Origin of the sequence: Streptomyces longispororuber (assembly GCF_014656095.1) — a bacterium.
Classification (GTDB): Bacteria; Actinomycetota; Actinomycetes; order Streptomycetales; family Streptomycetaceae; genus Streptomyces; species Streptomyces longispororuber.
Genome location: NZ_BNBT01000058.1, coordinates 1 through 46,291, shown reverse-complemented (window position 1 = coordinate 46,291; position 46,291 = coordinate 1). Strand labels below are relative to the sequence as shown.

Here is a 46,291-nt window from a genome sequence, read left to right as displayed (position 1 = left end):
GGGGCCGGGGAGCAGACGGCGCAGGCGCGCGCCGCGCGGGCGGCGGGCGTCGTGCGCCGCTTCCGCGCCACCGCGTCGCCCGCCGGCTTCGCCCTCGCCAAGCGCATGGCCGCGGTGCCGCTGAACCTGCCGGTCATGCGCCTGCTCCAGCAGGCGGCGGAGGGCACGCGGTTCTGGAACGTCGCCGAACTCGTCCTGCTCGGCCTGGTGCGCCGCAGCGACGACACGGGCGACGTCGAGGACCCGTACCGCGTGTCGTACGACTTCGCGGACGGGGTGCGCGAGGAGCTCCTGGCCCTCGGGCGGCGCGCCGACACGATCGCGGCGCTGCGCCAGGTGGAGCGCTTCCTGGGGCCGCGCCTGGAGGAGCTGTGGGAGGGCGGCGGCGCCCTGGTGGCGCCGGAGGGCGACCTCGCGGACCCGCCGATCACGGAGCGGACCCGCCCTTTCGTGACCCATCTGTACACCGCGCTGTGCGCGCTGTCAGGGCCCTACCTCGCCCGCGCCGACCACCTCGGGAGGCTGCTGCGCAGCCACGCGGCGGGCCCGCGCTCCCTGAACCAGGAGAGCACCCTTACATCTGGACATAAGCCGTCATTACAGTACTCAGAGGCTGATAGCGGGTCAAACTTGAGAAAGAGCCAACAAACTGCGATACCGTACCGGCCGCAAGCCCCGGCGGACACCCCACGCCGCGCGGGCTCCCCGCCGCCGCCCCCATCCCAGGCCGCGCCCCCCGCCGCACCGCCCCCCACCCCCGCCCCGCCCCCCGCATCCCCTCGCTCCCACCCTGGAGGCCCCGCCGTGTCTGCCGGTCTGCCGGTTGCCCCGGGCCCGCGCGGCCCGCACGACCCGCCCCGCATCTGGGGGAACGTACCGCAGCGGAACAGGAACTTCACCGGCCGCGAGACCCTGCTCGAACAGTTGCAGGACCGCCTCGGCACCGGTGTCACCGCGGTACTCCCCGAAGCGCTGCACGGCATGGGCGGTGTGGGCAAGTCACAGATCGCCGTCGAGTACGTGTACCGCCACAGCCGCGACTACCGGCTCGTCTGGTGGGTGGCCTCCGAACAGGAGAACCAGATCGTCCAGTCCCTCATCGAACTGGGCGAGCAGATGGGGCTCCAGGTCAGCTCCGAGATCTCCGCGGTCCCGGCCGTCCTGGACGCGCTGCGCAGGGGCGAGCCCTACAGCGATTGGCTGCTGGTGTTCGACAACGCGGAAGACCCCAAAGAAGTACGCAAGTACTTCCCCACCGACGGCCCCGGCCGCATCCTCGTGACCTCGCGCAACGTCCAGTGGTCCCACACCGCCAGCTCCCTCGAGGTCGACGTGTTCGCCCGCGAGGAGAGCGTCTCGCTGCTGCGCCGCCGCAGCCCCGACCTCGCCGACGACGCCGTCAACCACCTCGCCGCCTCCCTCGGCGACCTGCCGCTCGCCGTCGAGCAGGCCTCCGTCTGGCTCGCCGAGACGGGCATGCCCGTCCACCAGTACCTCGAACTCTTCGAGCGCAAGTGGGCCGAACTCCTGCGGTCCGACCCGCCGCCCGACTACGAGATGCCGGTGGCCGCCGCCTGGAACGTGTCCCTGGAACGCCTCCGCGAGGACCGCCCCGACGCCCTCCAACTCCTCCAGGTCTGCGCGTTCTTCGCCCCCGAGCCCATCTCCTGGGACCTCTTCTCCGCCGTCCGCGGCATCTCCGTGCCCCGCGAGCTGCAGGCCGCGCTCGACGACCCCGTCAAACTCGGCCGCGCCGTCCGCGAGATCGGCCGCTACGCGCTCGCCCGCATCGACCACCGGCAGTCCACCGTCCAGCTCCACCGCCTCGTCCAGCGCGTCCTCGTCGAGCAGATGAACCCCCAGGAGCGGGCCCAGATGCGGCACGCCGCCCACCAGCTCCTGTCCAACGCCGACCCCAGGAACCCCCAGCGCACCACCTTCTGGCCCCGCTACTCCTCCCTCCTGACCCATCTGCGCGCCTCCAACGCCGTCGAGTGCGAGGAGGGCTGGACCCGCCGCCTCGTCCTCAACGAGGTGTGGTTCCTGCGCGCCCGCGGCGACTACACCGCCGCCCTCAACCTCGGCGAACGCGCCGCCGCCATCTGGCGCGAACGCCTCGGTGAGGACCACGAGGAGGTCCTCGGCATCGACCAGCAGATCGCCGAGACCCTCCGCGAGCAGAACCTCGACCTCGACCGCGCCTTCCACCTCCAGGCCGAACTCGTCGAGCGCTACCGCAGGGTCCTCGGCGACACCCACGAGAACACCCTCCAGGCCCAGAGCTACCTGGCCGGCAACCACCGCAACCTCGGCAACTTCTACGAGGCCAAGGAGATCGACCAGCGGGTCTACGAGACCAGCCTCGCCCAGTTCGGCCCCGACGACCCGGCCACCCTGCTCACCGCCAACAACTACGCGGTCAGCCTGCGCCTGGCCGGCGACCCCGTCCGCGCCCGCGACCTCGACCACGACACCTGGCAGCGCCGCGTCGAGGTCCTCGGCGACGACCACCTCTACACCCTGGTCACGTACAGCGCCTACCTCCTGGACCTGCAGGAACTCGGCCGCTACGACGAATCCCTGGAGGGCTACGAGGAACTCGCCGCGAACCTGCGCGAACAGCTCGGCGGCGACCACTGGTTCACCGTCCAGGTCATCCGCAACCTGTGCGTCACCCGCCGCAAGAAGGGCGACCACGAAGGGGCGTACGAGATCTCCACGCCCTACATGTCCCTGGTCCGCCGACGCTTCGGCACCGGCACCCGGCAGTTCATGCAGATGGCCATCAGCCACGCCAACGACCTCCGTCAGGTCGGCAAGCTCCAGGAGTCACGGGCCCTCACCGAACAGGCCCTGGAGCAGCACCGCACCCTCTACGGCCGCGACCACCCGCACAGCCACGCCATCGCCATGAACCTCGCCGTCGCCCTGCGCCTGCTCGGCGAGAACGAAGCCGCCCTCGCCCTCGACCTGGAGATCTCCGAGGGCCTCACCCGCAGCCTCGGCGCCGAACACCCGCGCACCCTGCTCGCCCGCATGAACCTCGCCAGCGACCACTTCGCCCTCGGCCACCCCGACCGGGCGTACGAGATCGACGCGGCCGCCGCCGAGGACTCCGTACGGCTGCGCGAGAGCCACCCGGCGAACCTCGCCGTCCAGCTCAACCTCAGCCTCGACCTCAAGGCCCTGGGCCGCACGGAGGAGAGCAGGCGCCTGCAGGACGACGCCCTGGAGACCTACCGGTCCATCCTGGGCCCCTCCCACCCCGCCACCAGGGACGCCGAGAAGGGGCTCAGGGCGAACGCGGACATCGACCTGATCTCCCTCTGACCTCGTCCGGACCCATCTGGCCCGGCCTGATCCGGTCCGGTCTTCCTCCGGCACGGCGGCGACCCCGCCCGGCGGCCGTCACGGCGTCACGGTGCCACGCCGTCATGGCGTCACGGCGTCACGGTGCCACGCCGTCATGGCCGCGCGCCGTCACGGCCGCGCGCCGCGGCGAGCCACCCGGCCAGCTCCAGCGGGTCCGCGGGCCGGAGCCCCGCGGCCACGACCGCCCGGTGCACCGCGAACACGGTCTCCGGGCGGTCGAGCAGCAGCGCCGCCGCGGCCGAGCCCCGCCTCCGCACCAGCGCCGCACCGATCCACGCCTCGGCGTCGCCCGGATGGGCCGCCACGCGGACGCCGTACCAGCGCTCCGCCGCCTCCGCGTCCCCGGCCACCGCCGCGCACTTCGCCGCGGCCACCGCGTCCCCCTCCGCCTCGGCCCGCCGCAGCCGCCGCGTGATCGCGCCGGGCGCCGACAGCGACAGCCGGGCCAGCGTGCCGAACGCGGGCGAGCGGTGCGCCTCCTCGCTCGGCGCGAGCACCGGGGCGGGCAGCGGCGGCGCGGGCCTGCCCGCCGCCCAGTCCCCGGCCAGCCGCGCCACGAGCGCCTCCCCGACGGCCCGGTGCCGCCACCGCCACAGCGCCCGCCGCGCCGCGCAGTAGTGCGCCGCGAGCCGCGCCGGCTCCGCCGGCACCTCCTCCTTCCGCCACCGCTCCAGCGGGGCCGCGACCTCCTCCACGAACAGCCGCCCCGCCTCCGTCAGGTCACCACCCGCCACCAGCGCGGCCACCGCCTCCCCCACCTGCTCCCTGAAGACCGCGAACTCGAAGTCGGCGCGCCGCGCCCCCGCCCCCTCGGCGGCCTCCCGGTGCGCCCGCCAGAAGCGGGCCACCCCGGCGAAGGCGTACACACCGTGCAGCACCCCCCGCGCGGGACGCGGATCACCGCGCCACGGGGCGTAGTAGAGCCGCTCCGCCGCCCCTTCCGCCTCCGCCGCCCCTTCCGCGCCCGCCGCCTCTTCCGCGCCCGCCACGCCGTCCGCCTTGGCCGCGCCCGTCACACCCGCCCCGCCCGCCACACCCGCCGTCGGCTCTCGCACCAGCCGCACCAGGCTCATCAGCGCCGTCAGCTCCTGGTGCCGGGTCTCGTGCACCAGCACGGCCGCCGTCTGCGGCTCGTCGTACGGCAGTGACAGCGCGACCGCGCCGAACGCCTCCGGCGACGAGGCACTGGGTACGAGCCCACCCAGGGAGGAAGGGAACGCGCGGGGCACCAGCACGCGCACCAGCGCGGCCAGTGCCGCCGCGTCCGGCGGCGACTCCCGCGCGAGCAGCGCGCAGGCACCGCGCAGCCGCTCCCGCCACAGCCGCGTCCGCCGCTCCCCCAGCCGCAGGGGCGCACGCGGCCACACGTCGAAGTCCCGGTACGGGGTCACCGCGTCGAGGCGCAGCCCCTGGCCCGGGCCCCCGTCCCGCCGCCCCGCACCGCCCGGCGCGACCCCCGCGGAGCGCGCGCCCCCGTCAAGCTCCCGCAGGACGTCCTCCGGCCCGCACAGCTCGACCAGGGGCCGCCAGCCCGCCGCCGGTTCCGCCAGCGCCCCCGCCCCGGGCAGCCGCACCTCCGCGCACTCCCCGCGCACCACGGCGCCGCCCCCGGCCACGTGGAACTCCGCCTCGCTCCAGCGGCGCCGGGACACCGGCCCCGCCACCCCCGCCCCCGGCACCCAGACCAGGCCCCGGTACGCGGGCACCCGCAGCGAGACCCCGGTCCCCGTGCGCAGGGCCGCCGCCGCGGCCACGGCCCGGAACTGGCCGAGGTCCGCCCACAGGGGCGCCGCCGCGCCCCGGGCCGTCCCGGAGCCCCCGCCCACCCGCCGCAGCAGCCGCATGGCCCACGCCATCACCGACGGGTCGTCGAGGACCGCGCCCACGGCCTCGGCGTCCCGCTCCTCGGCGGCGGCGAGCCCCTCCCAGGCCGGCCGCGCCGACGGCCCGCCGCGCCGCCCCGGGCCCGGCAGGTCGCCGGCGCGGTCGCGCAGGGCCCGCAGCACCAGCAGCAGTTGGCTCCGCTGGCCCGCGCGCAGCAGCGCAAGATCGGCGGGGCCCGCCTCGCCCGCCGCGACGGCGCGCAGCGACGCGCCGGAGACCCGGTGCAGGTCGAGGCGGTGCCCGCCGGGCGCGGGAACGCCCCGCCCGCCCCCGGGGGACCGGCGGGAACTCTCCCGCCCCGGCGTCACCGCGAGCGCTGCCTCGTCCCGCGCAGCAGTCTCATCTCCTCGCTGTTGGTCAGATCAAGGGTGCCGAACGCCGCACTCGCCCGATGGCCGGCACAGCGCAGGGCCCGCCGCAGCAGTGGGTCGTCACTCGCGTGCAACTCCGCCAAGGAGATCCCGGAGAGATCGACTAAGTCGGAACAGAAGTCCTTTGCAGACTCCGCCATACCGTGGTTCCCCCTGACGTAACGGTTCCGCGACTCCGAATCCGCTTCCATGGTGGCCGCGTTGGCACGCCAGCGGAAGACTCGCGCTGGTCATCCCGTGTCCGAACCCCCTATGGCCGTCCGTCACCCGCGCGCGCCCGGGTCCCTCCCGGTCGCCGCCAGCAACCGCTCCAGGGCGGACGCGCCGTCCCGTACCGGAACCGGATCACCGAACATCCCCAGGGAGCGGGCGGTCGGCGCCATCTCGGCGACCGCGACGTGCAGGGCCTCCAGGACCCGCGGCCCGTCCGCGCCCGCCGCGCCGTCGCCCGGGCCGCTCCCCTGCTCGTACGCCGCACCGAACTCCTGCCCGGTCGCGCGTGCCAGGTCCCAGGCGTGCACGGTCAGGTCGAGCAGCGCCATCGCGCCGACGGTCGCCGCCGGCAGGTCCAGCGCGCCGGTCGTCCCCTCGTCCGCCCCCGGCGCCGACCAGGCGGCGACGAGCCCGTCTGCCTCCTCGGCGAACCGCTCGCGCCAGCCGTCCCCCCGGGCCACGTAGTCCGGCGTGGCCGAGAAGTCGGCACTCTCCTTCGCGGCCAGCGCCTGGAACTCCACCACCACGTGGAAGAGGTGGTTCACGAGGTCCTTGACGTCGTACTCCGCACACGGCGTCGGCGCGCCGAGCTGCTCGTCGCGGATGGCCCGCACCACCGGTACGGCCTGCGCGGCGGCGAAGGCGAGCAGGGCGCCCAACGGGACGCCGGTGGGGTCGACGGTGCCGCCCGCGGCGGCAGGGGTGCTCAGTTCACTGGTCTCACCGTTCATGCCGGGACCGTAAAGGCGGGGGGCCGGGCGGGGCTTGAAGAAACGCGACGCCCGCGCCGGACGGGGGCGGTCCTCCACACGTCCCGCCCGCGCATACGATCACGCCATGCCCGCCGCCCCAAGACCTCGCCGCGACACCCGGGGCATCGTCGACGCCGCCGGGCTGCTGCGGCACGTACGGTTCCGGCGCCACGTGCCCGCGCCGCCCCTGCGGCCCTACCTGGAGCACTACTGGCTCATCGACTGGGACCTGCCCGAGCCCTACGTGTCGCACGTCGTGCCGCACCCCTCCGTGAACCTCGTCTTCCAGCAGCCCCCGACCGGCGCGCCCTCCGGCGAGGTGGCGGGCGTCGGCCTGGGGCTGTTCCGCAAGAAGCTCGAAGGGCGCGGGCACGTCTGCGGCGCGCAGTTCCGGCCCGGCGGCTTCCGGCCGTTCGCCCCGGGGCACGCGGTCGCGGAGCTGACCGGCCGGCAGCTCCCCCTGGGCGACGTCTTCAGGGCCGTGCCCGCGACCGCGGCACAGGACGTGACCGGACCCGACGACGAGCACGCGCGCGTGGCCGCGCTCGACGCCTTCCTGCTGCGTCACGGGCCCGTGCCCGACCCGCAGGCCGACCTCGCCATGGCCCTGGTGGACCACGTCCGCGCGGACCGCTCCGTACGCCGGGTCGGCGCCCTCGCCCGGGCCGAGGGCGTCTCGGTGCGGGCGCTGCAACGGCTGTTCTCCGCGTACGTCGGGGTCGGGCCGAAGTGGGTCATCCTGCGGTACCGCATCCACGAGGCCCTGGAACGCGCGGAGACCGAGGCGGCGGTGGACTGGGCGGGGCTCGCGGCCGACCTCGGGTACGCCGACCAGGCCCACCTCGTACGGGACTTCACGGCCACGGTGGGAGTACCGCCGACGGCGTACGCGTCCCGGTGACAACGACCGGCGAACCCCCAGGTCAGGGCGGATTGTCAGACCCTGCCCCTACCGTGAGGACATGGAGCGGACACCGATGCGGACACCGATGACGACCGGGGCGGGGACCGTCCGGCTCGTCCCCTACGGCGAGGGCGACTTCGCGCAGCTCGTGCGGCACAACACGCCGGAGATGACCGAGCACCTGGGCGGCCCCGAGACCGACGAGCAACTGCGCGACCGGCACCGGCGGTACGTGGGCCTGGACGACCGCGGCCGGATGTACAAGATCCTGACGGCGGACACGGGCGAGGCGGCGGGCCTCGTCGGGTGCTGGGAGACCATCCACGGCGGCGAGACGATCTGGGAGGCGGGCTGGGGCGTCCTGCCCGGGTTCCAGGGCCGGGGCATCGCCGTCGCCGCGACCCGCCTGGTCGCCGAGGAGGCCCGCGCGAGCGGGCGCCACGGCTCGCTGCACGCCTTCCCGGCCGCGACGAACGCCGCGTCCAACGCCGTCTGCCGCAAGGCGGGCTTCACGCTGGTCGGGTCGGGCGACTTCGAGTACCCGAAGGGCCAGTGGCGGCGGTGCCACGACTGGGCGCTGGACCTGCGGGGCGAGGCGCCGTAGCCGCCGCCCGACCACGGCGTCCGCGAGCCCCGGAGGGGGACGTCGCCCATGCCACTCTGGTCGCATGCTGATCGCCCGCTCCGCCGCCCTGTTCGCCGTCGCCGCGCTGTTCGAGATCGGCGGCGCCTGGCTGGTCTGGCAGGGCGTGCGGGAGCACCGGGGCTGGGTGTGGATCGGCGCGGGCGTGCTGGCCCTCGGCGTCTACGGCTTCGTCGCGACGCTCCAGCCGGACGCCGACTTCGGGCGCATCCTGGCCGCGTACGGCGGGGTCTTCGTGGCCGGGTCGCTCGCGTGGGGCGCCGTCGCGGACGGCTACCGGCCCGACCGCTGGGACGTCGTCGGGGCCCTCGTCTGCCTCGCCGGCATGGCCGTGATCATGTACGCGCCGCGAGGCGACTGAGGCGCCGGGCCTATCCTGACGGGCGGAGCGAGAAGAACGCCCGTACGAGCCCCGCACCGAGGGAGCAGCGCCCATGCCGCACGCCGAGACCCCCCGCACCCACGGCATCGCCGTCGTCACCGGCGCCAGCGGCGGCATCGGCGCCGCCACGGCCCGCGGCCTGGCCGAGGCCGGGTACCGCGTCGTCCTGACCGCCCGCCGCAAGGACCGGATCGAGGCGCTGGCGGCGGAGCTGACGGAGGCGGGCCACAGCGCGACGGCGTACCCCCTCGACGTCACCGACCGCGCGGCCGTCGACACCTTCGCCTCGGCCTTCCGGACGATCGCCGTCCTGGTGAACAACGCGGGCGGCGCGCTCGGCGCCGACCCGGTCGCCACCGGCGACCCGGCGGACTGGCGGCAGATGTACGAGACCAACGTCATCGGCACGCTGAACGTGACGCAGGCCCTGCTGCCCGCCCTCACCGCGAGCGGCGACGGCACGGTGGTGGTGGTCTCCTCCACGGCGGGCCACGCCACGTACGAGGGCGGCGCGGGGTACGTGGCCGCCAAGCACGGCGCCCACGTCCTCGCCGAGACGCTCCGCCTGGAGATCGTCGGCACCCCCGTCCGCGTGATCGAGATCGCGCCCGGCATGGTGCGGACGGAGGGCTTCGCCCTGACCCGCTTCGGCGGCGACGCGGAGAAGGCCGCGAAGGTCTACGCGGGCGTGGCCGAGCCCCTGACCGCCGAGGACGTCGCGGACACCATCACCTGGGCGGTCACCCGCCCGCCGCACGTCAACGTCGACCTCCTGGTCGTCCGCCCCCGCGCCCAGGCCTCCAACACCAAGGTCCACCGGGAACAGCCGTGACCTACGCCGCCGACGACCCCGGCGCCCCCGGCGGCTCCCCCCACTCCCCCGACCCCCTGGCGCGGCTCACCCACGAACGCGAGTCCCGCCGCCTGGCCCAGGAGAAGAAGGACGAGCGCCTGGTCTGGTGGTACCTGGCCTACTTCCTCTTCGGCATCCACATCGTGGCCTTCGTCATGATCTACGCGATCTCCCACGCGAAGTAACCACCCGGGCCCGGATCACCACGCCCCACGCCCAGCCCCGTCGTGGGTTCACCCCTTGACGCAGACGACCTGCTTCAGCTTCGCGACCACCTCGACCAGGTCGGTCTGCTGGTCGATGACCTGCTCGATCGGCTTGTACGCGCCGGGGATCTCGTCCACGACGCCCGCGTCCTTACGGCACTCCACGCCCCGCGTCTGCTCCTCCAGGTCGCGCGTGGAGAAGCGCTTCTTCGCGGCGTTCCGGCTCATCCGGCGGCCCGCGCCGTGCGAGGCCGAGTTGAAGGATGCCTCGTTGCCGAGGCCCTTCACGATGTACGAGCCGGTGCCCATGGAGTCGGGGATGATGCCGTAGTCCCCCGAGCCCGCGCGGATCGCGCCCTTGCGGGTGACGAGCAGGTCCATGCCGTCGTACCGCTCCTCGGCCACGTAGTTGTGGTGGCAGGAGATCTCCTGCTCGAAGGTCGGCCGGGCCTTCTTGAACTCCTTGCGGACGACGTCCTTCAGCAGCGCCATCATGATCGCGCGGTTGTACTTCGCGTACTCCTGAGCCCAGAAGAGGTCGTTCCGGTAAGCCGCCATCTGCGGGGTGTCCGCGATGAACACCGCCAGGTCACGGTCCACGAGCCCCTGGTTGTGCGGCAGGTCGCGGGCCACGCCGATGTGGTGGTCGGCCAGTTCCTTGCCGATGTTCCGGGAGCCGGAGTGCAGCATCAACCAGACATAACCCTCCGAATCCAGACAAACCTCAGTGAAGTGGTTGCCCGACCCGAGGGTTCCCATCTGCTTGACGGCCCGCTCCTCGCGGAACCGCACCGCCTGGGCCACCCCCTCGAACCGTCCCCAGAAGTCCTCCCACCCCGCGGTGGCGAAGCCGTGGAAGCGGCCCGGGTCGACGGGGTCGGCGTGCATCCCCCGCCCCACCGGGATCGCCTGCTCGATCTTCGAGCGCAGCCGGGACAGGCCACCCGGCAGGTCGTTGGCGGTCAGGGACGTCTTCACCGCGGACATGCCGCAGCCGATGTCGACGCCCACCGCCGCCGGGCACACCGCGTCCTTCATGGCGATGACCGAGCCGACCGTCGCGCCCTTGCCGTAGTGGACGTCCGGCATGACGGCCAGGCCCTTGATCCACGGCAGCGTGGTCACGTTGCGCAACTGCTGCATCGCGGCGTCCTCGACCGACGCCGGGTCGGTCCACATCCGGATCGGCACCTGCGTGCCGGGCACCTCTACGTACGACATACCGTCCTCATTCCCCCGCAAGCAAGCAAAAGCACTGGAGCGCAAATACCGGAGCCAAGGTCGACGAATGGGAAAACGGACCGGCGTCCACGGCAGCGCGTGCGATACACATTGTGTCCACCGGTCGCCCGTCGGCGGCAACCCAATAACCAGGCCGGACGGGCCGCAGGACCGAGAGGAGCGTGCACGGTGCAGCGGAGGAAGGTCTACGCACCCGGTGCCGCCGTGCTCCTCGTGGCGCTGCTCGCCGGCTGCACCGGCGACTCGGGCTCCGACGACGGCGGTGACGGCAAGTCCGGCGACACGGCCGGCGCGACGGCGGCCGCGGAGCCCGGCAAGTACCGCACGCTGCCCGAGGCCTGCGGCACGGTCGACCGCTCGGCGCTCGACGCGATGCTGCCCGGCCTCACGGACGTCGAGGACCCCAGGCAGCGCGAGAAGGCCTACGAGGGCGCGGCCACGGTCACGTACGACACCGACCGGCGCGTGGGCTGCCGCTGGAAGGTGGGGTCCGCCGACGCCACGCACCACCTGCTGGTCGACTTCGAGCGCGTGGTGTCGTACGACGGGGCCGTGAGCGACGACGCCCGGGCGCAGGAGGTGTACCGGACGAAGCTCCGCGAGGCGGGCATTCCGGAGCCGCCGTCGGACGCGGAGTCGGAGCCGGAGGAGTCCGAGGGCTCCGAGGACTCCGAGAGCTCCGAGGGCTCCGCGAAGCCGGAGAAGTCCGGGAAGGGTGAGGGGGCCGAGGGCTCCAAGGGCTCCGAGCCGGGCCCCGGGAAGTCCTCCGGGACCGCCGCGAAGCCGCAGGGCGGCAAAACCGGCAAGAGCGGCAATAGCGGCAAGGCCGACAAGGCCGGGAAGGTGGAGGTGGCCGGGCGCGGTGACGACGCCGGGTCCGGGGACGCCACCGACGCCACGGACGCCGCCGACGGTGGGGGTGTCGGTGACGGTGGGCTCACCGACGGTGCCGCCGGGGCGACCCCCGCCGGGCTCGAACCCCGCTCCCTCGACGACCTCGGTGACGAGGCCTTCCTCGACGACGTGCTCACCACCGCCGCCTCGGCCGGCCGCCACCGGACCGTGACTGTGGTGTTCCGCACGTCGAACGTCGTCGTCACCGTCGAGTACGACGAGCAGCCGGCCCGCGGCACCGAGGTGCCGGACTCCAAGGAAATGCAGGACAACGCGCGCGAACTGGCGGAAAGCCTCGTCGACGAGTTCGACGGCTGACGGTGGCGGGGCGCCGGACCGGGTCCCCGGGAAGCCGGGTCACCCGTGGCGCCCAGCGCGTACGGTGGCTCAACGGACCCCATGGCCCGTACGCACCACCCGGCACGGACGCCACGAGCGAACACGAGTGAAGGAACCATGCACCGACCCGCACAGCGACAGCGCCAGCGACTCACCCGCGTTCTGGTGGGCGCGGCCGCCGCACCGGTGATCCTCTTCGCCTCCGCGTGCAGCGGGGACGACTCCGGCTCCGGTTCGGACGGCGCCAAGAAGGACACGGGGGCCGAGTCCTCCGCCTCGGCGCCGTCGGGCTCCGGCAAGGAGACGCCGACCGTCGAGAAGGCCGCGTTCGCCAAGCTGCCCGAGCCCTGCGAGACGCTGACGAAGAAGACGCTCGGCGACCTGGTCCCGGCGGCCAAGGACAAGTCGGGCAGGACCGGCACGTCGGACGACGTGTCCACGCGGGGCAACTGCACGTGGGAGAGCCTCGACGACAACGGCGTGGACGGCTCCCAGTTCCGCTGGCTGCGCGTGGCCCTGAACCGCTTCGAGTCGGACCAGTCCCTCGGCAGCGGCGCGAAGCGCGCGCAGGCCAACTTCACCAAGCAGGTCGCGGACGCGCAGGCCGTCAAGGGCGCCAAGAACGTGAAGACCACGCCGGTGCCGGGCACGGGTGACCAGGCGACGCTGGTCTCGTACGACCTGAAGAAGGACAAGGAGACCTTCAAGCAGCAGACGCTGGTGGCGCGGGTGGAGAACGCCGTCGTCGCCATCGACTACAACGGCGCGGGTCTCGCGGGCGACAAGCAGCCGGACGGCGGCGACCTCGCCAAGGACACGCAGAAGGCCGCGAAGGAGGCCGTCGGGGCGGTCGTCGCCGCGAACGAGCCGGGCGGCGGCGCGTCGTCGAAGGCGCCGGGGGGCGGCGCGAAGGACGACGCCAAGGACGACGCCAAGGGCGGCAAGGACGGCGCCGAGGGCGACGGCGGCAAGGGCGCCGCGCTCGACGGCGGCGAGGGCGGGGCGAAGGACGGCGCCAAGCCCAAGAGCGCGTAACGACCCCTATTCGCAGGGGTGTCACGGAGCCCGGCCGCCCGCGCGGCCGGGCTCCGGCCGTACCGGCGCGCGTCGCGGCGGCCCGGCCCCAAGCCCTGGCCGGCGGCCCCGGAGCCCCGGCCGGAGGGTGCGTCAGCGGCGCTGGGCCCGCTCGTAGACCTTCTTGGCCGTGGCGCCGAACACCTCGCCGCGCATCTCGGTCGGCGTCAGCGCGTCGAGGGCGCTGTTGACGGAGACGAGGACGCCCTTGCCGGTGGTGGCGTCGAAGTCGGTGAGCCAGGGGCCGCCGCTGGAGCCGCCGCTCATGTCGCAGGGGATGGCCTGGAGGCCGTGGGTCTTCCTGGGCTTGCCGACGCAGTGCAGGAGGCTCTCGCCGAGCTGGGGGCGGGTGGCGGAGTAGCCGAGGGCGGAGACGGTGCCGCCGACGGGGCGGTCGAAGGCGACGGCCTGGCCGCCGACGGCGTCGGTGAGCTCGCGGCCGCCCTTGTCGGGGTCGACGGTCAGCGCGGCCATGTCGTTGGTGGACTTCTTCTCCCAGGTGCGCGGGGTCGCGGCGGTGCGGACGGCGAAGGTGCCGTACGGCTTCTCGCCCTTGTGGTAGCCGGGGACGAACACCATCGCGGTGTTGGTGTTGAAGGGTGAGGAGCCGCGGCGCACGCAGTGGGCGGCGGTCATCACGGCGGAGCGGTTGGCGCTCTTGACGGCGGTGGCCGTGCACCAGGTGTCGGCCCCGTTCGCGTTGACGAAGAAGAGCCGCCCCACGGTCTTGGGCGGGGTGCCCCGCCAGGGCTTGGCCTTGGGCCCGGTCGGCCCGAGGTCCACGGACCTGCCGACGGCCTTGATGCGGGCGGGCGTCCAGTAGGCGAGGGCGTCCTTGCGCTCCTTGGCGGTGTACGACAGGACGGAGACCGGGTCGGCCGCCGCGGCGCGGGCCTGGCCCGTCGTGCCCGCCGCCAACTGCGGTGCGGCCGTCGCGGTCAGCGGGGCGGCGAGGGCGAGCACCGTACCGGCCACGGCGAGTCCCGTGGCCCGGCGACGGAGGGGCCGGATCGCTGGGGTGGGCGTCTGGGGCATGGCGGTGGTCTCCTCGGCGGGTCGCGTGCGGTGGACGGCGGCTGCCGTCCCCGTCCGGGGAGAGGGCGAACGGCCCTGTGCGGTTGGGGCTGTTGACGAGCTGTGACACAGGCGGCGGCGGACGGGGCGCACACCCGCCCGTGCCGGGGAACGCGGCCCCCGGTCCGGCGGACGCGGTCCCGCCCACGCCGCGGCACCCGTTCCCCGGGGCCCGGCGGACGCGGTCCCGCCCGCCCGCGCCGGTGCCTTCGGGGCCCGCTCCGCCCGTACCGGCTCACGCTCGCCCGCACACATGTGCCACGCTGTCGCTCGCAACAGCCGTCAGAGGGAGGGGTTCGCGGGTGGCCGCGATGCAGCTCACGCGCATGCACCGGATACTCATCGGGGTCGTCGTCTTCGGTGCGCTCGTCATCGCCGGGATCGGCTTCGCCGGGTCGTACGCGGCCGTGCGTGACCTCGCCGAGAAGAAGGGCTTCGGCGACTTCTCCTACTTCTTCCCCATCGGCATCGACGCGGGCATCTGCGTGCTGCTGGCGCTCGACCTGCTGCTGACCTGGATCCGCATCCCGTTCCCGCTGCTGCGGCAGACGGCGTGGCTGCTGACGGCGGCGACCATCGCGTTCAACGGCGCGGCGGCCTGGCCCGACCCGCTGGGCGTGGGCATGCACGCGGTCATCCCGGTGCTCTTCGTGGTCGCGGTGGAGGCGGCGCGGCACGCGATCGGCCGGATCGCGGACATCACGGCGGACAAGCACATGGAGGGCGTGCGCATGACGCGCTGGCTGCTCTCCCCGCTGCCGACGTTCCTGCTGTGGCGCCGGATGAAGCTGTGGGAGCTGCGCTCCTACGACCAGGTGATCAAGCTGGAGCAGGAACGTCTCGTCTACCAGGCGCGCCTGCGGTCCCGCTTCGGCCGCCGCTGGCGCAGCAAGGCCCCGGTGGAGTCGCTGATGCCGCTGCGGCTTGCCCGGTACGGGGTGCCGCTGGCGGAGACGGCCCCGGCGGGTCTGGCGGCGGCGGGCATCGAGCCCGCGGTGCTGCCGCCCGCCCCGGTGGCCGCCCAGCCCGAACTGGCCCCGGCACCCGTGCCGTCGGCCCCGCAGCCGTTGGCGAAGGCCGCGCCGGAGCAGCCACAGCAGCACCCCGTGCCGGGCGAGCCCGATGCCTTCACGCCACGGCAGCCCCTCCAGTCGCCTCGGGCACGCCAACAGCCCCACCCGGCACAGCAGCCACAGTCGGCCCAGCAGACCCACCCGGCACAGCAAGCGCCGCAGCACCAGGGCCGGCGTCAGGCCCAGCAGTCCGCGCGGCCTCAGCAGTCTCAGCAGCCTTCCCCGCCCCACCGGTCCCGACGCCCGGAGGGTGTCGCGGGGCCCGAGGGACCGCAGGGCCAGTGGGCTCCGGGCGAGCACGGCAGCCCGTGGTTCGCGGCGCCGCAGCAGCCGCGCGCGCAGGGCGAGGCGCCGATCTCGTACGACCCGGAGGCCCCGTACGACGAGTGGTACGAGGAGCAGGCGGCGCACGCGGAGGAGCAGTACCGGGAGCAGCAGGCGTACGACGCGCGCGAGGCACGCGGGACCCACGACGGCCACGAGACCGACGAGGCGTACGAGACGTACGAGGAGGCCGAGGCGTACGAGGAGGCGGAGGAGGCCGAGGCGTACGACGTGCGGCCGTACGCGGCGCGGGCGGCGGGGGCCGTCGAGGCCGTGGACGCCACGGACGTCGCCGGGGCGGCGGAGGCCGCGGCGGCTCCGGACGCCCGCGGGGTCCGGGTCCCGTCGGGTCCGGGCCGTACCCGCCCGCTCGCGAACGGCCGGCTGATCCCGGGCCCGCGCGAGGAGGCGCCCGGCCCCCAGCCGTCGGCGTCGGCCGCGGAGCAGCACGCCGCCGACGACGCGCTGCCCGGGCCGGGCGCCGACGGGCCCGGTCTGCCGGACGACATGACGCGCGAGGAGGCGTACTTCACGGCCTTCCGCAAGTACGTGAGCGAGATGGGCGACTACCCGAACGCCCGGCAGTTCAGCCTGTACCTGCTGGATCTGTACGGCGTGACGGGCCAGTCGGGCGGTCCGCTGACGGAGAGCACCCTGCGCCCGTACCTGCGGGACTTCCGCGACCGCTACCAGCAGGACCTGGACGCCGAGGAGCACATCGCGTGACGCCGGGTCAGCGGCGTGGGCGGACGCTGCCGCGGCGCTCGCCGAGGAACGCGAGCGCCGCGCCGAGGACGAGCAGCACGGCGTAGCCCGCCGTGGGCACGTCCCACCACTTGTGGATGAGCCCCCAGGATTCCCCCGTGAAGAGTTTGCCGAGGAGTCCGAGGGCGCCCTGGATGCCGACGACCCAGCCGACAATGGCGGTGATGTCTTTCATGTCCTCAGGCTCGCCCGCGCCGCCGCCCGGAACATCGTCCGCCGGTCGGAACTCCGGGTAGCCCGAAGGATGCACAACACCCGCCCTCCCCCGCGCGCGGCGGGGCAGGACGGGTGCGGGGCGTGCGGGCGCGGGACTCAGGCGCCCAGCAGCTTGCGGACCCGCTCGGCGCCCACGGCGAGCAGCAGCGTGGGCAGCCGCGGCCCGGTCTCGCGGGTGACGAGCAGGCGGTACAGCAGGGCGAAGAACGACCGCTGGGCGACCTTCAGCTCCGGCGTCGGCTTGGCGTCGGGCGTGAGCCCGGCCATGACCTTCGGCACGCCGTAGACGAGCGTGGTGAGGCCGTCCAGGGACCAGTGGGTGTCCAGGCCCTCCAGGAGCAGCCGCAGCGACTCGCGGCCCTCGTCGTCGAGGGAGCCGAGCAGCTCGGTGTCCGGCTCGGCGCGCACGATGGTGCGGGCGTCGGCGGGCACGTACGTGCTGATCCAGTTCTCCGCGCGGTCCAGGCGCGGCCGGACCTCGTCCAGGGAGGCCAGCGGGTTCGCCGGGTCGAGCTCGCTGAGGATGCGCAGGGTCTGGTCCTCGGCCCCGGCGGTGATGTCCGCGACGGACGCGAGCGTCCGGTACGGCAGGACACGCGGGGTGCGGGGCAGCTCACCGGCGGCGGTGCGCACGGCGCGGGCGTGCGCGGCGGCGTCGGCGGGCAGCGCCTCGCCGCCCGCGACCTTGGCCTCCAGCTTGTCCCACTCGTCGTAGAGGCGCTGGATCTCCTGGTCGAAGGCGACCTTGAAGGCCTGGTTGGGCTTGCGCCGCGCGTACAGCCAGCGCAGCAGCGGCGCCTCCATGATCTTCAGGGCGTCGGCCGGGGTGGGCACGCCGCCCTTGGAGGAGGACATCTTGGCCATGCCGCTGATGCCGACGAAGGCGTACATGGGCCCGATGGGCTGGGCCCCGCCGAAGACCTGCCGCACGATCTGCCCGCCGACGACGAAGGACGAGCCCGGGGACGAGTGGTCGACGCCGCTGGGCTCGAAGACCACGCCCTCGTAGGCCCAGCGCATGGGCCAGTCGACCTTCCAGACGAGCTTGCCGCGGTTGAACTCGCTCAGCCGGACGGTCTCCTCGAAGCCGCAGGCCGTGCACACGTACGCCATCTCCGTCGACGCGTCGTCGTAGGAGGTGACGGTGGTCAGGTCCTTCTCGCAGCGGCCGCAGTACGGCTTGTACGGGAAGTACCCGGCGGAGCCGCCGCTGCCGTCGTCCTCTGCGGCCGCGCCGGAGCCCTCCGCGGCCTCCAGCTCGGCCTCGTCGACGGGCTTCTGCTGCTGCTTGCCCTTGGGCTTGCCGGTGGCCTTGTCCTTGGTGCGGTACTGGTCGAGGATCGCGTCGATGTCGGCGCGGTGCCTCATCGCGTGCAGGATCTGCTCGCGGTACGCCCCCGAGGTGTACTGCTCGGTCTGGCTGATGCCGTCGAACTCGACGCCCAGCTCGTGCAGCGAGGCGACCATCGCGGCCTTGAAGTGCTCGGCCCAGTTCGGGTACGCGGACCCGGCGGGCGCGGGCACGGACGTCAGCGGCTTGCCGATGTGCTCCGCCCAGGACTCGTCGACGCCCGGGACGCCGGCCGGGACCTTGCGGTACCGGTCGTAGTCGTCCCAGGAGATCAGGTGCCGGACCTGGTGGCCGCGGCGGCGCATCTCGTCGGCGACCAGGTGCGGGGTCATGACCTCGCGCAGGTTGCCCAGGTGGATGGGGCCGGACGGGGACAGGCCGGAGGCGACGACGACCGGTTTGCCCGGGGCACGACGCTCCGACTCGGCGATGACCTCGTCCGCGTAGCGGGAGACCCAGTCGGTGGTATCGGTGCTCTGAGCCACGATCGGCGCCCTTCTCTTCCTGCCTCGATGCCGGTACGTACGGGCGTACCGCTGGACCCGGCCATTCTCCCACCTGCCCGGCGGACCCGGCTCTTCCCCCACCCACCCGCCCTCCACCGGCCTCCGGCCTCGTCCTCAAACGCCGGACGGGCTGAGATCGTCCGCCGCGCGCCGTCGTCGACTGACGGACACCCGACGACGACGCGTCGAGGAGATTCCAGCCCGTCCGGCGTTTGAGGACGAGGCGCGGAGCGCTGATGAAGGGGGAAAGGGGCGGAGCCCCAGACGAGGAGGGCGGGGGCCCGGGGGCGGCAGCCACCGGTTTCGGGAAGGGGCGGGCCTGGGGCGCCCCCGCGAGGGCCCCGACCGCGACGCGGAAATCCGCTGGACCCCCCGTGAAATACTGACCGTGCCCACCCACACCCTCGAGGAGAACGGCACCCACTCCATGGCCTCGGTCCAGTCCCTCACCACCTCCGTCCACCAGCGCCTCGCGGACGCCCTCTCGGCAGCCCTGCCGGACGCGGCCCCCGCCGACCCGCTGCTGCGACGTAGCGACAGGGCCGACTTCCAGGCGAACGGCATCCTCGCGCTCGCCAAGAAGCAGAAGGCCAACCCGCGCGAGCTGGCGACGAAGGTCGTCGAGGGCATCGACGCGCCGGAGCTCCTGAAGGACGTCGAGGTCTCCGGGCCCGGCTTCCTGAACATCACGGTCACCGACCGGGCGATCACGGAGACGCTCGCGGCCCGCGCGGCCGACGGCGACCGCCTGGGCGTGCCCCTGAAGGACGCGCCGGGCACCACGGTCATCGACTACGCCCAGCCGAACGTGGCGAAGGAGATGCACGTCGGCCACCTGCGCTCGGCGGTCATCGGCGACGCGCTGCGCGGCATGCTCGACTTCACGGGCGAGAAGACGGTCGGCCGGCACCACATCGGCGACTGGGGCACCCAGTTCGGCATGCTCATCCAGTACCTGATCGAGAACCCGGACGAGCTCGCCCCGGAGACCGACACGGACGGCGAGCAGGCCATCTCGAACCTGAACCGGGTCTACAAGGCCTCGCGCGCGGTCTTCGACGCGGACGAGGAGTTCAAGGAGCGGGCCCGCAGGCGGGTCGTCGCCCTGCAGTCCGGCGACGAGGAGACCCTCGCCCTGTGGCAGCGGTTCGTGGACGAGTCGAAGGTCTACTTCTACTCGGTCTTCGAGAAGCTGGACATGGAGATCCGCGACGAGGAGATCGTCGGCGAGTCCGCGTACAACGACATGATGGCGGAGACGGCGCGGCTCCTGGAGGAGTCGGGCGTGGCGGTGCGCTCGGAGGGCGCGCTCGTCGTGTTCTTCGACGACATCAAGGGCAAGGACGACAAGCCGGTCCCGCTGATCGTGCAGAAGGCGGACGGCGGCTTCGGCTACGCGGCGTCGGACCTGTCCGCGATCCGCAACCGCGTCTTCGAGGTCGGCGCGACGACGCTGCTGTACGTGGTGGACGTGCGGCAGTCCCTGCACTTCCGGATGGTGTTCGAGACGGCGCGGCGCGCGGGCTGGCTGAACGACGACGTCACCGCGCACAACATGGGCTACGGCACGGTGCTCGGCGCGGACGGCAAGCCGTTCAAGACGCGTGCGGGCGAGACCGTGCGCCTGGAGGACCTGCTCGACGAGGCGGTGCAGCGGGCCGCCGAGGTCGTGCGCGAGAAGGCGCAGGACCTCACCGAGGACGAGATCCAGGAGCGGGCCGCGCAGGTCGGCATCGGCGCGGTGAAGTACGCGGACCTGTCGACGTCCCCGAGCCGTGACTACAAGTTCGACCTGGACCAGATGGTGTCGCTCAACGGCGACACGTCGGTGTACCTGCAGTACGCGTACGCCCGGATCCAGTCGATCCTGCGCAAGGCGGGCGACGCGCGGCCGGCGGCGCACCCCGAGCTGGCGCTCGCCCCGGCGGAGCGGGGGCTCGGCCTGCACCTGGACGCGTTCGGGGACACGGTCTTCGAGGCGGCGGCGGAGTACGCGCCGCACAAGCTGGCGGCGTACCTGTACCAGCTCGCGTCGCTGTACACGACGTTCTACGACAAGTGCCCGGTGCTCAAGGCGGACACGGAGGAGCAGAAGGAGAACCGGCTGTTCCTCTGCGACCTCACGGCCCGCACCCTGCACCGGGGCATGGCGCTGCTCGGCATCAGGACGCCCGAGCGCCTGTAGTGGTCGCCGCCGCCCCCGCCCCCGCCACGGCCGGGGCGGGGGCGGCCACCGGTCGCCGGGCCGCGGTCAGGCCAGGCCGAGCCGCAGCCGGCGCAGCCCTTCCGCGATCTCCTCGGGGGTCTGCGTGACGAAGCACAGCCGCAGCGTCGCGGGGTCGGGGGCGCCCGCGCAGAACGGCGCCCCGGGCACGTAGGCGACGTTCTGCGCGACCACGGCCCGCAGTCGCTCCGTGGCGTCGTACCCGTCGGGCAGCCGCACCCACAGGAACATCCCGCCCTCGGGGCGGTTCCACGTGGAGCCCGCGGGCAGCGCGTCCGCGAGGCCCTCGAGCATCGCGTCCCGCCGCTGCCCGTACACGGCGGCGACCCGCGCCACGTGCGCGTCCAGGTCGCGGTGCGTGAGGTACCAGGCGGCGGCGAGCTGGTTGATGGTGGGCGTGTGCAGGTCGGCGGCCTGCTTGACGATGGCGCAGGCGCGCCGCAGCGCGGCGGGGGCGCGCAGCCAGCCGAGCCGCAGCCCGGGCGCCATCACCTTGGAGAAGCTGCCGAGCAGCGCGGTGCGGTCCTCGGCGCCGGGCCGGGAGGCCATCCACGGCACCCGGTCGCCCTCGAAGCGCAGCTCCCCGTACGGGTCGTCCTCGACGATCCACAGCCCGCACCGCCCGGCCACCTCGGCGACGGCGGCGCGCCGCTCCAGGGGCATGGTCCGCCCGCTCGGGTTCTGGAACGTCGGCACGGTGTACAGCAGCTTCGGGCGGTGCTCGGCGACCAGCGCCTCCAGCGCCCCGGGGTCGATGCCGTGCTCGTCGCCCGGTACGGCCACCACGCGCGCGCCCACGAAGGCGAACACCTGGAGCGCCGCCAGGTAGCAGGGGTTCTCGACGAGCACGGTGTCGCCGGGCTCGACGAGCGCGGTCGCTATCAGCGACAGGGCCTGCTGCGAGCCGGAGGTGACGAGGATGTCGTCGGGGTGGGTGGCCAGGCCGCGCTCGGCGTAGCGGTCGGCGATCAGGGCGCGCAGGGCGGGTTCGCCCTCGGTCGTCGAGTACTGCAGGGCCTGTCCGGGCGACTCGGCGAGGACGGCCTGGTACGCGGCGGCGACGCCGTCCCTGTCGAAGAGCTCGGGCGCGGGCAGGCCGCCGGCGAAGTTGATGACCTCAGGGCGTGAGGTGACCGCGAGGATGTCACGTACCGGCGAGCCGCCGACGGAGGCGGCGCGGGCCGCGAGGGCCGGGACGGGAGTGGTGCGGGGCGCGGGGGCGGTGGCGGTCATCAGCGGCTCCTTCGGTTTTCAGGCAGCCTAAGCGCCTCAGTGACGCCTACAAGAGCGGTTTCGCGATACGGACGCGCCGCCCCGGGCGCGCCCGCGGGACCCGGCCCGCGCCCTGCCCGCACGCGTCCGGCCCGCCCCTCTGCCGGAGCCCGGGGCTCCACTCCACGGAAGCGCTCACACCGCTTTTCTGCGCACGCTGCTCGTCCGGGCTCGCCGCCTTGGTTGTCCTCGCCGTCCTTGTGCCGCCGCGCCCCTCGCCGTCCGGCCCCCTGGGCCGCCCGTGGCCCCCTGGGCCGACGGTGGCCCCCTGGGCCGACGGTGGCCGCTACTCGTCCGCCTCGTGCTCGCCCCCGTTGGGGTCGCGGCGCATCTTCACCCACTTCCTCTTGTCGAGGGACCAGCCGTAGGTCGGGTTGTCCGGGGCCGCCGACGTGCGGAACGGCTGGCCCTTGTCGTCGATGACGAGCGTCCCGTGCCGGCCGCCGCTCGACCACTCCAGCTCCAGGTACCAGCGCACGTCCCGGGTCTTCGCCTCGGCGTAGACGTAGAAGGCCTCGACGTCGCTCTCGCTGACCGTGTAGGGGAAGGAGTCGCCGCCCTGCGGGACCAGGGCGGGCTGCCCGTTGTCCAGGCGTACGTCGAAGACGTGCTTGGCCACGCCGCCGCCGCAGCCCGCGCCGATGAAGCCCATGTCGTAGCTGTTCCAGTCGGGCGGCGCGGCCCTGCCGACGACCCGGACGCTCAGGGAGTTGAGCACGACGGTGTCCTCGCCCGTCCCCTGGACGGTGAACTTCACGCCCTGCTCGCCGGCCGCGACCGCGCCGAACGCGGACACCCAGCTCTCGGCGTCCTGCTCGCCGGGCGGCGTGGGCAGCCGGTCCGGGGGGCGGTTGATGAGGTACGGGTATCCGCAGGGGCTGTCCCAGTACTGCGACTGGGCGGAGACGGTGACGGGTGCGCGGCCGGAGGCGCTGCCCGGGGCCTCGCCCTGGCCGTGGGAGCCAGGAGCCCGGCCTTCGCCGCCCTCGCCGCCCTTCCCGTTCCCCGGGCCCTTCGCCGGGCCGCCGTCCTTCCCGGCCCCTGCCTCCTTGTCGGCGGCCTTCCCCTTGCCCTTCGACGGCCCGGTGGAGGCGGCGGCGGAGGGCTTGCCGGACGGGTCCCCCTCGCCCGTCGTGGACGGCGGGCGCTCGGTGCCGCCCGTACGGGGCCCGGCGTCCGCGGCGGCGTTCCTCCCGTCGCCGCCGGAACCGTCCGACGCGCCGTGCACGGCGAGCGCGGTGCCGCCGAGGGCGAGGACGACACCGACGGCGGCGAGCACGACGAGGCGCTGCCGCTTGCGGCGTGGGAGGCGGGGGCCGGTCCGGAGCCGGGGCGTCGTGTGCGGGTCCGGAGTCGGCATCGGCTCCGGTTCCGGTTCCGGTTCCGGTTCTGGTTCCGGTTCTTGTTCTGGTGCCGGTGATGATTCCGGTGCGAGTTCCGACCCGGGCTGCGGCTGCGGCTGCGGCTGCGGCTGCGGCTGCGGCTCCGAGGGTGGCTGCGACCGCGCGGCACCGCTCGCGGGGGCGGTGGCCTCAGGCCCGGCGGGCGTCGCGGGCCGGGCCCCCGTCGGCGGCTCCGCCTTCCGGCCCCGGGTCGCGTCGGCGACGATCCACCTCCGGTGGACCTCCACCAGCTCCTCGGGTCTGGCCTTGCACAGACGGGCCAGCCGCTCCAGCGGAGCGAACTCCGTCGGTACGGCGGTGCCGTTCACGTAGCGGTGCAGCGTCGACGTGCTCACGTGCAGCCGCTTGGCCAGCACGCCGTAGCTGAGCCCGGAACGCTCCTTGAGTTCCCGCAGCAACTCGGCGAGATCGCCCGCCCCCACGTCGTCCTCCATCCCGCGCCACCGTTCCAGGTGACGCCTATTCCCCCAGGTCAGTGCCGTTGCAAGCGTTCCAGTGTCCCCGATGCCGCGGCAACGCTAACGGCTGGGACACAACGCCGCGCAAGCTGTGGGTCATCCAAGCACGCCGCTTCCGGAAGTCCGTCCGAGCGGCTCGCGTCTACCCCGTCACACGAGAAGAGACCCGCCATGCGTGCGCCCCTCCGACGTCCCCGTACCCGCCTGTTCGCCGCCGCGGCGCTCGCGGTCGCCGCGCTCTCGCTCACGGCGTGCGACAACGACGAAGGCACCCGGGACGAGGGCGCCGCGAAGCCCACGCAGTCGGCGGGGCAGCAGTCGGGCGGCACCGACGGCGGCGCGAGCGCCGACTCCGGCGCGAACACCGGAAGCAGCGGCTCCGGCGGCACGTCGGGCTCCACCGGCTCCTCCGGTTCCTCCGGAAGCGCCACCGGCGGCTCCGGCGGAACGGGTGGCTCCGGCAGCTCAGGCAAGGCCTCCGCGGGAGCGTCCGGCGCCAAGGACGCCGACCCCTACGCCCCGGCGAACCGCGTGCCCTGCACCGCCGCCAACACCTCCGTCACCGCGACCCCGGTCCAGCGGCCCCTCAACTACATGCTCCTGACCGTCACCAACACCGGCTCCAAGATGTGCGACCTGAAGGGCTACCCGCGCCTCCAGTTCGAGGACGCGCAGTCCGTCCCGCCGGTCATCGAGGAGACCAAGCCGCAGGCGGTCACCTCGCTCAAGCCGGGCGCGAAGGGCTACGCCGGCGTGATCCTCTCGGCCGGCGACGGCAGCGGCGGCGAGGGCCGCACCGCCCAGAGCCTCAAGGTCGGCTTCGAGGGCAGCGACCGGATGGCCGACGCCATGCTCCAGGCCAAGGGCGTGCACGTGGACGACAAGCTGCGCGTCACCTACTGGCTGAGCAGCTCGACCGACGCGCTCAACTGACCCCCGCCGCGGAACCTCCGCCGCAGTACAAGCCGGAAGAGACCGGCGGACCGACCAGCCGACCGACCGACCAACCGACGAAACAACCAGAAGGAACAGGAACCCACCATGCGCAAGACCCACCGCACCGCGGCCGTCCTCGCCACCCTCACCGCCGCGCTCTCCCTCACCACCCTCGCCGGTACGTCGGCGACCGCCGCGCCCGCCAAGGCGGCGGCCACCGTCACGTGCACCGCCGCCAACACCAAGGTGACCGTCCAGGAGGTGCAGCGTCCGCTGAACCACCTGCTCCTGACGGCCAAGAACACCGGCACGAAGACGTGCTACGCGTACAACGCCCCGTTCCTGCGCTTCGACGACGCGCAGTCGTCCATCCGCGTCATCGAGGACAGCGCGCCGCAGTCGGTCATCGCCCTGAAGCCCGGCGAGAGCGCGTACGCGGGCATCGGCACCTCGTCGGCGGAGGGCTCGGAGGGCTACCAGGCCGACAAGCTCGGCGTGCTCTTCTCCAACCGCGCGATGGACGGCGGCGCGGGCTCCGTGACGTACCCGAAGCTCCCGGCGGGCGGCGTGTACGTGGACAGCTCGGCCTTCGTCACCTACTGGCAGCCGAACCCGGCGGACGCCCTGGTCTGGTGACCTCCCGGCACCCGCGCACCACCCCGTGCGAACCTCTCGGTAAGTACCCCACTTAATAGTCGGTACTTGTCGGAAGTCCGGTGCGGACAGAGGATCGAGGCATTCCCGGCGAGCGAGCCCCCGTACTCCGGTACGGGGGCTCCTCCGCGGCCCGACCGGAGCATCGAAGGAGCCCCCATGTCCGCCACCGCCCACACCCCCGCCGAGCGTCCCGTCTCCGTCCTGGGCCTCGGCATGATGGGGTCCGCCCTGGCCGCCGCGCTGCTCAAGGCGGGCCACCCGACCACGGTCTGGAACCGTACGGCCGCCAAGACGGGCCCCCTGGTCGCCCAGGGCGCGCTCCCGGCGGACACGGCCGCCGCGGCGGTCACCGCGGCCCCGCTGGTGATCGTCTGCCTCACGACCAACGACGACGTGCACAAGCTGCTCGCGCCCCTCGCCGGGGAACTGCGCGGCCGCACCCTGGTGAACGTCACCAACGGCACGCCCGGCCAGGCCCGTGAGCTGGCCGGATGGGCCCGGGACCACGGCGTCGCGTACGTGGACGGCGGCATCATGGCGATCCCGCAGATGATCGCGACGCCGGGCGCGTACATCCTCTACAGCGGCGACGAGCAGGCCTACGCCGAGCACCGCGAGACGCTCGCGGCACTGGCCGGCACCAGGTGGGTCGGCACGGACGCGGGGCTCGCGGCGCTGTGGGACCTGTCGCTGCTCACCGGCATGTACGGCATGGTGATGGGCGTGGCGCAGGCGTTCGCGATGACGGGCCGGGCGGGCGTGGCGCCGAAGGAGTTCGCGCCGCTGCTCGCCGAGTGGATCACCGCGATGGTCCACGGGATCGTGCCCGGCACGGCCGAGGCCCTGGAGTCCGGGCAGCACCTGACGGACGTGTCCAGCCTGGCGGTCAATCAGGCGGCGTTCCCCAACCTGCTTGCCGCCTTCGCCGAACAGGGCGTGAGCGACGAGCTGTTCGCCGGGCTGCAGCCCCTCCTGGACCGCGCCGTCGCGGAGGGGTACGCCGCCGACGGCCTGTCGCGCCTGTCCGAGCTGCTGAAGACGCAGTAGGGCATCCGGGCGCCGAACCGCCACGGCATCACGGGACGAGCACCACCTTGCCGGTGGTCTCCCGGCGTTCGAGGGCCGCGTGCACCTCGGCGGCGTGGGACAGCGGGAAGGACTGCACCGCCGGGACGAGGTCGCCGCGCGCGGCGGCGGCGAGGGCGCGGCGCTCCTGTCCTGGCCGGTCCTCGGGCCGGGCGAGCAGTTCGAGCAGGGCGTCGACGTGACGGACCCGGTCGGTGGCGGGGGCGAAGCCGACCTGCGAGGCGGCGCCGATGGACACGAACCGCCCGCCGTCGGCGACGAGTTCGTACGCGGTGGCGGCGACGGCACCGCCGACGCCGTCCACGACGGCGGTCAAGGGCCGCTCGGCGCCGAGGAGTTCGCGGACGGCGTCGTCCCAGCCGTCCTGACGGTAGTCGACGGCGTGGGCGCCGAGCGCGCGCACGGCGCCGCTCTTGGCGCCGCCGCCCGCGGCGCCCACCACGGTGGCGCCCGCGGCGAGCGCGTGCTGGACGACGAGGCGCCCGACACCCCCGGCGGCGGAGGTCACCAGGACCACGTCGGCGGCGGTGAGGCGCGCGATGTCGAGCAGGCCGACGGCGGTGCTGCCGGTGACGACCATGGCGACGGCGGCCTGGAACCCGAGGCCGTCGGGGAGCGGATGCACCTCGTCGAGCCCGGCGACGGCCAGCTCGGCGTAGCCGCCGGGCGTCCCGTGGGCGGTCACCACGGACCGCCCCAGCCAGGAGGTGTCGACGCCGGGGCCCGCCGCGTCGACGACCCCGGCGACCTCCCCGCCGAAGACGTGGGGCAGCTCGGGCAGCGGCGGGGCCAGCTCACCGGCGGCGCCCGCCCGCAGCACGGTCTCGATGAAGTGGACGCCCGCCGCCCGGACGGCGATCCGGACCTGGCCCGGCCCCGGTTCGGGGTCGGGCAGGACCTCCTGGCGGAGGTTGTGGGCGGGGCCGAACTCGCGCAGTACAACGGCGTGCATGGGGTCCTCCCGAGGGGGCGGCGAACGCTTCGACACGCCCCACTCTGAAACTTCAACCAAAGGTGAAGTCAAGCGCGCACCCCCGCGGCCCCGGACCGGCGGCACCCGGCGACGGCACCCCGGCGCACCGGACCCGGCGGCTCAGAGCTGCCGCGCGACCTCCGTGGCCCAGTAGGTGAGGATCAGGTTGGCCCCGGCCCGCTTGATCCCGGTCAGCGACTCCATGATCGCCTTGTCCCGGTCGATCCAGCCGCGCTGGGCGGCGGCCTCGATCATCGCGTACTCGCCGGAGATCTGGTACGCGGCCACGGGCACGTCCACGTGGTCCGCCACCTTGGCGACGATGTCCAGGTAGGGCCCGGCGGGCTTGACCATCACCATGTCGGCGCCCTCCTCCAGGTCGAGCGCCAGCTCCCGCAGGGACTCGCGGCTGTTGGCCGGGTCCTGCTGGTAGGTCTTGCGGTCGCCCTTCAGCGAGGAGCCGACGGCCTCACGGAAGGGGCCGTAGAACGCGGAGGAGTACTTCGCGGTGTACGCGAGCACGGCGACGTCCTCGTGCCCGGTCTGGTCCAACGCGTCGCGGATGACGCCGATCTGGCCGTCCATCATCCCGCTCGGCCCGACCACGTGCGCGCCCGCGTCGGCCTGGACCTGCGCCATCTCGGCGTACCGCTCCAGGGTGGCGTCGTTGTCGACGCGCCCCCGGTCGTCGAGGACCCCGCAGTGCCCGTGGTCGGTCGTCTCGTCCAGGCACAGGTCGGACATGACGACGAGGTCGTCACCGACCTCGGCCCGCACGTCGCGCAGGGCGACCTGGAGGATCCCGTCGGGGTCGGTGCCCGCCGTGCCGAGGGCGTCCTTCTTGGCCTCCTCCGGCACGCCGAACAGCATGATCCCCGAGACCCCGGCCTCCAGCGCCTCCACGGCGGCCTTCTTCAGCGTGTCCCGGGTGTGCTGGACGACGCCCGGCATCGCGTCGATCGGCACGGGCTCGCTGATCCCCTCCCGCACGAAGGCGGGCAGGATCAGATCGGCCGGGTGCAGCCGCGTCTCGGCGACCATGCGCCGCATCGCGGGGCTGGTCCGCAGCCGCCGGGGCCGCGAACCGGGAAACGAACCGTAGGTGCTCACTTGTCCACCTCACCGTAGAACGATTGCTTGGCCCTGCGCCCGGCCTGGTCGGCCTGCGGCCTCGTCCTCAAACGCCGGACGGGCTGAACATCCTCAGCGCGGCCCGGTGAAGAGTTCCAGCCCGTCCGGCGTTTGAGGACGAGGCGCGGAGCGCCGATTCCGGGGGTCCAGGGGGCGGAGCCCCCTGGTTCGGGAAGGGCGGGCCTGAGGCGCACCCCGCGAGGGCACCCTACGGCGCCGCCGCCCGCCGTCTGCGGGCCCCGGGCCGCCGCTCACTGGGCCGCGTCACCGGATCGCCCGCCTCCAGGGCGGCCACCCGCCGCCGCGCCCCGAACTCCGCGAGCGCCGCCGCCAGCTTGTGCACGGACGGCTCCGGAGCCATCACGTCCACCCGCAGCCCGTGCTCCTCCGCGGTCTTCGCGGTGGCGGGCCCGATACAGGCGATGACGGTCACGTTGTGCGGCTTGCCGGCGATGCCGACCAGGTTCCGCACGGTGCTGCTGGAGGTGAAGAGCACGGCGTCGAAGCCGCCGCCCTTGATGGCCTCGCGGGTCTCCGCGGGCGGCGGCGAGGCCCGTACGGTCCGGTAGGCGGTGACGTCGTCGACCTCCCACCCGAGGTCGATCAGGCCCGCGACCAGGGTCTCCGTGGCGATGTCGGCACGCGGCAGGAACACCCGGTCGATCGGGTCGAAGACGGGGTCGTACGGCGGCCAGTCCTCCAGGAGGCCGGCCGCGGACTGCTCGCCGCTCGGCACCAGGTCCGGCTTCACGCCGAAGGCGATCAGCGCCGCCGCGGTCTGCTCGCCCACGGCGGCGACCTTGATGCCCGCGAAGGCCCGGGCGTCGAGCCCGTACTCCTCGAACTTCTCGCGCACCGCCTTGACCGCGTTGACCGAGGTGAAGGCGATCCACTCGTAGCGCCCGGTCACCAGGCCCTTCACGGCCCGCTCCATCTGCTGGGGCGTGCGCGGCGGCTCGACGGCGATCGTCGGCACCTCGTGCGGCACCGCGCCGTACGAGCGCAACTGGTCGGAGAGCGACGCCGCCTGCTCCTTCGTGCGCGGTACGAGCACCCGCCAGCCGAACAGCGGCTTCGACTCGAACCACGAGAGCTGGTCGCGCCGGGCCGCGGCGGAGCGCTCACCGACCACGGCTATGACGGGGCGGCCGCCGTCGGGCGAGGGCAGGACTTTCGCCTGCTTGAGGACCTGGGCGATGGTGCCGAGCGTCGCCGTCCAGGTGCGCTGGCGCGTCGTCGTACCGGCGACCGTGACGGTCATCGGGGTGTCGGGCTTGCGCCCGGCGGACACCAGCTCGCCGGCGGCCGCGGCCACCGAGTCCAGGGCCGTGGAGACGACGACCGTGCCGTCGGAGGCGCCGACCTCGCTCCAGCACCGGTCGGACGCGGTCCGCGCGTCGACGAACCGCACGTCCGTGCCCTGCGCGTCCCGCAGCGGCACCCCGGCGTACGCGGGCACGCCGACCGCGGTCGCGATGCCCGGCACCACCTCGAAGGGGATGCCCTCGGCGGCGCAGGCGAGCATCTCGTCGGCGGCGTCCGTGTCCAGGCCGGGGTCGCCGGTCACCGCACGCACGACCCGCTTGCCGCCCCGCGCGGCCGCCATGACAAGATTGGCGGCAGCCTCGGCCGGGGCGGCGGACGGCACTTGAGCGCCCTCTGACGTGCCGTCAGCCTGCTGCCGCAGAGGTGTGTCCACACCCCCTCGCGCGTGGACGCGTACGACATCGAGAACATCCGGCTCGGCGATCAGCACATCCGCTCGGGCCAGCGCCTCGACGGCGCGCAGGGTCAGCAGTCCCGGATCTCCGGGTCCGGCACCGAGGAAGGTGACGTGCCCGTGTGCGGGAAGGCCGGGAAGGTTCGAGGTGGGGCTCAAAGTGCTCGCTCCCCCATCAGACCGGCCGCGCCCTTGGCGAGCATCTCGGCGGCGAGTTCCCGCCCAAACGCCGTCGCCTGGTCTTCCGTCCGAGGCACGGGACCGGTGGTCGATAGCTGCACCAGCGACGAGCCGTCGGTGGCACCGACGACGCCGCGCAGGCGCATTTCCTTGACAATCTGCCCGTCGGCCAGGACGTCGGCCAACGCGCCCACAGGTGCGCTGCAGCCGGCCTCCAGGGCGGCGAGCAGGGATCGCTCGGCGGTCACGGCGACCCGCGTGAACGGGTCGTCGAGCTCGGCGAGCGCGGCGACGAGGTCCGCGTCGGACGCGGCGCACTCGATCGCCAGTGCCCCCTGGCCGGGGGCGGGCAGAACCATGTCGACCGACAGGAAGTCGGTCACCTCGTCGAGCATGCCGACGCGGCTGAGGCCGGCGGCGGCCAGGACGACGGCGTCGAGCCGCCCGTCGCGCACGTACCCGATGCGGGTCTCGATGTTCCCGCGGATCGGCGCCGTCTCGACGGAGCGGCCGTGAGCGCGGGCGTACGCGTTGAGCTGCGCCATGCGGCGCGGCGAGCCGGTGCCCACCCGGGCCCCGTCCGGCAGCTCCGCGAAGGTCAGGCCGTCGCGCGCCACCAGCACGTCCCGCGGGTCCTCGCGCACCGGCAGCGCGGCGAGCACGAACTCCTCGGGCTGCGCGGTCGGCAGGTCCTTCAGCGAGTGCACGGCGAAGTCGACCTCGCCGTCGCGCAGCGCGTCCCGCAGCGCGGTCGCGAACACACCGGTGCCGCCGATCTGCGCGAGGTGCTCGCGCGAGGTGTCGCCGTACGTGGTGATCTCGACGAGCTCGACGGGGCGCCCCGTCACCTGCCGGACCCTCTCGGCGACCTGACCGGACTGGGCCATGGCGAGCTTGCTGCGCCTGGTCCCCAGCCTGAGTGCCCTGTCGGTCATGCCCGGCCTCGCTTCGGGTCGTCGTTCTGGTGGTGCTGGTCGTTCTGGTTGCCCGGGGCGACCGGGACCTCGCGCAAGTGGTCGGCCCGGGACACGGCCGCGACCGTCTCGGGGTCCAGGTCGAAGAGCGTGCGCAGCGCGTCCGCGTACCCGGCGCCACCGGGCTCGCTGGCGAGCTGCTTCACCCGTACCGTCGGCGCGTGCAGCAGCTTGTCGACGACGCGGCGCACCGTCTGCGTGATCTCGGCGCGCTCCTTGTCGCCGAGCTCCGGCAGGCGCCCGTCGAGCCGGGCGATCTCGCCGGCCACGACATCGGCGGCCATGGTGCGCAGCGCGACCACGGTCGGCGTGATGTGCGCGGCCCGCTGGGCGGCGCCGAACGCCGCGACCTCGTCGGAGACGATCGTGCGGACGGCGTCCACGTCGGCGGCCATCGGCGCGTCGGCGGAGGCCTCCGCCAGGGACTCGATGTCGACGAGGCGCACGTGCTCGACGCGGTGCGCGGCGGCGTCGATGTCCCGCGGCATGGCCAGGTCGAGCAGGGCAAGCGCGACGGTGCGGGGCGCGACGTGAGCGGGTGCCACGGCCGTGGCGGTGCGGGGCGCGGCCCCGCCGCCCACCGCGGGGCTGTTGTCGACGAGCGCGCCGTGCTGCACGTACGCGGTGGCGTCGCCGATCCCCGGTTCGGCGGCGGTGGCGCCGGGGGTCTCGGCGGGGCCGCCGGGCGTGAGGACGCAGGCGTCCTCGGCGCAGGGCCGGTCCGCGCCGCCGCCGACCGCGTGCGTGGAGCCCTGGCCGGGGACCGTCGGCGCGGGGGCGCACGCCCGGCCGCCCACGGCCGCCGCGACGTCGGCGCCGGTGAGCACCAGGCCCGTCGCGCCGGTGCAGGACACGGCCACGTCGGCACGTGTCAGCTCTGCCGCCACCGCGTCCATGGCGACGGCGCGGGCGCGCACGCCGGTGCCGCCCTCGGTGAGGTTCCGCGCGAGCCGCTCGGCCCGCTCCAGGGTGCGGTTGGCGATGACGACCTCGCCGACGCCGGAGCGCGCGAGGGTCGCCGCCGCCAGGGACGACATGGAGCCCGCGCCGATCACCAGGGCGCGCTTGCCCTTGGCCCACACGTCCACCGGCTCGCGCCCGGCGAGCTGCTCCAGGCCGAAGGTCACCAGGGACTGCCCGGCCCGGTCGATGCCGGTCTCCGAGTGCGCCCGCTTGCCGACCCGCAGGGCCTGCTGGAACAGGTCGTTCAGGAGTCGCCCGGCGGTGTGCAGGACCTGCGCGCGCGCCAGGGAGTCCTTGATCTGGCCGAGGATCTGCCCCTCGCCCACGACCATCGAGTCGAGCCCGCACGCCACCGAGAACAGGTGGTGCACCGCCCGGTCCTCGTAGTGCACGTAGAGATAAGGGGTGAGCTCCTCCAGGCCGACGCCGCTGTGCCGGGCGATCAGCGTGGACAGCTCGGCCACGCCCGCGTGGAACTTGTCCACGTCGGCGTACAGCTCGATGCGGTTGCAGGTGGCGAGCACGGCGGCCTCGGCCGCGGGCTCCGCGGCGACCGTGTCGTGCAGCAGCTCGGCCTGCGCCTCGGCGGTCAGCGCGGCCCGCTCCAGGACGCTCACGGGGGCACTGCGGTGGCTGAGGCCTACGACGAGGAGGCTCATGCCGGCATCACGGCGGGGACGTCCCCGTCGGGTCCCTTGCGGTGCTCCTGGGCGGCGGCGGGCGCGGCGGTGCCGTCGCCGGAGCCCTCCTCGCCGGCCTTGCGCTGCTCGTGGAAGGCGAGGATCTGCAGCTCGATGGAGAGGTCGACCTTGCGTACGTCGACGCCGTCGGGCACCGAGAGCACGGTCGGGGCGAAGTTCAGGATGGACGTGACGCCCGCGGCGACGAGCCGGTCGCACACCTGCTGGGCGGCGCCGGCGGGGGTCGCGATCACGCCGATCGAGACACCGTTGTCCGTGATGATCTTCTCGAGGTCGTCGGTGTGCTGCACCGGCATGCCCGCGACGGGCTTGCCCGCCATCGCCGGGTCCGCGTCGATGAGGGCGGCCACGCGGAAACCGCGCGAGGCGAACCCGCCGTAATTGGCCAGGGCCGCGCCGAGGTTGCCGATGCCGACGATGACAACCGGCCAGTCCTGGGTCAGGCCGAGCTCGCGGGAGATCTGGTAGACGAGGTACTCGACGTCGTAGCCGACGCCCCGCGTGCCGTACGAGCCGAGGTAGGAGAAGTCCTTGCGCAGCTTCGCGGAGTTGACCCCCGCGGCGGCCGCGAGCTCCTCGGAGGAGACCGTGGGTACGGAGCGCTCCGACAGTGCGGTCAGCGCCCTCAGGTACAGCGGAAGCCGGGCGACGGTGGCCTCGGGGATCCCTCGGCTACGGGTCGCCGGTCGGTGAGTTCGGCCAGTTGCCACGGTGCTCCTGCGGGTAGAGCGGGGCTGTAGGCGGACTGGCACCACTCGTCGTGTCCCAAGACCGCCCCGTCGAATGCAGGCTATGTCTTTGTGAACGCGTGCACAAAGATGGTGTCCGATTTGCCCGGCCAACGTGACCGGGGTCACGCACTCCCGGAGCACTTTTCGGGAACCGGCGCGCGGCCAGGAACGACCTTCATCCGACGGGGGCAAAACCGCACACACTCCTCACGATCCTCGCCCCCGAGATCTCGAACCGACCCTCGATGCTAGACGACTTTCCGGACAGGTCCGGACGTCGTAACCAGCCATCGGCACCGCACCCCATCTCGCGCGAGCCGGATACCGCCGCCGCCCGGATGGCCGGATACCGCCCCTGGACGCACCGGCCGCGAGAACGCGGCCGGGCCCCTCCACGGCGGGGACGCTCCGGGCGCCCCGGCACGGCGCCCCCGCGAGGACGTGTCCCGGCGCGACAGGACGGCGGCCGCCCCCGTCGCGGGGCAGCCGGGGCGCGGCCCGCCCGGAGCAGAGGCCGCCCCCGGCGCGGCCCGGGCGGGAGCGCCCGGCGGGACGGCGGCCGTCGCGCGGCGCGGGCGCCGGGCGGGGTCAGGACGTGAGGGCCCGGCGCAGCCGGTCGGCGTCGACCTTCCAGAAGGTGTGCTGCTCCCCGTCCACGAGCACCACCGGGATCTGCTCCCAGTACTCCCGGTGCAGCGCCTCGTCCCGCGTGATGTCCTTCTTCTCCCACGCGACGCCGAGCTCCCCGCACACCCGCTCCACGACGGCCTCGGCGTCCTCGCACAGGTGGCACTCGGGCTTGCCGATCAGCGTCACCACACGGTCCGCGGCCGGCTTGCCTCTCCTACGAAAAATCGGGCTCATGGCCCCAGCTTCCTACGGCCGCCGCCCCGCCCGCGCCCCGCCCGGGCCCGGAGCCGCAGTGTGACGACTACGACACGGAGAGTTGACGGGTTCGCATCCCCGCATTCACGGAGGACCCGAACAGAGTGGCTATGCTCGACGGCATGGCCGCTCTGGGTTGGCTCCATCCCCGTAGGCGCTCCGCCACCGCGCGCAGCGTCCTGGCAGGCGAGGCCTCGGCGGAGGCCGCGCGCAAGACGTCGCAGGAGCTGGAAGAGCTCGCGCGGACCCCGGCGCCCGATAAGCCCGAGAAGCCCGGGACCCCCGAGTTCCCGGTCGCCGGCGACGACCGGGCCGCCGCCTTCTTCGACCTCGACAACACCGTGCTGCAGGGCGCCGCCCTCTTCTACTTCGGCCGCGGGCTGTACAAACGCAAGTTCTTCCAGCGCCGCGAACTGGCCCGGTTCGTCTGGCAGCAGGCCTGGTTCCGGCTCGCCGGGGAGGACCCCGAGCACCTCCAGGACGCCCGCGAGAGCGCCCTGTCCATCGTCAAGGGCCACCGCGTCGCCGAGCTGATCTCCATCGGCGAGGCCGTGTACGACGACTACCTGGCCGAGCGCATCTGGGCCGGCACCCGCGCCCTGGCCCAGGCCCACCTCGACGCGGGCCAGAAGGTCTGGCTGGTCACCGCCGCCCCGGTGGAGATGGCCACGATCATCGCCCGCCGCCTCGGCCTGACCGGCGCGCTCGGCACGGTCGCCGAGTCCGTCGACGGCGTCTACACCGGCAAGCTCGTCGGTGAGCCCCTGCACGGCCCCGCCAAGGCGGAGGCGGTCCGCGCCCTGGCCGCCGCCGAGGGCCTGGACCTCGCCCGCTGCGCCGCGTACAGCGACTCGCACAACGACATCCCGATGCTGTCGCTGGTCGGCCACCCGTACGCGATCAACCCCGACACCAAGCTGCGCAAGCACGCGCGTGCCAGTGACTGGCGGCTGCGGGACTACCGCACCGGCCGCAAGGCCGCGAAGGTCGGCATCCCCGCCGCCGCGGGCGTGGGCGCCCTCGCGGGCGGCGCCGCCGCGGCCGTCGCCCTGCACCGCCGCCGCCACTGATCCGGAAGCCCCCTCCGCGCTTCTCGCGAGGCCGCCCGCAGGCCGACCCGCCGGACCCCGGCCCGGTGTGCGCCGAACGGACCTGTCGTCACGTTGCGCACTCACCCTCGCGCGGCTGACGCCCGCGTGCCGCCACGCACCGTCACAAACGTCCGCGCGTACGAAAAAGAACGGCAATCGTTCTCTCTTACCCGTCAGGCCTCCCGCCAGTCCCGTTCGTTGAACTCGGCCACAACACGCCCCGCGCCCAGCCGGAATGCGTACCGATTCGATCAACAACCGTTCAATAACCGGTGCTTGAGCGACCGCTGATCGGTAAGAGAAGCGACGTAATCGATGATTTGAGCAACTGGGTGTAGTGCTGCCTGTACGAAGCGTTATTCTCCTCAGACGCATACCGGACCTTGCGCGTCGCTACGACGGGTGAATGGTCCCGCACCGCATGTGATGGAAGCTCTGCCTCTGGGAGTCCCGTGTACCCACACGTCGGGGTTGACGCCTCGGGCCTGGCTACGCTCCGTGCAACGGTCCTCGACCGTCTGCGCGGCTTCGTCCCCACCGCGTACGCCGTCCCCGCCTTCGCCGTCCCGGCACCCGCCGGGCCGTGCTACGCCTTGGCGGACGGCGGTGCCGCCGTCGGCAGACGCGCGCGCTCCGGCTCCGCCGCCACCACCACCCGCCGCCCCGCCGCGGACAGCGACAGCGCCCGCATGATGGACCTCGTGGAGCGCGCCCAGGCCGGCGAGTCCGACGCCTTCGGCCGCCTCTACGACCAGTACAGCGACACCGTCTACCGCTACATCTACTACCGCGTCGGCGGCAAGGCGACCGCCGAGGACCTCACCAGTGAGACCTTTCTGCGGGCGCTGCGCCGGATCGGCACCTTCACCTGGCAGGGCCGCGACTTCGGCGCCTGGCTGGTGACGATCGCCCGCAACCTCGTCGCCGACCACTTCAAGTCGAGCCGCTTCCGCCTCGAGGTGACCACCGGCGAGATGCTCGACGCCAACGAGGTCGAGCGCAGCCCCGAGGACTCCGTCCTGGAGTCCCTGTCGAACGCCGCGCTCCTGGACGCGGTCCGGCGCCTCAACCCGCAGCAGCAGGAGTGCGTGACGCTGCGCTTCCTCCAGGGCCTGTCCGTCGCCGAGACCGCGCGCGTGATGGGCAAGAACGAAGGCGCGATCAAGACCCTGCAGTACCGAGCGGTGCGCACGCTCGCCCGCCTCCTGCCGGACGACGCCCGCTGAGCCGTGCCGCCCCCGGCCGCGGCACGGCCCCCGGCGGCCGTCGCCCGGCACCCGGCGCCCCGTCCCGGCGCGTCGGCACAGCACGTCGAGTGACGATCAACTCACGTACTGTGGCGGGAAGTTGGCGGGCACGAGACCGCCTGTTTCTTTCGCGGTCCGATCATCCTCCGTCCGTAACCCAAGTGCCGCGACGCTCGTTGTGCGGGATGCAGGCTCCCTGTGGTCGCATCCTGGCTCTCTCCCGGCCCCGAAAAGAGCGGGAGATACTCCATTCGCTCACTCGATCGAGTGGAAGTACTCAGGACCTGCAACCCTCAGGACCCCTGGGGAGTCGACGTCATGACGAGAGGAGGTGCCGCCAGTGATCGCGAACGTATCGGCCCACCGGCGGGCGAACGCCTTCGCCCAGGCCCTGGAGGAGCACTCCGGCCAGGACCCGGCGGCCGAGCAGCCCGAAGATCCCGCCGCCCCCGCGGCCGCCCGCACCGACGCCGCGGTGCCCGGACCGGCCGAGCCCGGCCGCCTCCTGGCGCTCGCCGACGGCCTGGCCCGGCTCCCCAGGCCGGAGCTGGACCCCGAGGTCAAGGTGGTGCAGCGGGCGCAGTTGGTGGCGGCCATGGAGGCCATGCTGGCGGAAGGCACCACGGGCGACGCCGCTTCCGTGCCACGCCAGCGCTCCGGCAGAGGCGCCCACCGCGCCCTGCGCAAGCTCAAGCCGCGCACCCGCCTGTCCAAGGGCATCGCCGCGGGCGGACTCACCGTCGGCGTCGCGGCCGGGGCGTTCGGCGGCATCGCCGCCGCGAGCAACGACGCGCTGCCGGGCGACTCGCTCTACGGCCTCAAGCGCGGCATGGAGGACATCAGGCTCGGCATGGCCGACAGCGACGCCGACCGCGGCCGGCTCTATCTGGACCAGGCCTCGACCCGGCTCAGCGAGGCCCGCCGCCTGATGGAGCGCACCCGCTCCGGCCGCCTCGACCACGAGTCCCTCGGCGAAGTGCGCCGCGCCCTCTCCGGCATGCGCCACGACGCCGCCGAGGGCCACCGCCTCCTCACCGAGGCCTACGAGCGCGACGGCTCCCTCGGCCCCCTGCAGGCGCTCTCCTCCTTCGCCAGGACCCACGGCGCGAGCTGGCGCGACCTGCGGGAGAAGCTCCCCGTCCAGCTCGGCGACGTGGGCGAGGAGGTCACCTCGGTCTTCGACGCCATGGAGCAGGAGGTCGAGCCGCTGGACTCCCTGCTCCCCGGCCCCTCCGGCAAGCACCGCGCGCCGGACGACCACCGTCCCCGGCAGGACACCCCCGACGTGCCCCGCCAGGACCGGCCCTCGCCGCGCACCTCGGACGACGACTCCCAGCCGCCCCGCACCCCCGGCAAGCCCCGGCCCTCGGCGCCCGCCCAGAAGGAGAGCGGCGGCGGTCTGCTCCCCGGGGTGACGGACGACCTGATCGATCCGCCCAGCAAGCCCCACACCCCGCCGCCGAGCCGCACCGCCCCGGACAAACCCCACAGCGATTCCGGCCAGCCCAAGCCGGACGTCACGCTCCCGCCCCTCATCCCCGGCCTCCTCCCGGAGCTCGGCATCGAGGACGAGGAGCCGAAGTAGGCCACCGCCCTCCGCCCCGGCAGGGGCGGAGGGCGGTTCAGTTCTCCGCGGCTCCCGGGCTCCCGTCCCCGTGGCCGCCCGGGGGACGCCCGCGAGAGCCCCGCCTCACGCCGCGGGAGAGGCCCGCCTCGTGCCGCGGGAGAACCCGCGAAAGGCCCGCCTCGCGCTGCGGGAGAACCGCGAAAGGCCCGCCTCGCGCCGCGGGAGAACCGCGAGAGCCCCACCGCTCAGAAGAACACCGACCTCCGCTGCACCAGCAGCTTGTACAGCGTGTGCTGGATCTGCTCGCGCACCTGGTCCGTCAGGTTGAACATCAGCATCGGGTCCTCGGCCGCCTCCGGCGGATACCCGTCCGTGGGGATGGGCTCCCCGAACTGGATCGTCCACTTGGTGGGCAGCGGCACCATCCCCAAGGGCCCCAGCCAGGGGAACGTCGGCGTCAGCGGGAAGTACGGGATTCCCAGCACCCGGGCCAGCGTCTTCGCGTTGCCCACCATCGGGTAGATCTCCTCCGCCCCCACGATGGAGCACGGCACGATCGGCGACCCGGTGCGCAGCGCCGTGGACACGAACCCGCCGCGCCCGAACCGCTGGAGCTTGTACCGCTCCCCGAAGGGCTTCCCGATCCCCTTGAACCCCTCGGGCATCACCCCGACGAGCTCGCCCCGCTCCAGGAGCGCCTCCGCGTCCTCCGCGCACGCCAACGTGTGCCCGGCCTTGCGCGCCAGCTCGTTCACCACCGGCAGCATGAACACCAAGTCCGCCGCGAGCAGCCGCAGATGGCGCTCCCGCGGATGGTGGTCGTGCACGGCGACCTGCATCATCAGGCCGTCCCAGGGCAGCGTCCCCGAGTGGTTGGCGACGATCAGCGCCCCGCCGTCGTCGGGCACGTTCTCGATGCCCTTGACCTCCACCCGGAAGTACTTCTCGTAGATCGGCCGCAGCAGCGACATCAGGACCTGGTCGGTGAGCTCCTCGTCGTACCCGAACTCGTCGACCTCGTAGTCACCCGTCAGGCGCCGCCGCAGGAAGGCGAGGCCGCCGGCGATCCGCCGGTCCCAGCCGCCCCCGCCGCCGCCGGGCGCCGAGGACGCGCCGTCCCGGTCCACCGAGGTCCCGGCGGGGCCCGGGCCCCGCGGGTCGGGCGTGCCGTCCGAGCCCTCCGTGGCGCCGGGGACACCCGGTACGTCGGTGGCCTCCGTGCTCCCGGAGACCTCCGGGGCGGCTCCCGGTTCGGTGCCCTCCGCTCCCGGGGCGCGCCGGTCCCGCCGCCCCGGCACGGGCGCCACCTTCGCCGCGTCACCCTTGCGGCGCGGCCCGGTGGGCCTGCGGCGCGGCGGCCGCTGTCCGGCCCCACGCGACCGGTCGTCGTCGAACGGAATGACCTTGGCGTCCGCCATCGTTGACGATCTCCTCAGTTGGCGCTGTGGTGGGCACTGTCGTCGGCCGCGCTTCCGGCGCCCGCCCGGGCGCCGCCCGCCGTGCCGCCGCCCGCGAACGGCAGCGCCGCGACCTTGTCGACGGCCGCCGCGAGCGCGTCCGGAGGCAGCAGCCCCGGGCCCCGGCCGCGGACGAAGTCCGCGAAGGTCTCCGCGGTGCTGTACTTGGGCTCGAACCCCAGTGTCTCGCGCATCTGCCGCGTGGCCACGACCCGGCCGTGGGTGAGCAGCCGGATCTGTTCGCGGGAGAAGTCCGTGACCCCGAGCGTCCGCAGCGCCGTGCCCACCCAGGTGACGGCGGGCAGCAGCACCGGCAGCGTCGGGCGGCCGAGGCGGCGCGCGCACTGCGAGAGCAGCAGCAGGCCGTCACCGGCGATGTTGAACGTGCCGCTGTTGAGCGTCCCGCGCCGCGGTTCGTGCGAGGCGAGCCGCAGCACGTCGATCACGTCGTCCTCGTGGACGAACTGCAGGCGCGGGTCGTAGCCGAAGACCGTCGGCAGGACCGGCAGCGAGAAGTACTCCGCGAGCGGCGAGTCCGCGGCCGGGCCGAGGATGTTCGCGAACCGCAGCACGCACACCGCGACGTCCGGGCGGCGGCGCGCGAAGCCGCGCACGTAGCCCTCGACCTCGACGGCGTCCTTGGCGAAGCCGCCGCTCGGCAGCGACTTGGGCGGCGTGGTCTCGGTGAAGATCGCGGGGTCGCGCGGGGCCGAGCCGTACACGTTGGTGCTCGACTTCACCACCAGGCGCTTGACCCTCGGCGACTTCTGGCAGGCGCCGAGGAGCTGCATGGTGCCGATGACGTTGGTCTCCTTGACCGAGCCGCGGCTGCCGCCGGCGAGCGCGGTGCCCGTGACGTCCATGTGGACGACCGTGTCCACGGCGTGCTCGGCGAGCACGCGCGTGATCGTGGGCTGCCGGATGTCCGCCTGGACGAAGTCGGCGCCGCCCAGATGGTGCGCGGGCGGGACCGCGTCCACGGCGACCACCCGGTCGACCTCGGGATCGCGCTGGACGCGCCGGACGAACCTGCCGCCTAGCTGCCGGGCCACCCCGGTCACGAGCACGACCTTGCCCAAGATCAGCGCCGCCTTTCCCCAGCCCGCGTTACGTCTGTGGCCCACGCTAGCGGGTTGATGTCGCGCTGTGACGACCGCGGGCTCCGCAAAGTGACGCCGACCACTCCCTTCCCGCAAAGATCAAGCCGTACGCCCGCCTTTGAACAATTGAATCCCTTATGAGCCGGGCCCTTCGGAAAGCGGGGTGCGCGGAGAAGGGGTCGCGCGCGGAAGGGGTCGCACGGAGAAGGGGTCGCGCGCAGAAGAGGCGCGGAGAAGAGGGCCCGGGAGGGGAGGGGGGCGAGGCGGGGAAAAGCACCGAGGCCCTCCCGCCGGATGGCGGGAGGGCCCCAGTACGTATCGGCTCGCTCGTTACAGCGGTCGCTTACTTCTTGTTGCGACGCTGAACGCGCGTGCGCTTCAGCAGCTTGCGGTGCTTCTTCTTCGCCATCCGCTTACGCCGCTTCTTGATAACAGAGCCCACGACTACCCTCGCTCACTTCTCGGATCACCCCCGCGTCGGCGGGGATATCGGTGCGGGGCGTCTGGGCCCACACGACCTACGTCGGCCTAGCCTACCCGCCCGTTTCCCGAGCCTGTAATCGAGGGATGTCGATCAGGCCGTCTCCACCCCCACGTATGAGTCGCGAAGGTACTCGTGAACCGCGTTCTCGGGCACCCGGAAGGACCTTCCGACCCGGATTGCGGGCAGATGACCGCTGTGCACCAGCCGGTACACGGTCATCTTCGAGACTCGCATCACCGCGGCGACCTCCGCCACGGTCAGGAACGCAACCTCGCTGAGAGGCCTCTGGTCAGCAGCCATGACACACCTGAACCTTCCGCACATGACGCGCACCGGCTTCCCCTTCCGGTGACTCCTCGTCGCTGTGCGCTCACTCCCCAGAGTAGGGGCGGGTGATGCGAGTGGGGAAGAGGAGCTGCCATCGGCCGTTTACTGTGACAGACACGCTCGATTGAGTACATAGCGAGTAAGCGGTCGGTAGTAATCAGACCGCACAGCGTCATCAAGCGGAACGACGACGGACACTCGCCCCTCGGCCTGCCCGACGAACAGCGCGGGATCGTCCGTATCCGCCAGACCGATCGCCTCAAACCCGAGCTGACCTGCTCCGCAGACCCATCCGTGGTCCCCGATGACCAGCTCGGGGAGGGGTCCGCCGACGTCCGCCTGGACCCCCAGGGCCCGTCGAATCGGCAGCGGTGAATGGGTGTGTGCGCCGGTCTCACTCCCGATGGGACGCGCGCCGGGTTCACGCACCAGCGCGACTCCTCGTACGTAGTCAAGGTTGTACGTGCGTAGGCCGAACCGGGTCGTTATGTCGACACGGCAACCCTGCGCGGGGGTGAGGACCTGACATCCGGCCGCCGACAGGGCGGCGGCCAACGCGGCGTAGAAGTCCAGGAGTCGGTGGGGGTGACCCGTCCCGAGCAGGACGGGCAGTTGCCGCCGGGCCGCCTCCCGGAGCCTCCCGGCGAACGCGTCGAGCGCCGCCACCGTCCGTTCCGGGTCGATCACATCGGCACCCGTGGTGTGGTGCGGGTCGTCGGAGACCCCGCACCGGTCCGCCATGAGCCGCAGCAGGTCCCGTGGCCCCCAGGGCTGTTCGGGGCAGAGCCCGAGCAGCACCCGCGGGTCCCGGGCGGCGAAGAGCCGGTAGCTCCGCAGGCTCTCCTCCCGCGACGTGGCGACGGGCCCGGCGAGCCGGGCCGCCAGCAGATGCGCGCGCAACGCTCCGGTGCTCAACACGCACCGATGCTGCCGCACCCCCACTGTCCCCGCCCCGAAAACCCCGAAAACGCCGCACAGTCGGGCTAAAGCCCGTCCCGAGGCGGGCCTTGGGCAGGGCCGCCGCCCGGCTAGGGCAGCAGCCCGCGCAGCGGGAACGCCGCCCGCCGCGCCGCCAGGACCGCCTGGTCGACCCGGTCCGCGGGGTCGTACCCCTCGCTCCACTCGCGCCACCGCACGGGCCAGCGCCCGTCCGTCATGCGGCCGGGGCCGAGCATGCGGGCCCGCGCGAACACCACGCGCGCCCACTCCTCGGGCACCACCGCGGCGGGGTCGATCTCCCGCCCGGCGGCCACCGCCACGAGGTGCGCCCAGGACCGCGGCACCACGTCCACCACCGCGTATCCGCCGCCGCCGAGCGCCACCCACCGGCCGTCGGCGTACGCGTGGGCCAGCTCGTGGCAGGCGACCTGCACCGCCCGCTGCGCGTCCAGCGAGACCGCCAGGTGCGCCAGGGGGTCCTCGAAGTGGGTGTCCGCACCGTGCTGCGTCACCAGGACCTGCGGCCGGAACTCCGCGAGGAGCTCGGGCACCACCGCGTGGAAGGCCCGCACCCAGCCCTCGTCCCCCGTGCCCGCGGGCAGCGCGACGTTCACCGCGCTGCCCTGCGCCGCCTCGCCGCCGGTCTCCTCCGGCCAGCCGGAGCCCGGGAACAGCGTCCGCGGGTGCTCGTGCAGGGAGATCGTCAGGACCCGCGGGTCGTCCCAGAACACCGCCTGCACCCCGTCCCCGTGGTGCACGTCCACGTCCACGTAGGCGACGCGCTCGGCTCCGAGCTCCAGCAGGCGCGCGATGGCCAGGGCGGCGTCGTTGTACACGCAGAAACCGGAGGCCGCGCCCGGCATCGCGTGGTGCAGGCCGCCCGCGAAGTTCACCGCGTGCAGCGCTTCCTGGTGCCACACGGCCTCGGCGGCACCGATCGACTGCCCGGCGATCAGCGCCGACACGTCGTGCATCGCGGCGAACGCCGGCACGTCCTCCGTGCCGAGTCCGTACTCCCCGCGGGCCGAACGCGGGTCCGCCGAGGCGGCCTTCACCGCCGCCACGTAGTCCTCGCGGTGGACGAGGCCCAGCGTGGCGTCGTCGGCGCGCTTCGCCGCGACGACGTCCAGCCCGCCGCCGAGTCCGAAGGCGTCGACCAGACTCTTCGTCAGGACGAGCCGGACCGGGTCCATGGGGTGCTCGGAACCGAAGTCATAGCCCGTTACCGCTTCGTCCCACATCAGTCGTGCGCGCCCGCTCATGACCGTCACCGTATCGGTCCGGTCCGGGGGCGAACGACCGGGCGTACCGCAAGGTCACGAGCACCAACACCAAGGGAACGGCCATCGCCCCGCGATAGTTCCACGCCTCCCCCAGCACCCCCACCAACGGCGAACCGACCAGGAACCCCACGTAGTTGAAGATGTTCAGCCGGGCGACCGCCGCGTCCGAGGCCCCGGGGAACAGCCGCCCCGCCGCCGCGAACGTCTGCGGCACGAGCACGCACAGCCCGAGCCCCAGCACCGTGAACCCGCCGATCCCCACCCACGCCCCAGGAGCCACGGCCACCACCCCGAAACCCACCGCGCCGAGGACCGCGCCCGCCCGTACCACGGCCACCGCGCCGAACCGCCGCACCCCCAGGTCCCCGACGCCACGCCCCACCAGGGTCATCACCATGTACACGCTGTACGGCACCGTGGAGAGCTGCTCGGAGCTTCCCAGCACGTCCTGGAGGTACTTGGCACCCCAGTTGGAGACCGTCGAGTCACCGATGTACGCGAACGTCATCACGAGGCACAGCGGCAACAACGGCCGGAAAACCACCGCCCCGCCCTGGGGTGCACCACCGGGCTCCTGCTGCTTCCCGCCCGGGTCCCCGCCGCCCGGCCCGTGGTCGACGTACCACCGGCTTCCCACCAGCACCGCCGGCAGCAGCACCGCGACGACCGGCAGGTACGACGCGAGCAGCGACAGGTCCGCGTGCGCCCCCGCCCACGCCAGCGAGGCCCCCACGATCCCGCCCAGGCTGTACGCCGCGTGGAAGCCGAGCATGATGCTGCGCCCGTACGCGCGCTGCAGGCTCACCCCGAGCATGTTCATCGAGGCGTCCAGCGCCCCCACGGCGACCCCGAACGCTCCCAGGGCGGCGGCGATCTGCCACAGGGCGTCGCCGGCGCCCGCGCCGAGCAGCGCGAACAGGGCCGCGGGCTGCGACCACCGCATCACCCGGCTCGGCCGGACCCGCCGCACCACGCGCTCGGCGGCGACACTCCCGGCCCCGGCCAGCACCGGCACGCCCGCCAGGAAGAGGGGCAGCAGCCCGTCGGATATCCCGTACTGGTCCTGCAGCGCGGGTATCCGCGTCACGAGGAGCGCGAACGCGACCCCTTGCACGGCAAAGCCGAACGCGAGCGAGGCCCGGCCGCGCCGCAGCGTCTCCGTCATGACGGCGAAGCGTAAGCCTCCGCGCTACCGCTGGGTAGAGAGATCACTCAGTGACTTCCGCGCTCGCCGTCGGCGCCCGTGTCCGCGGTCGTCAGGAGCGTCGGCAGGTCCCGCAGGTCACTGAAGAGCCGGGTGGCTGCGCTCAGCCGCTCGCCCGGGGTCATGGCCGTGAACCCGTACACGTCCATCCCGGCCGCGATGGCGGCCTGCACGCCGAGGGGGCTGTCCTCGACGACGAGGCACCGCTCCGGTCGGACGCCCATGCTCCGGGCGGCGTGCAGGAACAGGTCAGGTGCCGGTTTGCCGCGGCCGACGTCCTGGGAGCTGAAGACGCGGTCTTCCCCGAACCACGTGTCGAGCCCGGTCTTGCGGTGTCCCACCCGGATGCGGTCGTGGCTTCCGGAGGAGGCCAGGCAGTAGGCGATGCCGTCGGCCGTGAGCTTCTCGAGCACCTCGAAGGCGCCGGGCATGGGCTGGAGCTCCCGTTCGAACGCGGCGAAGACCCGGGCGTGGAAGACGTCGTCGAAGTCCTCGGGCAGCCGCTTCCCCGACCGTTCGAGCACGAGGTCGTGTACGCGGTGGACCGCGGCGCCCATGTAGTCCCGCAGGGAGTCCTCGTACGTGGTGGGGTGACCGAGCTCGGTCAGATAGCCGGCGAGGATGGTGTTGGAGAGGGGCTCGCTGTCCACGAGGACGCCGTCGTTGTCGAAGATGACCAGGTCGTATCGCATGGCCCGACCCTAGAACACGGGTTTCGCCCTGCCGGGAACGGCGGTACAACGCAAGAAAGCCCCCGTGCTGAATGGCACGGGGGCTTTCCCATCACATTTAGTTCGGCGGCGTCCTACTCTCCCACAGGGTCCCCCCTGCAGTACCATCGGCGCTGTAAGGCTTAGCTT

39 protein-coding genes and 1 rRNA gene are annotated in these 46,291 nt (G+C 73.5%); 16 read left to right on the top strand and 24 right to left on the bottom strand.

Annotated features, from left to right (window positions below):
* Positions 1–3,330 (top strand): FxSxx-COOH system tetratricopeptide repeat protein (gene fxsT, locus IE330_RS19405; protein WP_229925773.1); only part of this gene is annotated, 3,330 nt, incomplete at its 5' end.
* Positions 3,331–3,464: 134 nt separating this feature from the next.
* Here the strand turns inward: fxsT and IE330_RS19400 are convergent.
* Both IE330_RS19400 and IE330_RS19395 read right to left on the bottom strand, forming a co-directional pair.
* Positions 3,465–5,564, bottom strand: coding sequence for an aKG-HExxH-type peptide beta-hydroxylase (locus IE330_RS19400; protein WP_190137317.1), 2,100 nt, complete (start codon positions 5,562–5,564; stop codon positions 3,465–3,467).
* A gap of 326 nt (positions 5,565–5,890) precedes the next feature.
* Positions 5,891–6,571 carry a TIGR03086 family metal-binding protein gene (locus tag IE330_RS19395; protein WP_190137316.1) on the bottom strand — a complete coding sequence of 227 codons (681 nt, stop codon included), beginning with the start codon at positions 6,569–6,571 and terminating at the stop codon, positions 5,891–5,893.
* A gap of 106 nt (positions 6,572–6,677) precedes the next feature.
* On the opposite strand from IE330_RS19395, the gene IE330_RS19390 reads away from it, so the two are divergent.
* The 5 genes from IE330_RS19390 to IE330_RS19370 all read left to right on the top strand — a co-directional run bounded on the left by IE330_RS19390 (position 6,678) and on the right by IE330_RS19370 (position 9,559).
* Complete coding sequence (locus IE330_RS19390) at positions 6,678–7,493, top strand: helix-turn-helix domain-containing protein (RefSeq protein ID WP_190137315.1); 816 nt, start codon at positions 6,678–6,680, stop codon at positions 7,491–7,493.
* Between the two features lie 61 nt (positions 7,494–7,554).
* Positions 7,555–8,100 carry a GNAT family N-acetyltransferase gene (locus IE330_RS19385; protein ID WP_229925772.1) on the top strand — a complete coding sequence of 182 codons (546 nt, stop codon included), beginning with the start codon at positions 7,555–7,557 and terminating at the stop codon, positions 8,098–8,100.
* 64 nt (positions 8,101–8,164) lie between these two features.
* On the top strand, positions 8,165–8,500 hold the full coding sequence (locus tag IE330_RS19380; RefSeq protein ID WP_190137314.1) for a YnfA family protein: 336 nt from the start codon (positions 8,165–8,167) through the stop codon (positions 8,498–8,500).
* A gap of 73 nt (positions 8,501–8,573) precedes the next feature.
* Positions 8,574–9,353 (top strand): SDR family NAD(P)-dependent oxidoreductase, encoded by a 780-nt coding sequence (locus IE330_RS19375; protein WP_190137313.1) that lies wholly within the window; start codon positions 8,574–8,576, stop codon positions 9,351–9,353.
* The gene (locus IE330_RS19370) at positions 9,350–9,559 is read left to right on the top strand and encodes a hypothetical protein (protein ID WP_190137323.1); all 210 of its coding nucleotides are present in this window, start codon (positions 9,350–9,352) and stop codon (positions 9,557–9,559) included. Before IE330_RS19375 ends, IE330_RS19370 begins: the two co-directional genes overlap by 4 nt.
* 48 nt (positions 9,560–9,607) lie before the next feature.
* Here the strand turns inward: IE330_RS19370 and IE330_RS19365 are convergent, their stop codons facing one another.
* Positions 9,608–10,801, bottom strand: coding sequence for an RtcB family protein (locus IE330_RS19365; protein ID WP_190137312.1), 1,194 nt, complete (start codon positions 10,799–10,801; stop codon positions 9,608–9,610).
* 189 nt (positions 10,802–10,990) lie between these two features.
* Here IE330_RS19365 and IE330_RS19360 point away from each other — a divergent pair, with 189 nt between their 5' ends.
* The gene (locus IE330_RS19360) at positions 10,991–12,034 is read left to right on the top strand and encodes a DUF3558 domain-containing protein (RefSeq protein ID WP_190137311.1); all 1,044 of its coding nucleotides are present in this window, start codon (positions 10,991–10,993) and stop codon (positions 12,032–12,034) included.
* 138 nt (positions 12,035–12,172) lie between these two features.
* Positions 12,173–13,090 carry a DUF3558 domain-containing protein gene (locus IE330_RS19355; RefSeq protein ID WP_190137310.1) on the top strand — a complete coding sequence of 306 codons (918 nt, stop codon included), beginning with the start codon at positions 12,173–12,175 and terminating at the stop codon, positions 13,088–13,090.
* 132 nt (positions 13,091–13,222) lie between these two features.
* Here the strand turns inward: IE330_RS19355 and IE330_RS19350 are convergent, their stop codons facing one another.
* Positions 13,223–14,164: a trypsin-like serine peptidase gene (locus IE330_RS19350; RefSeq protein WP_190137309.1), complete on the bottom strand. Its 942-nt coding sequence runs from the start codon at positions 14,162–14,164 to the stop codon at positions 13,223–13,225.
* A gap of 341 nt (positions 14,165–14,505) precedes the next feature.
* Between IE330_RS19350 and IE330_RS19345 the strand changes: the two genes are divergently transcribed.
* Positions 14,506–16,326 carry a DUF2637 domain-containing protein gene (locus IE330_RS19345; RefSeq protein ID WP_373314689.1) on the top strand — a complete coding sequence of 607 codons (1,821 nt, stop codon included), beginning with the start codon at positions 14,506–14,508 and terminating at the stop codon, positions 16,324–16,326.
* A gap of 7 nt (positions 16,327–16,333) precedes the next feature.
* On the opposite strand, the gene IE330_RS19340 is transcribed toward IE330_RS19345, so the two are convergent.
* Both IE330_RS19340 and lysS read right to left on the bottom strand, forming a co-directional pair.
* Positions 16,334–16,540, bottom strand: coding sequence for a hypothetical protein (locus IE330_RS19340; protein WP_190137308.1), 207 nt, complete (start codon positions 16,538–16,540; stop codon positions 16,334–16,336).
* A gap of 137 nt (positions 16,541–16,677) precedes the next feature.
* The gene (gene lysS, locus IE330_RS19335) at positions 16,678–18,417 is read right to left on the bottom strand and encodes a lysine--tRNA ligase (protein WP_308439026.1); all 1,740 of its coding nucleotides are present in this window, start codon (positions 18,415–18,417) and stop codon (positions 16,678–16,680) included.
* A 448-nt stretch (positions 18,418–18,865) separates the two neighbouring features.
* On the opposite strand from lysS, the gene argS reads away from it, so the two are divergent.
* Positions 18,866–20,623, top strand: coding sequence for an arginine--tRNA ligase (argS, locus tag IE330_RS19330; RefSeq protein WP_190137319.1), 1,758 nt, complete (start codon positions 18,866–18,868; stop codon positions 20,621–20,623).
* Positions 20,624–20,689: 66 nt separating this feature from the next.
* Here the strand turns inward: argS and IE330_RS19325 are convergent, their stop codons facing one another.
* Positions 20,690–21,895 (bottom strand): aminotransferase-like domain-containing protein, encoded by a 1,206-nt coding sequence (locus tag IE330_RS19325; protein ID WP_190137306.1) that lies wholly within the window; start codon positions 21,893–21,895, stop codon positions 20,690–20,692.
* Between the two features lie 325 nt (positions 21,896–22,220).
* Positions 22,221–23,771 carry a helix-turn-helix domain-containing protein gene (locus IE330_RS39050; RefSeq protein ID WP_229925771.1) on the bottom strand — a complete coding sequence of 517 codons (1,551 nt, stop codon included), beginning with the start codon at positions 23,769–23,771 and terminating at the stop codon, positions 22,221–22,223.
* A gap of 195 nt (positions 23,772–23,966) precedes the next feature.
* Here IE330_RS39050 and IE330_RS19315 point away from each other — a divergent pair, with 195 nt between their 5' ends.
* The 3 genes from IE330_RS19315 to IE330_RS19305 all read left to right on the top strand — a co-directional run bounded on the left by IE330_RS19315 (position 23,967) and on the right by IE330_RS19305 (position 26,435).
* Positions 23,967–24,728 carry a DUF4232 domain-containing protein gene (locus IE330_RS19315; RefSeq protein ID WP_190137305.1) on the top strand — a complete coding sequence of 254 codons (762 nt, stop codon included), beginning with the start codon at positions 23,967–23,969 and terminating at the stop codon, positions 24,726–24,728.
* Positions 24,729–24,836: 108 nt separating this feature from the next.
* A complete protein-coding gene (locus IE330_RS19310) occupies positions 24,837–25,367 on the top strand; it encodes a DUF4232 domain-containing protein (protein ID WP_190137304.1) in 531 nt (176 codons plus the stop codon).
* Between the two features lie 177 nt (positions 25,368–25,544).
* Positions 25,545–26,435, top strand: a complete 891-nt coding sequence (locus IE330_RS19305) for an NAD(P)-dependent oxidoreductase (protein ID WP_190137303.1) — start codon at positions 25,545–25,547, stop codon at positions 26,433–26,435.
* Between the two features lie 28 nt (positions 26,436–26,463).
* Here the strand turns inward: IE330_RS19305 and IE330_RS19300 are convergent, their stop codons facing one another.
* The 7 genes from IE330_RS19300 to IE330_RS19270 all read right to left on the bottom strand — a co-directional run bounded on the left by IE330_RS19300 (position 26,464) and on the right by IE330_RS19270 (position 34,711).
* The gene (locus IE330_RS19300; protein WP_190137302.1) at positions 26,464–27,426 is read right to left on the bottom strand and encodes a zinc-binding dehydrogenase; all 963 of its coding nucleotides are present in this window, start codon (positions 27,424–27,426) and stop codon (positions 26,464–26,466) included.
* 141 nt (positions 27,427–27,567) lie between these two features.
* Entirely contained in the window at positions 27,568–28,557 is a 990-nt protein-coding gene (gene hemB, locus IE330_RS19295) for a porphobilinogen synthase (RefSeq protein ID WP_190137301.1), read from the bottom strand.
* A 229-nt stretch (positions 28,558–28,786) separates the two neighbouring features.
* Positions 28,787–30,457, bottom strand: coding sequence for a bifunctional uroporphyrinogen-III C-methyltransferase/uroporphyrinogen-III synthase (locus IE330_RS19290; protein ID WP_190137300.1), 1,671 nt, complete (start codon positions 30,455–30,457; stop codon positions 28,787–28,789).
* Positions 30,454–31,413: a hydroxymethylbilane synthase gene (hemC, locus tag IE330_RS19285; RefSeq protein WP_190137299.1), complete on the bottom strand. Its 960-nt coding sequence runs from the start codon at positions 31,411–31,413 to the stop codon at positions 30,454–30,456. Before hemC ends, IE330_RS19290 begins: the two co-directional genes overlap by 4 nt.
* Entirely contained in the window at positions 31,410–33,074 is a 1,665-nt protein-coding gene (locus tag IE330_RS19280) for a glutamyl-tRNA reductase (RefSeq protein WP_190137298.1), read from the bottom strand. The genes hemC and IE330_RS19280 overlap by 4 nt, the downstream gene beginning before the upstream one ends.
* Positions 33,071–33,826, bottom strand: a complete 756-nt coding sequence (locus IE330_RS19275; RefSeq protein WP_190137297.1) for a redox-sensing transcriptional repressor Rex — start codon at positions 33,824–33,826, stop codon at positions 33,071–33,073. The genes IE330_RS19280 and IE330_RS19275 overlap by 4 nt, the downstream gene beginning before the upstream one ends.
* A gap of 609 nt (positions 33,827–34,435) precedes the next feature.
* Positions 34,436–34,711, bottom strand: coding sequence for a glutaredoxin family protein (locus IE330_RS19270; RefSeq protein ID WP_190137296.1), 276 nt, complete (start codon positions 34,709–34,711; stop codon positions 34,436–34,438).
* A 143-nt stretch (positions 34,712–34,854) separates the two neighbouring features.
* Between IE330_RS19270 and IE330_RS19265 the strand changes: the two genes are divergently transcribed.
* From IE330_RS19265 to IE330_RS19255, 3 genes are all read left to right on the top strand, one after another.
* A complete protein-coding gene (locus tag IE330_RS19265) occupies positions 34,855–35,802 on the top strand; it encodes an HAD family hydrolase (RefSeq protein ID WP_190137295.1) in 948 nt (315 codons plus the stop codon).
* A gap of 473 nt (positions 35,803–36,275) precedes the next feature.
* Positions 36,276–37,049: an ECF subfamily RNA polymerase sigma factor, BldN family gene (locus IE330_RS19260; RefSeq protein ID WP_190137294.1), complete on the top strand. Its 774-nt coding sequence runs from the start codon at positions 36,276–36,278 to the stop codon at positions 37,047–37,049.
* A gap of 361 nt (positions 37,050–37,410) precedes the next feature.
* Positions 37,411–38,655, top strand: coding sequence for a DUF5667 domain-containing protein (locus IE330_RS19255; protein WP_190137293.1), 1,245 nt, complete (start codon positions 37,411–37,413; stop codon positions 38,653–38,655).
* A 227-nt stretch (positions 38,656–38,882) separates the two neighbouring features.
* On the opposite strand, the gene IE330_RS19250 is transcribed toward IE330_RS19255, so the two are convergent.
* The 9 genes from IE330_RS19250 to rrf all read right to left on the bottom strand — a co-directional run.
* Complete coding sequence (locus tag IE330_RS19250; protein WP_190137292.1) at positions 38,883–40,055, bottom strand: lysophospholipid acyltransferase family protein; 1,173 nt, start codon at positions 40,053–40,055, stop codon at positions 38,883–38,885.
* 14 nt (positions 40,056–40,069) lie between these two features.
* Positions 40,070–41,173, bottom strand: a complete 1,104-nt coding sequence (locus tag IE330_RS19245) for an NAD-dependent epimerase/dehydratase family protein (RefSeq protein ID WP_190137318.1) — start codon at positions 41,171–41,173, stop codon at positions 40,070–40,072.
* Positions 41,174–41,537: 364 nt separating this feature from the next.
* Entirely contained in the window at positions 41,538–41,636 is a 99-nt protein-coding gene (locus tag IE330_RS19240) for a 30S ribosomal protein bS22 (protein WP_003948845.1), read from the bottom strand.
* Positions 41,637–41,768: 132 nt separating this feature from the next.
* A complete protein-coding gene (locus tag IE330_RS19235; protein ID WP_157164103.1) occupies positions 41,769–41,978 on the bottom strand; it encodes a helix-turn-helix domain-containing protein in 210 nt (69 codons plus the stop codon).
* A 129-nt stretch (positions 41,979–42,107) separates the two neighbouring features.
* Positions 42,108–42,923: a phosphatase gene (locus IE330_RS19230; RefSeq protein WP_190137291.1), complete on the bottom strand. Its 816-nt coding sequence runs from the start codon at positions 42,921–42,923 to the stop codon at positions 42,108–42,110.
* Between the two features lie 110 nt (positions 42,924–43,033).
* A complete protein-coding gene (locus tag IE330_RS19225) occupies positions 43,034–44,206 on the bottom strand; it encodes an acetoin utilization protein AcuC (RefSeq protein WP_190137290.1) in 1,173 nt (390 codons plus the stop codon).
* The gene (locus IE330_RS19220) at positions 44,157–45,392 is read right to left on the bottom strand and encodes an MFS transporter (protein ID WP_190137289.1); all 1,236 of its coding nucleotides are present in this window, start codon (positions 45,390–45,392) and stop codon (positions 44,157–44,159) included. Before IE330_RS19220 ends, IE330_RS19225 begins: the two co-directional genes overlap by 50 nt.
* 47 nt (positions 45,393–45,439) lie before the next feature.
* Positions 45,440–46,123 carry an HAD family hydrolase gene (locus IE330_RS19215; RefSeq protein WP_190137288.1) on the bottom strand — a complete coding sequence of 228 codons (684 nt, stop codon included), beginning with the start codon at positions 46,121–46,123 and terminating at the stop codon, positions 45,440–45,442.
* A 100-nt stretch (positions 46,124–46,223) separates the two neighbouring features.
* Positions 46,224–46,291, bottom strand: a 5S ribosomal RNA gene (rrf, locus tag IE330_RS40145); the annotation flags it as partial.

Excerpts from the sequence above, each read along its gene's own strand:
- IE330_RS19385 (WP_229925772.1), top strand. The coding sequence starts at position 7,555 with ATGGAGCGGACACCGATGCGGACACCGATGACGACCGGGGCGGGGACC.
- IE330_RS19340 (WP_190137308.1), bottom strand. The coding sequence starts at position 16,540 with ATGAAAGACATCACCGCCATTGTCGGCTGGGTCGTCGGCATCCAGGGC.
- IE330_RS19235 (WP_157164103.1), bottom strand. The coding sequence starts at position 41,978 with ATGGCTGCTGACCAGAGGCCTCTCAGCGAGGTTGCGTTCCTGACCGTG.
- IE330_RS19395 (WP_190137316.1), bottom strand. The coding sequence starts at position 6,571 with ATGAACGGTGAGACCAGTGAACTGAGCACCCCTGCCGCCGCGGGCGGC.
- IE330_RS19375 (WP_190137313.1), top strand. The coding sequence starts at position 8,574 with ATGCCGCACGCCGAGACCCCCCGCACCCACGGCATCGCCGTCGTCACC.
- IE330_RS19390 (WP_190137315.1), top strand. The coding sequence starts at position 6,678 with ATGCCCGCCGCCCCAAGACCTCGCCGCGACACCCGGGGCATCGTCGAC.
- IE330_RS19250 (WP_190137292.1), bottom strand. The coding sequence starts at position 40,055 with ATGGCGGACGCCAAGGTCATTCCGTTCGACGACGACCGGTCGCGTGGG.
- IE330_RS19225 (WP_190137290.1), bottom strand. The coding sequence starts at position 44,206 with ATGAGCGGGCGCGCACGACTGATGTGGGACGAAGCGGTAACGGGCTAT.
- IE330_RS19300 (WP_190137302.1), bottom strand. The coding sequence starts at position 27,426 with ATGCACGCCGTTGTACTGCGCGAGTTCGGCCCCGCCCACAACCTCCGC.
- IE330_RS19310 (WP_190137304.1), top strand. The coding sequence starts at position 24,837 with ATGCGCAAGACCCACCGCACCGCGGCCGTCCTCGCCACCCTCACCGCC.
- IE330_RS19220 (WP_190137289.1), bottom strand. The coding sequence starts at position 45,392 with ATGACGGAGACGCTGCGGCGCGGCCGGGCCTCGCTCGCGTTCGGCTTT.
- IE330_RS19265 (WP_190137295.1), top strand. The coding sequence starts at position 34,855 with ATGGCCGCTCTGGGTTGGCTCCATCCCCGTAGGCGCTCCGCCACCGCG.
- IE330_RS19350 (WP_190137309.1), bottom strand. The coding sequence starts at position 14,164 with ATGCCCCAGACGCCCACCCCAGCGATCCGGCCCCTCCGTCGCCGGGCC.
- IE330_RS19305 (WP_190137303.1), top strand. The coding sequence starts at position 25,545 with ATGTCCGCCACCGCCCACACCCCCGCCGAGCGTCCCGTCTCCGTCCTG.
- IE330_RS19315 (WP_190137305.1), top strand. The coding sequence starts at position 23,967 with ATGCGTGCGCCCCTCCGACGTCCCCGTACCCGCCTGTTCGCCGCCGCG.
- IE330_RS19270 (WP_190137296.1), bottom strand. The coding sequence starts at position 34,711 with ATGAGCCCGATTTTTCGTAGGAGAGGCAAGCCGGCCGCGGACCGTGTG.
- hemC (WP_190137299.1), bottom strand. The coding sequence starts at position 31,413 with ATGACCGACAGGGCACTCAGGCTGGGGACCAGGCGCAGCAAGCTCGCC.
- IE330_RS19280 (WP_190137298.1), bottom strand. The coding sequence starts at position 33,074 with ATGAGCCTCCTCGTCGTAGGCCTCAGCCACCGCAGTGCCCCCGTGAGC.
- IE330_RS39050 (WP_229925771.1), bottom strand. The coding sequence starts at position 23,771 with ATGGAGGACGACGTGGGGGCGGGCGATCTCGCCGAGTTGCTGCGGGAA.
- argS (WP_190137319.1), top strand. The coding sequence starts at position 18,866 with ATGGCCTCGGTCCAGTCCCTCACCACCTCCGTCCACCAGCGCCTCGCG.
- IE330_RS19325 (WP_190137306.1), bottom strand. The coding sequence starts at position 21,895 with ATGACCGCCACCGCCCCCGCGCCCCGCACCACTCCCGTCCCGGCCCTC.
- IE330_RS19365 (WP_190137312.1), bottom strand. The coding sequence starts at position 10,801 with ATGTCGTACGTAGAGGTGCCCGGCACGCAGGTGCCGATCCGGATGTGG.
- IE330_RS19380 (WP_190137314.1), top strand. The coding sequence starts at position 8,165 with ATGCTGATCGCCCGCTCCGCCGCCCTGTTCGCCGTCGCCGCGCTGTTC.
- IE330_RS19215 (WP_190137288.1), bottom strand. The coding sequence starts at position 46,123 with ATGCGATACGACCTGGTCATCTTCGACAACGACGGCGTCCTCGTGGAC.
- IE330_RS19355 (WP_190137310.1), top strand. The coding sequence starts at position 12,173 with ATGCACCGACCCGCACAGCGACAGCGCCAGCGACTCACCCGCGTTCTG.